Raw genomic sequence first — 55,325 nt, forward strand, 5'->3', positions numbered from 1 at the left:
TCAGCTGGATAGAGCGCTGCCCTCCGAAGGCAGAGGCCAGAGGTTCGAATCCTCTTGGGTCCGCCATTTCTAGCTAGTTGTCGACGAAGCGCACCTTGCCGATGTAGGGCAGGTTCCGATTGCGTTGCGCATAGTCAATTCCATAGCCCACGACAAATTCGTCCGGGATTTCAAAGCCGATCCAGTCTGCGCGAATGTCTGCCTCGCGGCGCGAGGGTTTGTCGAGAAGTGCGATGGTTCGGAGCTTGTGCGGCCTGCGGCTCTGGAGCAGGTGCAGGACGTGGAAAAGCGTGTGGCCGGTATCGACGATATCCTCTACCACCAGCACGTCACGCCCTTCAATATCGCCGCGTAAATCTTTGAGAATACGAACTTCTCGGCTGCTTTCCATGGCGTTTCCATAAGAGGATGTTTCGACGAAATCGACCTCCACCGGCAGATCGAGTTCGCGCACCAGATCCGCGATGAAGATGAATGAGCCTCGTAACAGCCCCACCACCACCAGTTTTTGCGTACCTGCGAATTCGGCTTCAATTTTATGGGACAACGCCTCGATTCGCGCGGCGATGCTCTTGGCCGAGATCATTTTATCTATAACATAGGCGTGCTGCGGCATGTGACCCCCTTGAACATCCCGGACCAGTCTAGGAAAAAGCGGCGCACTGTCACGCGGAAACCGGGGGGCGTATGCCAACACATTCTGAGACGCGCGTTTTACGCTACACGGCCGAGCAGATGTATGCGCTGGTGGCGGATGTGGCCAGCTACCCGCAGTTCCTGCCCTGGACGGCGGCGGCGCGTGTGCGATCCGTGCGCCCGCAACAGGATGGGTCAGAGATCATGGAAGCGGATCTTGTGATTAGTTTCAAGGTGTTCCGGGAGCGCTTTGGGAGTCGCGTGGTGCTCTGGCCGGCAATGCGGCGGATCGAGACGGAGTATCTGGAGGGGCCGTTTCACCACATGCGCTCGAACTGGGCGTTTCGCGATGTGGAGGGTGGATGCGAGGTCAGTTTTGACGTCGACTTTGCATTCAAGAACAGGTTGTTACAATCCGCAGCTGATCTATTCTTCTATGAGGCGATGAAGCGCATCGTGCGGGCCTTTGAGCAGCGGGCGCAGGAGCTTTATGGGACTGCATGAAGTGTGCTGACCAAGTTACTCATTCAAAGAGATAAAAAGAAATTCAAGCGCATGATTCCGAGCGCGCTCACGGACGGCACCACGGCCTAGTGGGCCGAATTCCACGGTTTCGGTCCGGGTCGGGTGTCCAATCTTGGCGAGACCAAAACAAACGCGACCCTCGGGTTTGTGCTCGGAGCCACCGGGGCCGGCGATGCCGGTGATCGAAACGGCAAGCTGGGCCGCACTATGCCGCAATGCGCCGTCAGCCATCTCCTTTGCCACCTGTTCGGAAACCGCCCCGTAGGTCGCGAGGGTCAACTCCGACACGCCCAACATCTCGATTTTTGCTATATTTGAATAGGTTACAAAGCCACGCTCAACCACGGCGGAAGAGCCGGGGATGTCAGTCAAGGCCGCAGCGACCATGCCGCCCGTGCAGCTTTCGGCGGTGGTGATCATAATGCCCTTTGCCTGTGCAAGAGCAAGAATTTCCTTGGTAATCATAGCCCTAGAACCCCGTGATAGAGGCCGGCAGCCAAAAGGACACAAAGCGCGGCGGCAAAGCCAGCGACGATATCATCCAGCATGACGCCCAAGGCGTCGTTGCGGCGGTCGGCCCAACCGATGGGGCCGAGCTTGGTGATGTCGAAGAAGCGGAAGGCGGCGAAGGAAAAAACAAAGCCAGGCCAAAGATTTAGGAGGTCCGCCCCGGCATGGGAGGCCCCGATCGAGACTGGCAGGAAGGCAAGCCATTGGCCGGCCACCTCGTCAATCACGATCTCGGACGGATCATGATTATCCTTTCCCTTTGTTTCCAGATGGGTAGCCCACCATCCTAATGTAAAGGAGAGCAGGATCCCCGCGAAGAGAAGTGCCGGACCGCCCGCAAGATGTAGCGCCCAGGCCACCGGCAGGGCCGCGAGCGATCCCCATGTGCCGGGGGCCGGGCGAAGACGGCCGACATAGAAAAATGTGCAAATTAAATAGGTTAGGCGCATGGTTTCACCAAGGTGACAACCGCTTGCGCGGCGATGCCTTCCTCTCGTCCGGTGAAGCCGAGGCGTTCTGACGTTGTGGCCTTTACTGAAATGCGGTCAGGAGCAACGCCTGTGATCTCGGAGAGGGCGGCCTGCATGGCGGGGGCGTGGGGCGTAATCTTGGGACGCTCACAGACAAGAGTGACGTCTATGTTATTGATCTTGAAGCCAAGTTCATCCGCCAATCCCACCGCGTGGCGCAAGAAGATGTGGCTTTTGGCGCCTTTCCACTGGGGGTCACTGGGGGGGAAGTGGCGACCGATGTCACCCTGTGCCAATCCCCCATATATAGCGTCTGCTAGGGCGTGAAGCCCGACATCTGCGTCGGAATGGCCTTGCAACCCGCGATCATGGGGGACGGCGACACCGCAGAGCATACAGTGGTCACCGGGGCCGAAGCGGTGTACATCGTAACCTGAGCCGACACGTATATCCATTTGATTTCCAAGTATTTTCTCTGCACGTTTAAAGTCGTGCGGGTGGGTGATCTTGAGGTTGTCTTCGTCGCCATCGAGGATTGTCACGTCAATCCCGGCGGCGCGGGCGACGGCGACATCGTCGGCTGCGTCGCCCTTACGTGCGCGGTGCGCGGAAAGGATTATCGCAAAATCAAAGGCTTGTGGGGTCTGAGCACGGTATAGCCCGGTACGATCACGGGTGCCGGTCACACGCCCCTCGGCGCCGGTCCAGAGTGCATCGGTCACGGGGAGAGCCGGGGCCAGCGCGGGCAAACCGGTGCTGCGGATTTTGTAAGTTATGTAAGCTATATAAGGTGATTTTGTACAACATCTTGCCACGTCATGGATGAGCACGTGGTCGGGCGGATCGCTTGCCAAGGCTTCGAGGCCGTTTCGGACCGACTCGGCGCGTGTGGCACCGCCCGTCGTGACCAGAATCCGAGGGTCTGGGGCAAGACGGTCGAGGTCGTCGGGATGTAGCACGACGAGGATCCTGTCGATCCCTTCAGCACCCAGAAAGGCGTCGAGCGTCCAGTCGATGACACGGCGGCCCAAAAGGGGCTGCCATTGCTTGGGGCAGTCCCCGCCTGCGCGGGTGCCCCGGCCTGCGGCGACGATGAGGGCGGCGGTTGTCATGGCTCTTGATTAGGACGGGTTTTATCCGAGCGCAATGGCTGAGCATCTGCCTAATAAATGGGCATGTCGGCCGCTAGCGACTGTTAATTGGGCCTGTGATCATTGTTTGATGCGGGGTTCACGGGTAGAACCGGCGATATGCACAAGGATTAGGCAGGGATATGCTCAGGATCGCGAACAAGGCTTTGGCGACACCGGTCCTCTTGGCGCCGATGGCGGGAATCACCGACCTGCCGTTTCGCAACGTCGTGGCGGGATTTGGCGCGGGGCTCGTGGTAAGCGAGATGGTTGCAAGCCAGGAAATGGTTCAGGCCAAGCCCTCGGCGCGCGGCAAGGCGGAATTGGGTCTTGGGGCGGAGAATACGGCCGTTCAACTGGCGGGCTGCGATGCGCAGTGGATGGCAGAGGCGGCGCGGGTGGTGGCCAGCCAGGGCGCACGGATCATCGATATCAACATGGGCTGCCCGGCCAAGAAGGTGGTGAGTGCCAGTGGGGCCGGGGCGTCTGGCTCGGCGTTGATGCGCGATCCGGATCATGCGTTGCGGTTGATCGAGGCGGTGGTGGGCGCGGTCGATGTACCGGTCACACTGAAGATGCGCTTGGGTTGGGATCACGACTGTTTGAACGCGGCGGATCTGGCGCGGCGGGCAGAGGGCGTGGGCGTGGCGATGGTCACGGTGCATGGGCGCACGCGCTGCCAATTTTACAAAGGGTCGGCGGATTGGGCGGCGATTTCGGAGATAGTGGCGGCTGTCCATGTTCCGGTCATTGCCAACGGCGATATTACAGACGTTGGCACGGCGCGCCGGGCGGCGGCGCTGTCCGGCGCGTCAGGTGTGATGATTGGTCGGGGCGCACGTGGGCGGCCTTGGGTTCTGGCAGAGGTCGCGGCGGCGATGGGGCAGGGCACAGCCCCTGTGGTGCCGCAGGGGGCGGCCTTGGCCGATCTGGTGGCCGGGCATTACGAGGCGATGCTGAGCTTTTATGGCCGGGATCTGGGGCTGCGCGTCGCGCGCAAGCATCTGGGGTGGTACATGGATGCCGCGGGCACGGGCGAGAGCCTGCGGCGTGCGGTGCTGACAGCTAGCGCACCAGCGGCGGTGCTGGAGCGTTTGCCCGATGCAATGGCCGGGGGCGTGCAGATTGCGCGGGCCGCCGCATGAGCACGGAGGATGCGATCTGGACCTCCTTGCCGGTGCCCGCGATCCTGCTTGATCCGCAAGACCGGATCGCGGGGATCAATCCGGCGGCGGAAGGGTTCATGATGTCGTCGTCGCGGGCGCTGATGGGACAGCCGGTCTGGGACAAGCTGGCGGTCAACGCGCCGCTGGAAGAGGCGTTCGAGCGGGCGCGGGCCAATGACGCGCCGCTCTTTGTCAACGATGTGGATGTGGGCACGGGCGAGCGCGCGCCGATGCAGTGCAATTTGCAGGTGGCACCTCTGACGGGCCGTCCGGGGCATATGATCATGCTGATCAGCCCGCGCGAATTGGCCGGGCGCATGGTGCAGAACAGCAATGTGAAATCGGCAGCGAAATCAGCGATCGGCATGGCGGAAATGCTGGCGCATGAGATCAAGAACCCGCTTGCGGGTATCACAGGCGCGGCGCAGCTCTTGTCGATGACGCTGGGGCCAGAGGATCTGGAACTGACGGATTTGATCGTGAGCGAAAGCCGCCGGATCGTGAGCCTGTTGGAGCGGGTCGAGCAATTCGGCAATATCAGCGCGCCCGATATGCGCCCGGTGAATGTGCATGACGTGCTGGACCGCGCGCGGCGGTCGGCCATGCTGGGCTTTGCCGCGCATATGGCGCTGGTCGAGGATTACGATCCGTCGCTGCCGCTGGCACTTGGCGATAGTGACCAATTGCTGCAGGTGGTGTTGAACCTCTTGAAAAACGCCTCCGAGGCGGCGCGGGGGAAGCCCGGCACGATCCGCTTGCACACGTATTATGAGCAGTCGCTCAGGGTGCGGCGCGGTGAGGGGCAGGGCAAGGCGCTGCCTTTGCAGATTGAAATCATCGACGATGGTCCCGGACTGCCGCCCGAGATTGCCGATCAGGTGTTCGATCCCTTTGTTTCGGGGCGCGAGAATGGAACGGGGTTGGGCTTGGCCTTGGCGGCCAAGATCATTTCGGACCATGACGGCTGGATTTCGGTCAATTCCGTGCCGGGGCGCACGGTGTTTCGGATTTCGTTGCAACGGGCAGCGGACGCAACCAAGGAGGCTTGAGGATGGATGGCACGGTACTGGTCGCCGATGACGACCGCACGATCCGCACGGTTCTGACGCAGGCGTTGACACGGGCGGGGTGCCGGGTGCATGCCACCTCGAGCCTGACCACGCTGATGCGGTGGGTGGGCGAGGGCAAGGGCGATGTGGTCATCTCGGATGTGATGATGCCCGATGGCAACGGCCTAGAAATGCTGCCCAAGATAGCGCAGGACCGGCCCGGTTTGCCGGTGATCGTGATTTCGGCGCAGAATACGATCATGACGGCAATCAAGGCGGCGGAGGCGGAGGCCTATGATTACCTGCCCAAGCCCTTTGACCTGCCGGACCTGATGAAGCGCACGGCGCGGGCGCTCGAGAGCCGGGCACGGCGGCCCATTCGTGAGGTCGAGGTGGAGCGGCCCGAGGAATTGCCGCTGATCGGGCGCACGGCGGCGATGCAGGCGCTTTACCGGGTGGTGGCGCGGATCATGAACACCGACCTGCCGGTGATGATCTGTGGCGAGTCGGGCACGGGCAAGTCTCTGATTGCCAAGGCGATCCATGACTTCTCGGACCGGCGCACGCTGCCGTTTGTCACGGTGACGCCAGGGGACTTGCGCGAGTTGGACGGGCCGTCGCGGATCATGGCGCGGGTCAAGGGCGGCACGATTGTTCTGGATGAGGTGACGGATCTGCCGCTTGAGGCGCAGGGCCGGGTGGTGCGGATGATGGATGCGCCGGGCGATCATGTGCCACGGTTCATGGCGACAAGTCGGGTGCCGCCGGGGCAGGCTCTGGAAGAGGGCACGTTGCGCGAGGATCTCTATTACCGGCTGAGCGGGGCGGTGATCGACGTGCCGAGCCTGCGCGCGCGGGTTGAGGATATTCCGCTCTTGGCCGAGCATTTTCTGGGGCGCGACGAGCGGGATGGACAACCGGCGCGGCATCTGTCGGAGCAGGCGGCGGAGTTGATGCGCGCCTATAGCTGGCCGGGCAATGTGCGGCAGTTGGAGAATGCGGTGCGACGAATCGGACTGACCGCGATGGCCGAGGAAATCAGCCGCACCGAGGTAGAGGCGGTGCTGGGCAATCAGCCGCGTGCCGAGCCGGTGATGCGCGAAGGGCGGGGCGAGAGCCTGACCGCGTCGGTTGCGGGGCATTTGCGGCGATATTTCGATCTGCATGGCGATGCCTTGCCGCCACCGGGGCTGTATACGCGCGTTTTGCGTGAAATCGAGTTGCCTTTGATTGAGATTGCGTTGGACGCCACGGCCGGCAATCAGGCGAAATGTGCCGATCTTTTGGGGATCAATCGCAATACGTTGCGCAAGAAGATCACCGATCTGGATATTAACGTGACACGCCGCCGCAAGTTGATGTAAAACTGCAACAGGACTGTTGCCAAACGGGGGCGCTTGCCCTCGGACGGTCCACATGTTGCGGGGAAGCAGGTGCAGCCCCACGAGGGAATGGGGGGTGTGCGTGGCAACGCAGACACGCGGGTTCAGAGGCAGGCGGTTGTCGTGGGAGGGTGTAAGCCGCCTGCGCCGGTTGCAGCGTCTCCAGAATGGGGCGACGCTTGGCCTTGTGCTGTTGGGGCCGGTGCTCGCCTTGGCGACCTATCTGATGATGGGGCCGCTCGATCAGGGGGCCACGTCGAACGGGCTGCGGCTGGTTCTGCTGTTTGATATGATTTACGTGCTGATGGTGGCCGGGCTGGTCATGCAGCGCGTGGCGCGGATGGTGGCAGCGCGGCGCTCGCGCTCGGCGGGGTCGCGGCTTCACCTGCGGTTGACGGGGGTTTTTGCGCTGATGGCGCTGTTGCCCACGATCACGGTGGCGGTGTTTGCGACATTATCGGTGAACATGGGCCTAGAGGCGTGGTTTTCCGAGCGTGTGGGCCGGGTGGTGGACAGTTCCGTTGCGGCGGCGCAGGCCTATGAAGAGGAACATCGCCGCGATCTGGAGACCGATATTCGCGTGCTGGCGCGGGTGATCAATGCCACCAAACGGGCCGCCGTGTTCATGACCGATGGCGATATTCGCCAAGTCCTGTCCTCGGGGCAGCGCGAGATTCAACGCGGGCTGCGCGAGGCGTTCGTGATTGATGGCACAGGCGAAATCCGGGCGCGCGGCGAGCGATCGTATCTCTTTGATTACGAGCGACCGACGGCTGCGCAGATTGCCCAAGCCCAGGCCGAGGGTGTGGTGGTGATCCGCGATTGGGAGAATAACGAGTTTCGTGCGTTGATGCCGCTTGAGGCGTTGCCGGACCGCTTGCTCTATGTCAGCCGGACGGTGGATGGGGCAATCCTGAACCTGCTCGACGAGACCAAGGAAACCGCCAATTTCTACAAGCAGCGCGAGAGCGAGCGGGGGCGGGTTCTGTTTGAATTCGGGCTGCTCTATCTCGGGTTTGCGGTGATCCTGATCCTGGCCGCGATCTGGCTGGGCATGTGGTTTGCCGAGCGGTTGTCGCAGCCCGTCGGGCGGCTGACCTCTGCGGCGCAGCGCGTGGGCGAGGGGGATCTGGATACGCAGGTGCGCGAGGAGGAGGGCGACGACGAGATTGCGCAGCTCAGCACCTATTTCAACCAGATGACGCGGCAATTGAAGGGCCAGCGCGAGGCGCTCTTGACCAACACGCAGCAGATCGAGCGGCGGCGACGGTTGTTTGATTCCGTGCTTGGGTCTGTGTCATCGGGCGTGGTGGGGTTGGATGCGGAGGGGCGCGTGACCTTTGTCAATCGCGCCGCCGAACGGTTGCTGGATTGGTCGGAGGACCAGCAATCGCTGGCGCTGAAGGCGGTGGTGCCGGAATTTGGCGCGCTCTTTGATCGGCTGCGCACGGTGCCGGGCGGCTTTGTACAGGAAGAAATCAAGGTGATGCGCGGTGCGCGGCAGGAGAATCTGTTGGTGCGCATGTCGACCCGGATCAGCGAGGCGGGCACGCGCGAGGGTTATGTGGTGGCCTTTGACGACGTGACCGACCTTGTATCGGCGCAGCGCATGGCCGCCTGGGGCGATGTGGCGCGGCGGATCGCGCATGAGATCAAGAACCCGCTCACGCCCATTCAATTGAGCGCCGAGCGGATCAAACGCAAGTTCGCCAAGCAATTGCCGCCAGATGAGGCGCAGAGTCTGGAGCAGTTGACCGATGTGGTGGTGCGCCAGACCAATGATTTGCGACGGATTGTTGATGAGTTTTCCAAGTTCGCGCGGATGCCCGAACCGGTGACGCAGCAAGAGAGCCTTAGTCAGGTGTTGCGCGAGGTCGTGCTATTGCAAGAGACCGGGCAGCCGGGGGTTGTGTTCGACCTGCGGTTGGATACGGCGCCGCTTAGGGCAGATATTGACGCGGCGATGATCGGGCAGGCGTTGACAAACTTGGTTAAGAACGCCGGAGAAGCGATTGAAACACTTCAGGAAAAGGGCGCGCCCGAGGGGCACCGCCCGATGATCCGCATCGAGAGCGCGATTGAGGGCGACCGCGCCGTGATCCGCATTTCCGACAACGGGATCGGGTTGCCGCAAGACCGGGCGCGGCTCTTTGAGCCTTATGTGACGACGCGCGACAAGGGCACGGGGCTTGGCCTGCCCATTGTGAAGAAGATCATCGAAGAGCATGGCGGGACGCTGGTGCTCGAGGATGCGGAACCGTTCGAGGCGGGGGCACATGCCGGGGCGATGGCCGTGGTCAGCCTGCCGCTGCTGGTGCAAGATACTGTAGAGGCCGAGCTGGCCGGTTGAGGGACCGATGAGTGATATTCTGATTGTAGATGACGAGCGCGATATTCGGGAGCTGATCTCGGATATTCTGGAGGATGAGGGCTATAGCACGCGACGGGCGGGCAATTCCGACGAGGCGATGGCAGCGATTGCCGCGGAACAGCCCAGCCTCTTGATCCTCGATATCTGGCTCAAGGACAGCCATATGGACGGGATCGACATCCTCAAGACCGTCAAACGAGAATATCCCGACGTGCCAGTGGTGATCATTTCGGGCCATGGCAATATCGAGATTGCCGTCGCGGCGATCAAGCAGGGGGCCTATGACTTTATCGAAAAGCCGTTCAACATTGATCAATTGATGGTGGTGATCCGGCGCGGCATGGAAACCAGCCGCTTGCGGCGGGAAAACCAAGTTCTGAAGCGGCGGGAAACCGCGCCGTCGGAGATGCTGGGTGAGGCATCCGCATTTCGCGCGCTGATGGGGCAATTGGACAAGGTCACGAAATCGAATGGCCGGGTAATGCTGTCCGGTCCGGCGGGATCAGGCAAGGAATTGGCGGCGCGCTATATCCACGCCAATTCTGCGCGCGCCTCGGCGCCGTTTGTGACGGTGGGCTGTGCCTCGATTGCGCCGGAGCGGATGGAGGAAGTGCTCTTTGGCCGCGAATCCGAAGAGAGCGGCGTGGTGCCCGGCCTCTTGGAAGAGGCCAATGGCGGGGTGATCTATTTCGACGAGGTCGCCGATATGCCGATGGGCACGCAATCGAAGATCCTGCGCGTGCTGGTGGATCAGACATTCCTGCGGGTGGGCGGCAGCACCAAGATTCAGGTGGATCTGCGGGTTATTTCCTCGACCAGCCGCGATCTGGAGGCGGAGATTGCCGCCGAGCGGTTCCGGCGGGAGTTGTTTCACCGGCTTAACGTGGTGCCGATTGCGGTGCCCAGTCTGGAAGAGCGGCGCGAGGATATTCCGGCATTGGCCGAGCATTTCATCGCCATGTTCCATCGCACGCAGGGGCTTGCGCTGCGGTCCTTGAGCGAGGAGGCGGCGGCGCTCTTGCAGACGATGCGCTGGCCGGGGAATGTGCGGCAGTTGCGCAATATGATCGAGCGGGTGTTGATCCTGGGTGAGGGACAGGGCCCGATTGCCGCCCGCGAATTGCCGAGCGAGAGCAGCGGGCCGGTCGATGAGGGGCGCGTTGTGCTGTCGGGGGCGATTGCCACGATGCCGCTGCGCGAGGCGCGTGAAGCGTTCGAGCGCGAGTATCTGCTGACCCAGATTAACCGCTTTGGTGGCAATATCAGCCGCACGGCGGAATTCGTCGGGATGGAGCGCAGCGCCCTGCATCGCAAGCTGAAATCGCTGGGGATCGTGACCGGCGCCAAGGGAACCGGGCGTGGCGACGAGGACGAAGACGCGCAAGCGTTTGGATAAAACGTTCCGCAGCTTCCGCATTTGACGGAAAAATGTTCAGATTCCGAGCCTGTCACGGTATGTTGGTTGGGGCGCGCGCGTCTGCTTGGGCGATGCTTCTTATTCGCTCAAGAGAATGTGATTGGCGGTCAGGCGACTTGTTGTTCTTCTGGTCGCGACCTAGGTTCCGCGTCAGGAAAACAAGGGGATACCACGATGTTTGACAGGATCAGAAAACTGGGTCTGGCCGCGGCGCTGATTGTATCGCCGGTGGCTGTGATGGCACAACTGGGGCCGCTCACCGACCCTGAGGGTGTGGCACAGGCGCAAGCCACGCAAGAGGCGATCGTTCTGGATATTCGCACCGGGGCCGCCTATGAGACCGGGCATATTCCGGGTTCGATTCCGGCCCCCTATGGGCTGTTCCGGGGACCCGCGGATAATCCGGGGCAGGTTGTGCCCGAGGACAAGATGACCGAGGTCCTGCGCGGTCTTGGCGTCACGGCGGGGCGTCCCATCGTGGTCGTGCATCAGGGCAGCGACCAGACCGATTTTGGGGCGGCGGCGCGGGTCTACTGGACGCTGAAATCCAGCGGCTTGACCGATCTTGCGATTCTCAACGGCGGCATGAACGCTTGGGAAAAGGCAGGCAAGCCGGTGGCCAAGGGTGCGGCAGAGGCCATCACCCCGAGCGACATCACGGTCAGCTATGATCCGACATGGACGGCCACGCGCGAGGACGTGAAAGCGATCATCGACGGCAAGGACAGCGCCGAGTTGATCGACGCGCGCCCCGAATCGTTCTGGAAGGGTGAGACCAAACATGCCGCAGCGGCACAGCCCGGCACCCTGCCGCAGTCGCGGTATTTCACCCATGACCGCTGGTTCGGGCAGGATGAGCCGACGCTGATCAAGCCGGACCTGATCCGCGAATTGGCGGCTAAGAACGGGTTTGAGGCGGGTGACCGGCTGGTGTCGTTCTGCAACACCGGGCATTGGGCCGCGACCAACTGGTTCGCGCTGAGCGAGGTTGCGGGCATCGAAGGGGTGCGGATGTATCCCGAATCTATGGTCGGCTGGTCGAATGCGGGCTATGACATGGCCAATGTGCCGGGTCTGTTCCAGAACCTGCTGAACAAGATCACCGGCAAATACTAAGCCGAACAGGAGCCCCCGTGTGAGCCAAGCCGCCTCTGCCGCGATCCCGTCCTCACCCGGCGCTGCGTCGCGCCTTATGGCCTTGGTCGCAGTGGCGGCGGTGGTGCTGGCGGTGGCCCTGTTCGCGGGGCCCCGCTATGGGCTGTTGTTGTTGATCGGGCTTGGCTTTGGGCTGACGCTGGAGGGGTTTCGCTTTGGCTTTACCGGGCCATGGCGACGGATGATCCTTGAGCGGGATGCCTCGGGGTTGCTGGCGCAGTTGATTTGCATCGCGATTGTCGCCAGCGTGGCCTTTCCGCTCTTGGCGACGAATGGGGCCGAGTTGAAGGGCGCGCACGCCCCGATTGGCGTGGCGATGATCGGTGGCGCGTTCGTGTTTGGTGCGGCGATGCAGATCGTTCTGGGCTGTGGGTCGGGCACGCTGGTGAATGCCGGAAGCGGCAATGCGATCGGCGCGGTGGCGCTGCCGTTCTTTGCCATCGGCAGCTTTGCCGGGGCCTATCACCTGACATGGTGGACCAATCTGGGCAGCCTGCCGGTCATGGTGTTGTCGGGCGGGCAGGGGTTGGCGATCACGCTGGTCGGGTTGGCGGCGGTTGCCGGTCTGGCCCTGGTGCTGGGCAAGCGCGGCTCTCACCGGCTGCCTGCGCGCTATTGGGGGGCTATTCTGGCGCTTGCGGGCTTGGCCATCCTGCATCTGATCGTGGCTGGCCAGCCGTGGGGCGTGGTTTACGGCCTGGGCCTCTGGGTGGCGAAGGTAGTGGTGGCCGTGGGGGGCGATCTGTCCGGATCGGCGTTCTGGTCAGCGCCAGGCAATCAGGCGCAAGTGGGGGCCAGTGTCTTGACGGATGTGACCTCGCTTACCGATTTCGGTTTGATCGGGGGCGCGGCGCTTATGGCGTGGTGGCGGGCGGGTCTGGCCTCGCCCATTGGAATATTGCCCGCGCGGGCGTGGGTTGCAGTGATCATCGCGGGGCTTGTGCTGGGCTATAGTTCGCGGCTTGCGTTTGGCTGCAACATCGGCGCGTTTTTCAGCGGGATCGGCACCGGGTCGGCGCATGGCTGGGTGTGGTTCATTGCGGCCTTTGCCGGATCATGGGTGGGCGTGCGGCTGCGGCCCTGGCTGGGCCTGGAGGCGCGCAAATGATCCGGGCGCATGTGACGGTTGCGATGCTTGCGCTGTTGGTCGGGTTTATCGCGTTTGACGCGATCACGGCGGACCCGCTCAACCCCTATACCGCGCCACCGATGCTGGCGCTTGGCTCTGGCTTGGCGGCAACGGGGGCGCATTGCGCTGCCCCGCCGCCGAAATAAACCCTTAGAACGTCAGCCCCCGAGGAAGCGCATCGGATCGACGCTGTCGAAGCCGTCGCGCACCTCGAAATGCAGGGCGGGTGTGCCGGTGCGTCGAATTTCAGCGAGCTTTTGGCCGCGTGTGACGCTGTCGCCTTTCTTGACGGTCAGCCCCTCGACATTGGAATAGACGGTCAGGAGCGAGCCTGCGTGTTTCACCACGATGATCGGGATACCGTTGGTATCCTCAGTGATGGCAGCAACGGTGCCCGCGTCGGCGGCGACGACCGGCGCGCCGGGGGTGGCGGAGATGTCGATGCCGTCATTGCGGCCCTTGGCATATTCGCGGATGATGTCGCCCTTGACCGGGAAGGACATGCGCGCGGCGCTGGCCTTGGTTTCGGTCTTGCCGAGATCGGGGGCTGCGATTTTCTCGACCGGCGCGGCCTTGGGCGTGGTTTTCTCATCCGGCAGCGGCTTGGAGGCGCTTGGCGGGGTGGGTGTGGGCGTGCCGGCCCCCGGCGGGGTGACGGCGGCCACTTCGGTTTCGTCGAAGGGGGCGGTTTTCTCGCCCGGAAGGGCCACGGGAATCAGCAGGAATTGCCCCTCGCGTACCGAGAAATCGGGGCCAAGCCCGTTCCAGTCGGCAAGGCTGCGGATCGAGACATTGTAGAGCCGGGCGATGGAAAAGGCGGTCTCGCCACGCTCGACCTTGTGGCGGACGGGTTCGACACCCACCTGCGCCGGGGCTGTGGCGGTGCCGGGCGTTGCGGGGGGCAGGGCCGTTGTCGTGACCGTTTGGGAATCGGCGCGGCGGATCGCGCCATCGGCAAGGCTGCCGATGTCCACGTCGGAGGGGGATTGGATCGGGCCGCCCAAGGGTTCGGCGACGCGACCGGGCAGGGCGAGGATCTCACCCTTGCGCAGGGGATCGCCGGTCTGCACGCCGTTGTAGCGGGCCAGTTCGCCGGGGTCGGCCCCGATGCGGCGGGCCAGACTGCCGACGGTATCGCCGCGTTCGGCCACGGCGACCTGATAGCCGGGATAGGAGATGATGCCGCGGGCATCGGGCTGTGGGCGCGGGGCGGTGGCGTTGCGGGCCGCCTCGGCGGTGCTGGGTGCGTTGCCGAAGGCGCCGCGCATGTCGAGATCGAGGGGTTGATCACAGGCCGCCAGAGCGAAGGCCATGGTTGCCAGCAACGGTGCGGAGCGGGGGAGTTTACGCATCTCGATCATCCTCTTGAGTGGTCCCTTGTTGGCCGGGACCTTGGTTTGCACATGCCCTGCTTATACAGGGCCTAGCCGTCGCGCCCAAGCCCTTCGACCAGCGGGACAAAGCGCACAGGGCGTAATTCGTCATATTCAAAACCGTTTTCGTGCCGGGTGACGCGGATCAGCCGTTGCACGGCATCGGACTGACCCACGGGCACGACCATGATACCCCCGATCTTGAGTTGGGCCAATAGGGGGCCGGGCGGGTCTTCGGCGGCGGCGGTGACGATGATGCGGTCAAACGGCGCCTGATCGGGCAAGCCAAAGCTGCCATCGGCGGTGAGCGCCGTGATATTGGTCAGATCGAGGGCGCGAAAGATCTCCGACGCCTCTTGCACCAGACGGCGGTGGCGGTCGACGGTGTAGACGCGGCGGGCCAACTGGCTGAGGATTGCGGCCTGATAGCCCGAGCCGGTGCCGACCTCGAGCACCTTGTCGCGGTTCGTGACCTTGAGCGCCTGTGTCATCAGGCCAACGACCGAGGGCTGGCTGATGGTCTGGCCGCAGGCAATCGGCAGCGGCATGTCCTCATAGGCGCGTTCCGCGAAATAGCCCCGAATGAATGGGCCCCGGTCGATCTGCTCCATCGCGGTGAGAACCCGCGCATCGGTCACGCCCTTGGAGCGCAGGGCAAAGAGAAACTGCATCTTGCGTTCGGCGCTGCTGTGATCCTCGTCCTCGGTCATTCGATCGCCTTGAGCGCCTCCAGCGCGTCATGGGCGGTGAGATCCGCGCGCATGGGGGTGACGGAGATGTAGCCCTGAAGGTTCACATCGGCATCCGAGCCGGGGCTGGTCGGTTCGTGTTGCGGTGCGCCCGTGACCCAGAGAAAGCGCCGCCCCGAGGGGGCGACATGCGGCTGGACGCCAAAGCCCATGTCGCGGCGAAAGCCCTGACGCGCGGCGCGGATGCCCTTGACCTCGGCCGCAGGCACGGGCGGAAAGTTGATATTATAGAAGATGCCGTAATCGTCGCGGGTCCAGACGCCCTTGTCGAGCAGGCGGCGCAGGGTGGGCAGGCCGTGAACGCGCGCGGCCTCGAAGGTGTCGTCGAGATCGCGATTGGCGGGGCCGTAATACTGGCTGAGGGCCACGGCGGGCACGCCCTGGAGCGCGGCCTCCATCGCGGCGCCCACGGTGCCGGAGTAGACTGCGTTCTCGGCGGCGTTGTTGCCGCGATTGACGCCCGAAAGCACGAGGTCGGGTGCTGCGTCCTTCATCACGTCATGCAGGCCCGCAAGGACGCAATCGGCGGGGCTGCCCTCGGCGGCATAGCGGCGCTCGGCCATTTTCGAGATCATCATCGGGCGGGTGTAGGAGATGCAATGCCCGACGCCGGATTGTTCAAAGGCGGGGGCCACTGTCCATACCTCGCCCTCCGGACCGGCGAGCGCAGTGGCGATTTCCTCGAGAACGGCCAGACCGGGGGCGTTGATGCCGTCGTCATTGGTGATCAGAATACGCATGGCCTGCCCTTTTTTCTTGTGTGGTCTCTGTCTAGCGGGCACCGGGGCGGGCGGCAAGCTTGGGAGGGGGCCTCAGGTCAATTCCGCCATCAGGCGCGCGGCCTCATCGTGGGGATGGGCAAGGGCATCGCGGTCCTCGCCGGGGTGAAAGCGGGCGCGGGTGGCGGTGGCCATGGGGTTGGGTGTCAGGATATGCACGCGCGGTCCGGTTCTAACCGTTTCGACCTGCCAGGAGCGCGCGAGGGCGATTTGCGCGGCCTTGGTGGCGCCGTAAGCGCCAAAGAATTTCTCGCCCGCATGGGTATCGTCAAAGAAGACGGCCCGACCCTCGGTGCCCAGAAGCGGGGTGAGGAAGGGAATGAGGATGCCGGTGGCGGTGACGTTGCAGGCGACCGATTTGGTCCAGTCGCCTTCGGACAGATGCGCGGCGGGCGTCAGGGGGGCAGCATGGACCGCCGCATGAACCCAGGTGGCAATCGCGCCCCAGCGGTCATGGATCGAGCGGCACAGTTGCGCCATCGCCCCGGTATTGGTGATGTCCATCGGGGCCAGCGTCGCCTGACCGCCTGCGGCCTGAATGCGGTCGTCGAGTTCTTCGAGCGCGCCGGTGGTGCGGGCGACGGCGACGACATGGTGGGTTTTGGCCAAGGCCTCGGCCATGGCTGCGCCCAGACCGCGCGATGCGCCGGTCACAAGGGCAGTCGGGAGGGGTGTGTTGCTGTCCATACAAGGGAAATCCCACCAGTTGCGGGGCAATTCAAGGGCAATCGCTTGACTTTCTCGCACATGCAGCGAAAAAGTCGGAAGAGAGACATAACAGAGGGGCGTGAACGATGCGCAATACAGTTTTGACCAAGGCCGTTAACGGCCACGATACACTGCTCCGCCAAGCGGGGCTGGTTCTGGGTGGTTCTTTCCTGATTGCGGTCGCCGCACAGGTGAGCGTGCCGTTCTACCCGGTGCCGCTGACGCTTCAGACATTGGCGATCCTGATGGTCGGTCTGACCTTTGGGTCGCGTTTGGGCGCGCTCACGCTGCTGGCCTATCTGGCCGAGGGCGCGATGGGGCTACCGGTATTTGCGGGTGGCTTGAACGGTGTGGCGCTGATGGGGCCGACCGCCGGGTTCCTCTTTGGCTTTGTCGCCATGGCCTATCTGGCGGGCCTCGCGGTCGAGCGCGGGTTGGCGCGGGGCGCCGTGTCCACCGCACTTTGCGGCATGGGGATTTCGGCGCTGCTTTACCTGCCGGGTCTGGCATGGCCTGCGGCCATGTTGGGCAAGAGCGCCGATGCGCTCTGGTCCGGTTGGATGGCGCCGTTCCTGCTGGGTGATGTGGTCAAGGCCGTGATCGCGGCGATGATCGTGACCGGGGCCACCGCAGTGATCCGGGCGCGCAAGGGCTGACGCCATATCCGCCAGACCAGGAAAAGAGAAACGCCGCTCCTGCAAGGGGGCGGCGTTTTTCTGTGGCGGATCGGATCAGGACGCGGGCAGGCTGAGGCGTTCGCTGCGCCCCGAGCGGGCGAGGATCACGACGCCTTCGCCGATGGCCGTAACCTTGGCTGTGCCAAGGCTGGTGCCCACCTCTACGGTGTGGACGGCGTTGCCGATCCGAAGGAGTGCGCGGGCATGGGAGGGACCATGCAGGGTGCCGACAAGCGTGAGCCGGGCATCAGGCAGCGCGTCATGCTGGGTTGCGGCCTCTAACGTGGCGGCGGGGGTTTCTGTATGTTCTGTCACCTGTGCCTCTTTCGTGCAGTGCTCTGGTTTCGTGCAGTGCTCTGGCGGGCATCTAGACGGGGAAAGAGACAGGGGAAAGGGCCGTGGCGCGGGTCGGCAAGGAGTTGCCGCAATGCAGAATCGCGCGGGCAAATCTCTGCTCAGCCGCCGGGTATGGCGACTGAGCGGGGCTGTTACTCGGCGGCTTTCAGCGCGAAGCCCTGTTCGATCATGTCGGAAGGGGCCACGGGATATTCGCCCGAGAAGCAGGCATCGCAATATTGCGGGCATTTGGCATTGCGCCCGCCCGCCTCGCCCACGGCGCGGTAGAGACCGTCAAGTGATATGAACTTGAGGCTATCGACCTGCAAATGGTCGCGCATCTCATCCTCTGACATGGTCGCGGCGAGGAGTTTCTCGCGCTGCGGCGTGTCCACCCCGTAAAAGCACGGCCAAGCCGTAGGGGGCGACGCGATACGAAAATGCACCTCGGCGGCGCCGGCATCAAGGATCATCTCCTTGATCTTGCGGCTGGTGGTGCCGCGCACCACGCTGTCATCCACGAGAATGACGCGCTTGCCCTCGATCAGGGCGCGGTTGACGTTGAGCTTGAGCCGCACGCCCATGTTGCGGATCTGTTCGGTAGGCTCGATGAAGGTACGGCCCATGTATTGATTGCGGATGATCCCCATCGCGAAGGGGATACCCGATTCGTGGCTATAGCCGATGGCGGCTGGCGTGCCGCTATCGGGCACGGGGCAGACCAGATCGGCGTCGATCGGGGCCTCGCGGGCCAGTTCCACGCCGATCTGATGGCGGGTTTCATAGACCGAGCGGCCGCCGATGATCGAATCGGGGCGCGAGAAATAGACATGCTCGAAGATGCAGAAGCGCGAGGGCTGGCGGCGGAAGGGAAAATGGCTCTCGACGCCGCCACCGGCGGTGATGACGACCATTTCGCCCGGCTCGATCTCGCGCACGAGGCGCGCGCCGATGATGTCGAGCGCGCAGGTTTCAGAGCTGAGCACCCAGCCTTCACCCAATTGGCCCAAGACGAGCGGGCGCACGCCGAGGGGATCGCGCACGCCGATGAGTTTCGACCGGGTCATGGCCACGATGGAAAACGCGCCTTCGACGCGCCGCAGCGCATCCTCCATCCGTTCGGGGATGCGTTTTTGCAGCGAGCGGGCCATCAGATGAATGATACATTCGCTGTCAGAGCCGGATTGAAAGATCGAGCCGCGCTCGATCAGTTCCTTGCGCAGTGCAATGGCGTTGGTGATGTTGCCGTTATGAGCAATCGCGGCCCCGCCGATGGCGAATTCGCCAAAGAAGGGCTGCACATCGCGGATCGCGGCCCCTTTTGATCCAGCGGTGGAATAGCGCACATGGCCGATGGCCAGTGGGCCGGGCAGGGTTTCCATCAGCGACTGGCTGGTGAAATTGTCGCGCACATAGCCAAAGCGGCGCACCGAGTTGAACCCTTGCTCGGGATCATGGCTGACGATACCGCCCGCCTCTTGTCCACGGTGTTGCAGGGCGTGCAGGCCGAGGGCCACGAAATTTGCCGCGTCGGTCAGGCCGATCACGCCAAAGATTCCGCATTCCTCCTTCAGCTTGTCATCGTCGAAGGGGTGGGCGGGGGGCATCTGTTTGGGCAAAGCGGGCAGCTCCGAATCCATGGATTTCGCTTGGGCGTGTCATACGCGCTCAGGCGGCACATGTCACGAAACTATCACAGATAACGTGGCGATGCGATGGCTGGCGAGGGATCAGAAGCGCGAAAGGATGACGCCGGCACCCACCAGCAGGGCAGCCGTGAGGCGGGTCCACGACAGATCGCGCGCGGCGATGCCGAATGCACCGATGTAATCGAGCACCATGGCCCCAACCATCTGCCCCAGAATAAGCGCCGCCGTGGTGGTGAGCACGCCCAGAACTGGCACGCTCCAGAGCGAGGCCCAGACAAAGAACGCGCCCAGAAGGCCGCCAAGCAAGAGCCAGCGCGGGGCGAGGGCGGCGCGGCCAAAGGCGGCGCTGTCACCCGAGAGGGCCACCAAGAGCACCAGCGCCACGAAGCCCACGCCAAATGACACGGCGGCGGCGGTAAGGGAACTCTCGATCGTGCGCCCAAGGGCCGAGTTGAGCGGTGCCTGAATGGCCACGGCCAGCCCGGCCAAGGCCATGAATATGAGGGCGAGAACCGGGCTTTGCGGCAGCATCGGTTACTGCGGGGCCTCGCATTGGGCGATCAGCTCTTCGTATTGGCGGGTGATCCAGCCCAGCGCCTCGTCGGGGTTGCGGTCTTCGATCTTGCCGGTCAGTTGCGAGAAGACGCGCGCCGAGCGGCTGTCGTCGATGATCTGGATGGATTGCGAGGAAATGACAGTCTGATAGACGAAATAGGCGATGGCGACGAGCAGCACACCGCGCGCCACGCCAAAGACAAAGCCCAGCCCCTGGTCGAGGCCGCCCAGAACCGAGCGTTGCACCAGTGAGGAAAACAGCGGTGTGATGAGCGAAGCGATGATCAGCCCCACGGCAAAGACCACGGCGAAGGCCCCGATCATCGAAAGCTCGCAGCTATCGGCGATGAATTCGCCGACCACCGGGATTTCCTTGACCAGCGGTTCCACCTGCGGGGCGAAGATGAAGGCGAGGACGCCGGCCACGACCCAGCCCGCGATGGCGAGGGATTCGCGCACGAAGCCGCGCGAATAGGCCAGAAGCGCCGAGAGCACGATGAAGAGCGCCACGACGCCGTCGATGATGGTGAAACCTTCCATATGCCTCTTCCTGTCCCGATAGGCGCCTAACCTGCGCCGAAAATGTCACCCACGAAAGTGGTCAAATCCCCCATATGGGTGAGTTTGAGACCACTGTCCCCCGTCGTCTTGCTGCCGGACGGGGTGATCGCGGCTGTGAAACCAAGTTTTTGCGCCTCTTTCAACCTGTTTTCGGTCTGACCCACCGGACGCAAAGCGCCAGAGAGGCTAATTTCCCCGAAAACCACGGTTTCGGCGGGCAGGGCTGTATCCTCGCGCGCGCTGAGCAGGGCGGCGGCGACGGCCAAATCGGCAGCGGGTTCGCTGATCTTGAGGCCGCCCGCGACGTTGAGATAGACATCGAGCCCGGCAAAGGGGATGCCGCAACGCGCCTCGAGCACGGCGAGAATCATCGCGAGCCGCGCCCCGTCCCAGCCGACCACCGCTCGGCGGGGCTGGGCATGGGGCGTGGGGGCGACGAGCGCCTGCATCTCGACCAGCAGGGGGCGCGTGCCCTCGATCCCCGAGAACACGACCGAGCCGGGGGTGGGTGCGCCGCGGCCAGAGAGAAAGAGGGCAGAAGGGTTCGCCACCTCGGCCAGACCCGCGCCTGTCATCTCGAACACACCAATCTCGTCCGCCGGGCCAAAGCGGTTCTTGACCGAGCGCAGGATGCGGAATTGATGCCCACGCTCGCCCTCGAAATAAAGCACGCAATCCACCATATGTTCGACCACGCGGGGGCCAGCAATCTGTCCGTCCTTGGTGACATGGCCGACAAGGATCACGGAGGTGCCGAAGCGTTTGGCAAAGCTGGTCAGCTCATGGGCGGCGGCGCGGACCTGGCTGACGCTGCCGGGGGCGGCCTCGACCGTGTCGGACCAGACGGTCTGGATCGAGTCGATGATCACGAGGTCGGGCTTTTCGGATTCCATCGTGGTCAGGATGTCACGCAGCGATGTGGCGGCGGCGAGTTTTACCGGCGCCTCGCCGAGACCCAAGCGCTGTGCGCGCATGCGGACCTGTGCGCTGGCCTCTTCGCCGGAGATGTAGAAGGTCTTGAGGCCGGCACCCGCAAAGCGCGCGGCGGCCTGCAACAGGAGCGTGGATTTGCCGATACCGGGATCACCGCCTACCAGAATGGCGCTGGAAGGCACGAGACCACCGCCCAGAACGCGGTCTAATTCACCGATGCCGGAGAGCGTGCGCGGCGGCGGGGCCTCTTCGGTCGAGAGGTCCGTGAGAGTGAGGGGGGTGCCGCGTTTGCCGCCCAGGGTCTTGCCCTTGGGGCCGGTCGAGAGCGGGGCCTCTTCGACAATGCTGTTCCATTCGCCGCAGGCGTCGCAACGGCCCGACCAGCGGTTGTGAACCGCGCCGCAGGCCGTGCAGGTGAAGGTGCCGGGTTTTGCCATATGCGCCTGATGCCCCAAGCTGCGGGCGCGGTCAAATGCGAAACCTCTCAGGCGGTTATTCCGCCGCCTTCTGGGTGATGTCGATCACGGTGCCGTCGTGGCGCAGGATGTCTTCCAGACCCAGTTCCGGCAGCACCTCTCGCAGTTCGTCATGCAGGCGTTGCAACTGGCTGGCGGCAACGCTTTCCTCGAGTTCGACCTCGTGGGACCAGTGTTTGAGTTCGCGGGTGATCTGCTTGGCCTGATCCAATCGGGCGTTGAAGGCCTCGACCTCTTGCTGGCGCTGCGTGAGAAAGTTGCGCGCGCGGGCGATGCGGTCGTCGGAATAGACCTGCGCCAATTCGCGGCTGATATGGGACATTTGCGCCGCAACCTCCAGGAGGTCCGGCTCCAGCGTGCCGAGGTCGGGATGGTCGCGCAGATAGGCAAGCCGTTCGCGCACCGCGTCAAACTCCGACGACAGGCGGAATAGACCAGCGCGGTCTGCCGCATGGGCCGCGTGATAGGCGCGGGCCACGTCCTGCATCCCGATGTTGAAGCGCCGGTGCGAGGTTTCGAGCGCCATGATGCGGGCATTGACCGGCAGGTAGAAACACAGAAGCACTGCCAGAACGGTCAGGCCGATCTGGGCGATCTGGCCTGCGTTTTGATAGGTTTCGCCCCCGAAGCCCGCGCTGAATTCGATCCAAGGTAGCGCGCCAAGGCTGGCGGCGAGGGTGGCGGCGGTGAGGCCGAGCGCCGAGAGCAGAAAGACGATAAAGGCCGCACGTTGCAAAATGGATTGTGTCAGCAGTGCCGCAGATTTCAAAGTGCTGGTCATGACTTCCCCCCGAAAGATCATCTTAAATATCGGCAAGTTTACGCCGATTGCGGGAAACACAAAGGCTTAATTCAATCATTTGAGAGTCAAGATTGCGGGGGTGTGGCGTGAGTGCCGCGCGATTGTTGCGAAAAATCAGACAGTGTCGGGGGTGTTTGGCGGATTGTGGCGGTGCCAGAGGCTGATCGCGAGCGAGGCAAGGATGCAGGCGGTAAAGAGGTAGAGACCCCAGGCCACCTCGACCCGCGCGAGGCCGACGCCTTTGACCACGATGATGTAGAGCGCGATAAGAAAAATATCGGCCATGGCGAGTTTGCCCAAATGGTGCAGCGCGGGCAGGGCGCGGGGGGAGAGAAGACCGAAATCGAGAAGGGCCAAGCCGATGGTCTTGAGATAGGGGGCGAAGAGGGCAAAGACCGTGACCAGAAGGGCCAGATAGACATCGCTCTGCCAGAGCGATTGCAGGCCCGAGATGACGGAGATTTCCGAGAGGCCGAAGAGTGGCAGGTCAATGCCTGCGCGCAAGAGGGGGGCGAACCACGCGAGGGGGAAGAGGAGAAGGAGCGAGAGGTTGGTGATTTTGAGCATTATTGCAAAACCAACTTTACTCTGATGTTCATGCCGCGCGAAACCATACGCGAACCTATTTCCCGCCCGCGCAGTCTATCTGACTAAGAAGAAACTCCAAGCCGACGGCGATGATCATATGATAGTAGACTCTAAAGAAGTCATTTCTTGGCGGATAACGAGAAGAATACACGTCGCCGTTTGTCGGTTCCTTGTTATATGAGGCGCTCAGCGTAAGAAGATGAAGCCTAAATGAATACCAATCCTCTAATCGCTTGCCCTGATTTATTAGATGCTTTGCGTGCCTCTCGGGAACTGAAACACTAGTAACGCTTTTGTGTGTCGAAACGTGCTGCTCTACGCGGTCTAGAATGTCCGATTTTGTGGACAACTCCTGCGCAAGTTTCGGGATCTCGTGCCCATAGTAGCGTTTAAAATCGGCCTCTGAGTATTCGTGCAAAAGCAAATGTGCTTTTAGAGTCAGCTCAGCGGCGTGTCCAAGTAATTGTGTGATAGGTCCGGGAAAGATTAGAGAATGTTTATTTACTTGGTCATTGGACCAAATGGCCTCGGCTGCAAGCAAATAGGTTTTCGCGTAGTTTGCGTACCAATGAGGTCTATCATTTAACTTCACTGTTTCACCGCACCGCCTCGATCGGTCCTTCGGCGCGGCCGTGGATGAACTGGTCAAGGTAGGGATCGCCAGAATGGTCCATCTCGGAGACGGGGCCGGTCCATTTGATCACCCCGTCATGCAGCATGGCGACATTGTCGGCGATGGCGCGCACGGAGGTCATATCGTGGGTGATGGTCATGGCGGTGGCACCCATTTCGGTGACGATTTCGCGGATCAGGTCGTTGATCACGCCCGCCATGATGGGATCGAGGCCGGTGGTGGGTTCGTCAAAGAAGATGATCTCGGGTTCTGCGGCGATGGCGCGGGCGAGGCCCACGCGCTTTTGCATGCCGCCCGAAAGCTCGGCGGGGAATTTATCGGCCACATCGGGTTTGAGGCCGACGCGGCGCAGTTTCTCGATGGCGATTTCGCGGGCCTCGGACAGGGGTCGTTTGAGCGAGCCGCGCAAGAGGCGGAAGGCGACGTTTTGCCAGACGGGCAGCGAGTCAAAGAGCGCGCCGCCCTGAAAGAGCATGCCGAAGCGGGCGAGAAAGGCGTCGCGGTCGCCGCGTGTTACGTCTTGGCCGTCCAGCGTGATTGTGCCGCTGTCGGGGCGGATGAGGCCGAGGATACATTTCAGCGCCACGGATTTGCCGGTGCCTGAGCCGCCGATGATGACCAGCGAGGTGGCCGAGGGAATGGTCAGGCTCACACCGCGCAGGACGTGGTTGGAACCGAAGGCCTTGTGGACGTTGTGAAGCTCTATCATGACGCGAAGAACAGTTCTGTCAGGAGGTAGTTGGAGGCGAGGATCAGCACGCTCGCTGCCACAACCGCGGATTTGGTGGCGCGGCCCACGCCCTGCGCGCCGCGGCCCGAGTTCATGCCATAGTAGCAGCCCATCAGCGCCACGATAAAGCCGAAGGCCGCGCCCTTGATGAGGCCCGACACGACATCCCAGGTTTCCAGAAAATCAATCGTGTTGTGCAGATAGGTGGCGGCGGAAAAATCGAGCCGACCCACGCCCACCAGAAATCCGCCCATGATGCCCAGTACGTCGCCCATGCCCACGAGGACCGGAACGGCAAGGGTCGCCGCCAGCACGCGGGGGAGGGTGAGGTATTTCATGGGGTTGGTCGAGAGGGTGGTGAGCGCGTCGATCTGCTCTGTTACCTTCATCGTGCCGATCTCGGCGGCGATGGAGGAGGCCACGCGCGCGGCGACCATGAGGCCGCCAAGAACGGGGCCAAGTTCACGGGTAAGGCCGATGGCGACGATCGAGGGCACCACGGTTTCGGCATTGAAGCGCGCGCCGCCGGCGTAGATCTGAAGCGCCAGCGCGCCGCCTGTAAAGAGCGCCGTCATGCCGACGACGGGGAGCGAGAGCCAGCCGATCTGCATCAGCGCATGCAGGAACTCGCGGACATAGAAGGGGGGCCGCGCCAGATGGCTGAGCGTGTCGCTGGCGAAGAGCGTGATGCGCCCCATGGACGCGAGACCGGCCAGCACGGTGCGGCCGATCGAGGCCAGAAAACCAAGGATAAAATTCATCCGCCGATATAGCGCCGCGTATAGCGCGCCCCCATTGAGGTCAGGATTTCATAGCCGATGGTGCCTGCGTTATCTGCCAGCGTGTCGATGGTCTGATGCGGCCCCAAGAGTTGCAGGTTGGCGGGATCGAGGCCGAGGTCGGTGATGTCGACGCAGATCAGGTCCATCGAGATGCGGCCCGCGATGGGGCAGGGGGTGTCCTCCGCCCAAAGGCTGGTCTTTGGCCCCATGGCGCGCAGGATGCCATCGGCATAGCCCGCCGCAACGGTGGCGATGCGGGTGTCACGCGCGGCGGTGAAGCTGTTGGCATAGCCCACGGTTTCACCGGGCACGAGATCGCGGCACTGGATCACGGGAATATCGAGGGTGACGACGGGCTGTGCCCCGTCAAAGGGGCGTCCGCCATAAACGCCGATGCCGGGGCGGGCGAGGTCGAAGTGATAGGCCGGATCAAGCAGGATGCCGCCCGTATTGGCAAAGCTGCGCGGCACGTCGAGCCCGTCTGTCATCTCGCGGAATGTGGCGAGCTGCTGGGGGTTCATGGCGTGATCGGGTTCATCGGCACAGGCGAGATGCGACATGATCAGCGCCGGATTTTGGGCCAGCGCGATCTGGCGCAGGGCGGCCCATTCGGCGGGTTCCATCCCAAGACGGTTCATGCCGCTGTCAAGTTGGATGCCAAAGGGATGGCCCGGCAGCGCCTCGGCGTGGCGGATCATCTGTTCCAGCGAATTGATCATCGGAATGAGCGCGTGATCGCGGAGCATGTCGGCATCCCCCGGCATATGGCCGGAAAACACATAGATCGCCGGGGCCGTGCCCAGCGTTTCACGGAGTGCCACGCCCTCTTCGGCGACGGCGACGAAGAAATGGCGTGCGCCGGCGCGGGCGAGGACCGGGGCCACGCGGGCAGCCCCGAGGCCGTAGGCATCGGCCTTGACCACGGCGGCGGTTTCGCCGCTGCATAGCCGATCCAGCGCGCGCCAGTTGGCCACGATGGCGTCAAGGTCGATGGTGAGGGTTGCGGTGCTCATGAGGCGGGTTTTGACAGGATGGGCGGGGGCGTCAAGGGGAAAGGCATCCGCGTTGGCAGATCAAGCCCGTCTTGTCCCGCGTCCCGTTGGGCGCAGGGGAACATGCCTCGAATGGGGGCGCTGCGGATCAGAACCAGCTCTGAACGCCGCGTGCTGCCCCGGAGATGTCACGACCGATCCCGTCCACCGTGGCGCATCCCGCCAAGAGGGTGATCAGGCCAAGCGCAATCAGTTTTCGCATGGGTTTGCCTGTCATTTGCCTATGTCTGCTGCGATTTTTATTATTATTCTTGGAACCACCATACCTCGGGGAGAAAGCCAATGCCATCCCCATAGATCGGCAGCCTGTCCGCAGGGTATTTCAACTGCGACTTATGCGCAATACGACCCACGCTATATTGATGGATCGGGATCACGTAGCGCCCGGCGGTCAGCACCCGGTCGAGCGCGCGGGTGGCAGCGACGAACGCGTCGCGGTCACGGGCGGTCAGCATGGCGCGGATCATCGCCTCGGCGGCGGGGGATTTCATGCCCATGAGATTGCGGCTGCCGGGTTGGTCGGCATACTCCGCGCCCCAATAGAACATCTGTTCATTGCCGGGGCTGAGCGAGAGCGAGCGGCGCATCATGGTGAGGTCGAAATCGAAATTCGCCTCGCGTTCGGCATATTGCGCCTTGTCGGTCATCTCGATCTTGAGCGTGATGCCGAGGCGTTCGAGCGCGCGGGCGTAGATATCCATCATGGCGCTGGCCTGTGCCATGAGACCGTCCTGTTGCAGGAGCACTGTAAGGGTAAGCGGTTGGCCCGATGCGTTCACGAGTTGGCCGTCCGTCACCTTCCAGCCCGCCTCTTGCAGGAGGGCGGCGGCGCGGCGCAGGTTGGTGCGGTTGCGCGCGGTGCCGTCACCCACCGGCAGGCTGTAGCCGTCAAGCGTGCCGGGCAGGAGGGTGTCGGCGTAAGGGTCCAGCAGGGCGCGCACGCGGCCCGTGGCGGGGCCGTGATCCATCCCCAGCTCCGAGCCAGAGAAGTAAGAGGTGATGCGCGGTTGGCGCCCGCCTGTAAGGGTGTCGTTGATATATTCGAAATTGAAGGCGGTGATCAGGGCCTCGCGCACGCGCCAATCATCCAAGGGGGCGCGGCGGGTGTTCATCACAAAGCCGGTCATGCCCGAGGGTTTGCCATGGGGGATCTCGCTCAGGGTAATTTCGCCGCGCTGCACAGCGGGGAAATCATACTGGCTGGCCCAGGCCTCGGCGTTGAATTCGCGCACATAGCTGACCAGCCCTGCCTTGAACGCCTCTTTCAGCACGGTGTCATCGCCGTAGAATTCGATGCGGATCTCGTCGAAATTGTTGGTCCCGCGCCGCAGGGGCAGGTCGCGGCCCCAATAGTCTGGGTTGCGTTTCAGGGTGACGTGGCGATTGACCTCGTAATCGCTGACCACATAGGGGCCGGTGCCGAGGGGGATGTCGTCTATTGCCGCCTCTGTGATGTCGCGCCCCTCCCATTGCGATTTTTGCAGGATCGGGCGCAGGCCCGCGAGCAGGGCCAATTCCCGGTCCTCTTCATTGAAAGTCAGGCGCAGCGAGCGCGGGCCGGTCTGGGCGATGCTGGCGACCTTGGTCCAGAAGCCGCGATAGCGGGGGTGGCCCGCGGTGCCCAGGGTCTCGTAGGACCAGATCACATCCTCGACGGTGACGGGGCTGCCGTCCGAGAATCGGGCCTCGGGGCGCAAGGTGAATTCGACCCAGCGGCGGTCCTCGTCCGTCTCGACCGATTCGGCCAAAAGACCGTAAAGCGAGAAGGGTTCATCCCAGGATCTGCCCATCAGCGTCTCATGGGTGAGGTCGGCCAATTGCCATGGCGGGGTGCCGCGCAGAATGAAGGGGTTGAGCGAATCGAAACCGCCCACGTTGCCCGTCACCACCCGCCCGCCCTTGGGGGCGTCGGGGTTGGCATAGGGTAGGGACACAAAATCAGGTGGCAGCGCCGGGGCCCCATACATAGCTATGCCATGCTGAGGCTGGGCCAACCCCGGAGAGGCCAAACCCGCAAGGACAATCGCGGTCAGTCCGGCCCGAAGGCGGCGGAACAAATCTGATCTCATTTCAGCGACAATCCCTTGATGGCCTTGTTTCCTTGGGCCGGACCCTAAAGAGGGATTCAAGGCTTTTCAAACTTTTAGCTTGGACTGCGGCGCAGGATTGCTTATAAAGGGGGCACTGCTCGATAGGTTTCTTGCCTGTATGAAACCTGCCTCAATAACTTAACGCCCGCCTCGTGCGGGCGTTTTTTTCTGCCCATCGCGCAGGCGTGATGGCTATTCCCCGTGCAATTCGCAGATGCAGCACATATGCTGCAGGCGCAATGTTTATTGGGAGAAATCACATGAGCGTCAAAGGCAAGACCGCCGTCATCACCGGCTCGAACTCGGGCATCGGGCTTGGCATCGCCGAAGAACTGGCGCGGGCCGGGGTCAATGTGGTGCTCAATTCCTTTACCGATTCGGAGGAGGATCACGCGCTGGCCGAGAGAATCGCGCAAGAGACCGGTGTCGAGGTGCGCTATATTCAGGCCGATATGTCGAAGGGCGATCAATGCCGGGCCCTGATCGAGAAAGCGGGGCGCTGTGACATCCTCGTGAATAATGCGGGCATTCAGCATGTGGCACCGATCGACGAGTTTCCGACCGAGAAGTGGGATGCCATCATCGCGATCAATCTCGCCTCCGCGTTTCACACCACCGCCGCAGCCCTGCCGATGATGCGCAAGGCGGGCTGGGGCCGGGTGATCAATATCGCAAGCGCCCATGGTCTGACGGCAAGCCCCTATAAATCTGCCTATGTGGCGGCCAAGCATGGCATTGTCGGGCTGACCAAGGTCACGGCGCTGGAGACCGCGAAAGAGCCAATCACCGCCAATGCGATCTGTCCGGGCTATGTGCTGACCCCGCTGGTGGAGGCGCAGATCCCCGACACGATGAAGAAATACGACATGGGGCGGGAAGAGGTGATTGAAAAGGTCATGCTGGAGCGGCAACCATCCAAGGAATTCGCCACGACCGAGCAATTGGGTGGAACGGCCTTGTTTCTGTGTTCGGACGCGGCGGCGCAGATCACCGGCACCACGATCAGCGTTGACGGAGGCTGGACGGCGCTCTGAGGGGGGGGATACGCCGGGGGCGCTGCCCCCGGACCCCCGAGGTATTTGGGCCAGATGAAGCGGGGTCAGGCGCGCTCTTTGGTTATGCGCTCGGGATCGGTGCGCTCGGCGGGATAGACCAGACCGGCGGAAATAACCAGCTTGGCGGCATCTTCAATGGTCATGTCCAGTTCGATCACATCCTCGCGCGGGAAGTAGAGCAGAAATCCCGAGGTGGGGTTGGGGGTGGTCGGCACGAAAACGCTCAGCATCTCACCTTGGGCGCGGGCCTTGTCGTTGATTTCGCCGCGCGCCTCGGTCGAGATGAAGCCGATAGCCCAAATCCCCTTGCGCGGATATTCCACGAGGCAGGCCTTTTCGAAGCTGCGTTCGGATTGGGCAAAGACGGTTTCGGCGATCTGTTTGACGCCGGAATAGATCGAGCGCACCACCGGCATGCGGTTCACAAGAGATTCCGCAAAAAGGATCAGCGAACGCCCGATCAACCCCTTGGCGACCCAGCCCACCAGAACCGTGAAGATCAGAAAGATGATGGCACCCACGCCGCGCAGGTTGATCCCGATGTATTGCTCAGGCTGATACTGAGCGGGGATGAGCGGCAGCACGAAACCATCGACCCAGCCGATCAAGGTCCACATCAGCCAGATGGTCAGGCCGACCGGTGCAATGACCACAAGCCCGGTCAGGAAAGACGCGCGCAGGCTGCCAAAGCGTCTTGGTTTGCGCGGCGGGGGGGGCAGATCGTCAAAGGGGGTGTTCATACCGGTTCCATCCTGCGGATCACGCGGATATCTAGGCATAATGGGGCGTTCTCACAATGGGGCATCTGGGCCAAGGGAACGCGGCGTTCAAAATACCTGAGCGGGGCTTGTATAGTGGGCAGAGGGCAGGTATACGCGCGCCACTGTAACCCGCAGGCATGGGCGGGCTGTTGGGGGAGACATCCCCAACCGTCCACCGGTTGAAGCATCCGCTTCTCTTCCCGTGTCGAGGCGAAAACCGGAAAAGGAACTTTGTAATGGCTCTTCCCGAGTTCACGATGCGTCAGCTGTTGGAAGCTGGCGTTCACTTTGGCCACCAGACGCAGCGCTGGAATCCCCGCATGGGCGAATTCATTTATGGCGCGCGCAATGGCATTCATATCATGGACCTCACGCAGACCGTGCCGCTGCTCGATGCCGCGCTGAACGCGATCCGTGAGACCGTGGCCAAGAATGGCCGCATCCTCTTTGTTGGGACAAAGCGTCAGGCGGCACAGCCGATCGCCGAGGCCGCCGAGAAATGCGCACAATATTACATGAATCACCGCTGGTTGGGTGGCACTCTGACCAACTGGCAGACCGTGTCGAAGTCGATCCAGCGTCTCAAGCAGATCGACGAGATGATGGAGCAAGGTGCCGAGGGTCTGACCAAGAAAGAGCGTCTTGGCATCGAGCGCGACCAGATCAAGCTTCAGGCCAGCCTTGGCGGGATCCGCGAAATGGGCGGCGTGCCGGACATGCTGTTTGTGATCGACGTGAAGAAAGAAGCGCTGGCTGTGGCCGAAGCCAACAAGCTGGGTATCCCGGTTGTGGGTATTGTCGACACCAACTGCTCGCCCGCGGGCATTGACTATATCATCCCCGGCAACGATGACGCCGCACGCGCGATTGCGCTCTATTGCGATCTGGTCAGCCGCGCCGCTCTGGATGGCATGTCGGCGCAATTGGGTGCCGCAGGTGTCGACATGGGCGCGTTGGAAAACCTGCCGGTCGAAGAAGCGCTGGCCGAAGCCGAGAGCTGAAGCACCGTCATAAAACTGACATGGGGGCAGGGGTATCCCGCCCCCAATTCCGAGACCGAATTTGAGGAGATCCCAAATGGCGATCACTGCTGCAATGGTAAAAGAACTGCGCGAGACCACAGGCGCAGGCATGATGGATGCAAAGAAAGCCCTGACCGAGACCAATGGCGACATGGAAGCCGCGGTTGACTGGCTGCGCACCAAGGGTCTGGCCAAGGCCGCCAAGAAATCCGGGCGCACCGCCGCCGAGGGTCTGGTTGCGGTCAAGGTTGCGGGCGGCGTGGGTGTCGCGGTCGAGATCAACTCCGAGACCGACTTCGTGGCCAAGAATGCCGATTTTCAGGCTATGGTCGCCTCGATCGCGGATGCGGCCGTTGGCGTGGCTGACGTCGACGCGCTGAAGGCCGCCACCGTGAATGGTAAGGCTGTTGCCGATCTCGTGACCGACAAGATCGCTACCATTGGTGAAAACATGGCGCTGCGTCGCATGGCCCGCGTTGAGGGTGATGGCGTGGTGGCCTATGTCCACAATGCCGCGACCGAGGGCATGGGCAAGATCGGCGTTCTCGTGGCCTTCAAGGGCGATGAGGGTTTTGCCCGTCAGGTGGCGATGCATGTGGCCGCGACCAATCCGGCCGCGCTGAACGAGGCGGTTCTGGACCCGGCCATCGTCGAGAAGGAGCGTCAGGTTCAGATCGACATCGCGCGCGAATCCGGCAAGCCGGATGCCGTGATCGAAAAGATGATCGTGGGCCGCATGGCCAAGTTCATGGCCGAGGTGACGCTGATGGGTCAGGCCTTTGTGATGAACCCCGATCTGACGGTCGAGGCCGCTGCCAAGGAAGCCGGGACCGAAATCACCGCATTCGTGCGGTTGGAAGTCGGTGAAGGCATCGAGAAGAAAGAAGAGGACTTTGCCGCCGAGGTGGCCAAGGTCGCTCAGGGCTGATCGGCTCTGCAGATCAACCAGAAGAGGCGTCCCAGTGGGGCGCCTTTTTTATTGCCTCTCGATGTGGCGACAGATTTGCCGGACAAAAAAACGGTGCCTTCCTCATTGGAAGGCACCGTTTCTTGACCGGGACGTCTATTGGGGATGAAACGCCGATCAGGTAGCGCCGACCGTCAGTCCCGATCAATAAGGACCAACGGCCGACATCCGGATTAGCCGGAGTGCGTGACACCGTATGTCAATGGATCCAAACGTCGCCACCCACGTGTTCCCAGGCAAAATAGCCACCACTCACGGAACAATCCCATTGTGCTACGTTACGTCAACTTGGGAAAGTAAGGAAATCCATACCATTCTGTAGGTGGTTGTTTTTTATCACTTAATTTTCAAGAAAGAAGATCTGGTTCTGGAATGCTGCCTTGAGCACCGCCTGTGCTGTGGTTTCGACGGACAGCGCCTGACGCGCGAGGCGCAGATGCTTTTCCACGGTCGCTGGGGTCAGGCCCATGATGGTGGCGATGTCCTGAATCGTTTTGCCGTCGCCCACCCAGCCCAGGACCTCGCGTTGGCGTGGGGTCAGGGCGCGGCCAGGTGCAGTATAGGGCAGGGAGAGAATCCGCAGATGGGCCACGTTGTTGAGGGCAAGGATCTGTTCACCGCAACGGGACCAGAGGGCATCTACCTCTGATTGTGTGACACCTTTTTGCGCGGTGAGGGCAATTGCCCCCTTGGTGCGGGGGCTGAGCGATTTGAAGCTGATGGAATAGCCCGCCGTCACACCATGGACTTGGTTGAAGTCGATCACCCGGCGCTCTTCTGGGGTGAGCGTGCCGCTGTCGGTCATGTGGCGCAGCACCGACCACGAGCAAGCCCCGTCATTCTCGAGCGCCCAACGCACCATGGGCGCATTGAAATAGAGACCCTCGCCGACAAAGACATTCGTGTAACAAGGATCATGATTCGTCAGCAACAGGAAATCGTCTGGATTGCCGAGCGACGTGGCGGTGCGATAGCGGGTGTAGCCATAGATCAGCCGGTCAAATCCATACTCTGCCATGAACTGGGTATGATGATCCCAGAGTTCCTCGATCGTGGCGGCATTGAGCAGGGTGTTGACCCTTGCGGCTTCGATCATCCGGCACGCTCCAGATGGCCGAGCATTGCGTCAAGCGCCAGAACGTAGCCCTGCGCCCCAAAGCCGCAGATCACGCCAAGTGCCACACGTGCAATATAGGACTGGTGGCGAAACGCCTCGCGGGCATGAACATTCGACAGATGCAGTTCGATGGTCGGGATGGCGACCGAGCTGATGGCGTCCATCAGCGCCACGGAGGTATGGGTATAGGCACCCGCGTTAAGGATGATCCCATCATATGTGCCGCGCGCCGCATGGATCGCATCGAGCAGCGCGCCTTCATGGTTGCTCTGGTAAAATGCGACGGTCACGCCGCGCTGACGGGCGGCATCCTGACAGGTTGTTTCTATATCAGCGAGGGTTGTACGCCCATACACTTCGGGCTGGCGCGTGCCGAGAAGATTGAGGTTTGGTCCGTTCAGAAAGAGAACTGCGGTCATGGTAAAACTCCTGCATGTCACTCTTAAACCGTGGGCCTAGCCTGAGTCGAGAGCTGCGTGGTCTAAGGGCGCGCATCCGCCGGGGCACGGGCCTCGGGATTACGGCTCTGGCGCAACAAACCGCATGAGGATGAAACTGTAAGGTATTGTTTGAAGGTCTTTTACAGAGGTTAGCATGAGATAGTATTCACGTTTTTGTGATCTCAATATATTACATAATACTGATTATGCGAAAATTTGATACTGCGATCAGGACCGGCTGCACCGGTTTATCACAACCTGCATACGCTGGTCGGGGCATGAGAAATGCCCCGACAATGGATCCTTGCATGGGGCCTCGATCACGCGCAGGCTGAGCCAGGTGGCGACGGCCGCAAAGACCACCCCGCCAAGAGCCTGCCCCAAGAGAACCCCCGGCGCGCCCCAGACCATTCCGAACGCCACCGCAAAGGGCCAGATGCCCAGCGTGTTGCGGGCCCAGTTGACCCATGTCGAATAGCCCGGATGCCCAAGATTGTTGAACGAGGCATTGGCGATGAATATCGCACCGTTGAAGAAGGACGCGAGCGCCAGAGGCCCGAGATAGAGGTACAGCAGGCTGCGCATCTGTCCGGTGGCGTCAAACAGATCGGCAATCGGCGCGCGTAGCGCAAAAAGCAGCGCCGACATGGTGAGGACATAGAGCGCCAGAAACTTGAGCCCGTCAAAGAAGGTCTCTTGCACCCGGTCCAGCCGCCCTGCCCCGAAATTCTGACCAAAGATCGGACCGATTGCACCCGAGAGCGCCAGGACCACCGAAAAGACCACCGGCACCAGCCGGTTGATCACCGCCATGCCCGCCACGGCATCGGCCCCGTATTTGGCCATTTCGCGCGTCACGATCGCGGTGCCCACGGGCGTAGCGACAGTGGCCAGCATGGCCGGGGCCGCGATGCCGATGGCGCCGCCACAATCGCGCACCACGCAAGCGAAGTGCGGCTTGGCGAAGGCCCGGTAGCGAAGAATGGCAATGCCAAGGGCCAAGCCCATGGTCGCCACACGGGCAAAGACGGTCGCCACGGCCGCCCCTTCGAGGCCCATGTTGAGGCTGAAGATCAGGATCGGATCGAGCACGAGGTTGACGCCCGCCCCCAAGAGCGCCGGATACATGGCGCCGCGGGCATCGCCATAGGCGCGCAGTACCGCAACTGCGACCATCGAGAGACCCGAGACAAAGGTCGTGGGCAGGATGATCCACAGATAGCTGGCCGCCATGTCGCGCATCGCCCCCTCTGCGCCGACCAGACCGAGAATGTCGTTGATGAAGGGCAAGGCCAGAAGTGGCACGAGAAGGCCTACGGCGACCGAGATCACAGCCGTGGCACTGGCCGCCTCGCGGGCAGCTTTGCTGTCCTTGCGCCCTTCGGCCTGGGCCACGAGCGCGCCTGCGGCGATGGAGAGGCCGATGTTGATGGCGCTGGCAAAGAACATGATCGTGCTGGCATAGCCCGCAGCGGCCGCCAGCTCCTCGCGCCCCAGCATGGAAATGAAAAGGATATCAATAAGATCGACGGCGAAAATGGCCATGAGGCCAATGCTCGAAGTAAAGGACATCACCGAGATGTGCCTGAAAAGGTTGCCTTGGGTAAAGCTGCCGCCGGTGTCGGTGAGGGCCATGTCATGCTCCTGTTACATCACGGCTGCTGACATATACTCAAAGCGCGCCTGCGCAATTGGCATGCGTTCAACAGTTAGTGTGCAAATCTGCTTAGCGGCGGGCCGATACGGCATGCACCAGGCGCGCGCCGGTTTCGTAATAGAGCGATTTCAGTGCGACGAACTGTTCGGAATGGCGATCCACCACCGGCACAGGCAGGCCGGTTTCGTCACCTGACAGCAAGGCTTGGGCGACCGCCCGGCCAAAGACGGTGCCGGGGCCGATGCCACGCCCGGAATAACCGAAAATGGCCAGAGCCCCCGGCCCCATGCGTTGAATCCGGGGCAAATGGTCATGGGTCATGGCGATTCGCCCGGCCCAGGCGTGTTCGATCTCTGCCCCGGCGAGTCTCGGGAAAAGCTGTGCCAGTTTGCGCCGGGCCCAATTCTCGTGGAGCGTGGCATCTCCGCCCATGCCGCCCAGAATCACCCGCCCTGCCCGGTCGCGGCGCAGCGAGGTCATCACAAGGCCGGTATCCCAGCATCCCTCGCCCCCGGCCAGAATATCGCCCGCCAGATTGTCACCAAGGGGCGCGGTCGCCAGTTGAAAATACTGCACAATCGGCACGTCGGGACGGGTCATATGCGTGACGGGGCGGTGATAGGCATTGGTGGCAATGAGCAGATGCCGCGCCCGCAGTTTGCCGCCGGGCGTGGTGACGATCCACTGGCCGCTGCGGTGTTCGGCGGCGGCGACAGGGGTCTGCTCGCAGATCAAGGCACCGGCGTCCTGCGCGGCGCGGGCCAGTCCGCGCGCATAGGCGAGCGGCTGAATCGTGCCCGCGCGTGCATCATGGAGCGCGCCGTAAAACCTATCTGTTCCCGTGCGTTGTGCGGTAGAGCTCATGTCAATCAGGCGCACCGGCGCGCCACGTGCGGCAAGTTGCGCGTGACGTGACTTCAGATCCGCCATGGCCTTGGGCGCGTGGGCAAGATGCAGGGTGCCGTTGCGGGTGGCCTCGCAAGCGATGTCGTGCTGTGCGATGAGGTCGAACACGAGCGAAGGGGCCTCTGCCAGCACGGCGTTGAGATGTTCACCGGCCTCTGGCCCCAGAATCTTGCATACGTCATCGGGCGGCAGCCAGAGCCCGGCGTTGACAAGGCCCACGTTGCGGCCAGAGCCGCCCTCACCCACGGTTTCGGCCTCGAGCACCGCAACGTCGGCCCCCTGCCCTGCGGCATGGAGCGCCGCCGACAGGCCCGTGAACCCCGCGCCGATGATTGCCAGATCAACCATACGTTCACCGCGCAGAGGCGATGCTGCGAAGGATTCAACGGCACTCTCGCGCCAGAGGTTGCCAAGGCCCGGCATGGATCAGAAGAACGCCTGAAGCCCGGTTTGCGCCCGGCCAAGGATGAGCGCATGCACATCATGCGTGCCCTCATAGGTATTGACCGTTTCGAGGTTGACCATGTGGCGAATGACCTGAAACTCTTCTGAAATGCCGTTGCCGCCGTGCATGTCGCGGGCGTGGCGGGCAATGTCGAGCGCCTTGCCGCAGTTGTTGCGTTTGATCATCGAGATCATTTCCGGGGCGGCGTTGGCCTCGTCCATCAGGCGGCCGACGCGCAGCGCCGCTTGCAGCCCGAGGGTGATCTCGGTTTGCATATTGGCCAGTTTCAACTGAAAAAGCTGGGTTTGCGCCAAGGGGCGGTTGAATTGCTTGCGATCGAGCCCGTATTGCCGGGACGCGTGCCAGCAGAATTCGGCGGCCCCCATGACGCCCCATGCAATGCCGTAGCGGGCGCGGTTCAAACATCCAAAAGGCCCTTTAAGCCCTTGAACATTGGGCAGAAGTGCGGATTCGGACACCTCGACATTGTCCATCACGATCTCGCCGGTGACGGAGGCGCGCAAGCTGAGTTTGCCGCCCACCTTGGGGGCGCTCAGACCCTTCATGCCCTTTTCGAGGATGAAGCCACGGATCTTGCCGTCATGCGCCTCGGATTTGGCCCAGACCACGAAAACATCCGCGATGGGGCTGTTGGAAATCCACATCTTGGAGCCGGTCAAGCGATAGCCGCTGTTGGTGCGAACGGCCCGGGTTTTCATGCCAGCGGGGTCACTGCCGGCGTCCGGTTCGGTCAGGCCAAAGCAACCGATGAGATCACCGCTGGCCAGACCGGGCAGGTATTTGCGGCGCTGCTCTTCGCTGCCATAGGCATAGATCGGATACATCACGAGCGAGGATTGCACGCTCATCATCGACCGATAGCCCGAATCGACGCGCTCGATTTCGCGGGCGACGAGGCCGTAAGAAACATAGTTGGACCCCAGCCCGCCGTATTCCTCGGGGATGGTGGTGCCCAACAGGCCCATCTGGCCCATTTCCTTGAAGATGCCGGGATCCACACGCTCTTCACGGTAAGCGGCGATGACGCGCGGTTGCAGCATGTCTTGGGCAAAGGTGCGCGCGCTGTCGGTGATCATGCGCTCTTCTTCGGAGAGTTGATCGTTGAGGCGGAAGGGATCGGCCCAGTCGAAGGCGTTGAGATCCGGGGCATCCTTGGCGCGCAGCGTCGGGGTATTGGCGTTCATGGCGGGCTCCTGTGGCGTATTCTCTGAGTTGGGGACAGGTTACACTGGCAAAACGCCGATGAATAACGATAAATTCACATGAACCTATGAGTAAACCGCAAGAATGACCCTACCCCGCCGCTTTCTTCCATCCATATCTTCTTTGCGCGCACTGGAGGCGCTGGACCGTCTGGGCAGTGCCACGGCGGCGGCCGCAGAGCTGTCGCAAACGCAAAGTGCGGTCAGCAGGCAATTGAAAACATTAGAAGATCAGCTTGGCGTGGCGTTGATCGTGCGGCAAGGACGTAGCATTCACCTGAGCCCGGAGGCGGCGGACTATGCGGATAAAATCCGAGGCGCGCTGCAACAGATTGCGCAAGCATCGCTTACGCTTACGGCGAATCCGGCCGGGGGCAGTCTGAGCCTTGCGATTCTACCGACATTCGGGATGCGATGGCTGGTGCCGCGACTGGCCGAGTTTGCGCGGCTCTATCCGGAGGTGACAATCAACCTGTCAACGCGGCTGAAACCGTTCAACTTTGTTACGGAACCATTTGATGCAGCTATACATTTTGGAGAACCAAACTGGCTTGGAACCGAGGCGCTGAAGCTGCGGACCGAGCGGGTCGTGGCGGTGGCAACGCCAGAATTTCTGGCAGATCATGCGCCGATTACGGCGGCGGGCGATCTCTTGCGTCTGCCGCTTTTGCAGATCGAAACGCGGCCCGGTGCCTGGCCTGCATGGTTCGAGGCGCAGGGCGTGATCGGCGCCAAGGTGAGCGGCACGATCTATGATCAATTTTCAACTATCACGCAGGCGGCGTTGCATGGGTTGGGCGTGGCGCTCTTGCCGGATTACCTGGCGGAACAAGATCTGGCGACGGGGCGGCTTAGGTCAGCCTGGGGCGACAAGACGCTGATTTCAGGAGCGTATTACCTTGTTTGGCCAGTTCAGAACGGGCGCGATCCGGCGCTCTGCAAGTTTCGCGATTGGCTGGCGGGACAGGCAGAGGACGAAGACCTGCTGCCGCGCTGAGGCCGTTCAGCCCAAGGCATAGCCCGCGCCGCGCACGGTGCGCAGCGGATCATCGCCCCCATGCTGGCAGAGCGCCTTGCGCAGTCGCCCGATATGCACATCCACGGTGCGGGTGTCGACATAGATGTCACGCCCCCAGACGCGATCAAGGAGCTGCTCGCGGGACCAGACGCGGCCCGGCTTTTCCATAAAGGTCGAGAGGAGACGGAATTCGGTGGGGCCGAGTTTCAGCGGCTTTTCGCTGCGGGTGACGCGATGGGTTTCGGCATCAAGCACGATGTCGAGATATTCCAGTCGCTCGCCCACGGTCGCCGGACGGGTGCGGCGCAGTTGCGCACGCACACGCGCCATCAATTCGACCAGTGAATAGGGCTTGATCACATAGTCATCGGCGCCGGTTTCCAGCCCGCGCACGCGGTCCACCTCTTCGGAGCGAGCCGAGAGCATGATGATCGGAATCCCGCGCGTTTCAGAGCGGGTCTTGAGCTGACGACAGACCTCGATGCCGGATACATTAGGCATCATCCAATCCAGAACGATGATGTCAGGCGGCATTTCCGATACCATCAAGAGCGCCTCTTCGCCATTGCTGGCGGTGAGCACGTGAAACCCGTCGGCCTGAAGATTATAGCCCAACACTTCGCGCTGTGCCGGTTCGTCCTCGACCAAGAGGACGGTGGGTTGATCTGCGGACATCGACGGCTCCTGTGCTTAGTGGCTGCCCTTGGGCGCAAGGCTGGGATCAACCGAGGTTGTATCGCTCTTGGGGCGCGGATCATCGGGGAAAGAGCCAGAGACAAGGTAGATCACCTGTTCGGCGATGGAGGTCACGAGATCGCCCATGCGTTCGGTGTTCTTGGCAATGAAGTGCAGATGCATGCAGGGCGTGATGTTGCGCGGGTCTTCCATCATGAAAGTCAGGAATTCGCGGAAGATCGCGTTATACATCTGATCGACATCCAGGTCGCGGCGGATCACCTCATGGGCAAGGTCCATGTCGCGCTGGATATAGGCATCGAGCACATCCTTGAGCATTTCCTCGACCTCGCGGGCCATACGACGCAGCGCCGAGGGCGAGCCGTTGACCGCCGCCATCTGGCTGAGAACCGAGGTGCGCTTGGCCATGTTCTTGGCATAGTCGCCGATGCGCTCGAGGCTGGCGGAAATCTTGATCACGGTCAGCACAACCCGCAGGTCGCGCGCGGCGGGCGACCGCAGGGCCAGAACACGGGCGGCCTCTTCGTTGATCTGCTCCTCGAGCGCATCAATCGCCTTGTCACGGCCGCGCACCTCTTCGGCCAGCTCGTCGTCGCGGGTTTCGAGCGAGCGGGCGGCGTCGGAGATTGCGCGCTCGACCATGCCGCCCATCTTCATGATATGGGCCTGAATGGTTTCGAGGTCGTGGTCGAAGGATGAAACGATGTGCTGATGGTCGGACATGGAAGGTTCCTTAGCCAATGCGCCCGGTGATGTAGCTTTCGGTGCGCTCATCCTTGGGGTTGGTGAAAATCTGGCCGGTATCGCCGAATTCGACGAGATGACCGAGGTGGAAGAACGCTGTTTTCTGGCTGACACGGGCGGCCTGCTGCATCGAGTGCGTGACGATCACCACGGAAAACTCTTGACGCAATTCGTCGATCAATTCCTCGACCTGCGCGGTTGCGATGGGGTCGAGCGCCGAGCAGGGTTCGTCCATCAACAGAACCTCGGGCGAGGTGGCGACGGCACGGGCGATGCAGAGTCGCTGTTGCTGACCACCGGAGAGACCGGTGCCGGGCTGGTCAAGACGGTCCTTGGCCTCGTTCCAGAGGGCGGCGCGGCGCAGGGATTTTTCGACGATCTCGTCGAGATCGGCCTTGGTGCGGGCAAGCCCGTGGATGCGCGGGCCATAGGCCACATTGTCGTAGATCGACTTGGGGAACGGGTTGGGTTTCTGGAACACCATCCCCACTTTGGCACGCAGTTGCACCGGATCGACCTTTTTGTCGTAGATATCTTCGCCGTCGATCAGGATGTCGCCCATCACGCGGCAGATGTCGATCGTATCGTTCATCCGGTTGATGCAGCGCAGGAACGTGGATTTGCCACAACCCGACGGGCCGATAAAGGCGGTCACGGTCTTGTCGAGGATGTCGACATCCACGTCCTTGATGGCATGGGTGTCACCATAGTAAACCTGCACCTTGCGCGCGGCGATCTTGATGTCGTTGTTGGTCACTTTCGTCTCCGCGAATTTTGGGGCGTCATACATGGGTCTATACCTTTGTTTACCAGCGGCGTTCAAACCGTCTGCGCAGCAGGATGGCGGCGATGTTCATGATCACGAGGAAGACGAGCAGCACGATGATGGCCCCAGACGCGCGTTCCACGAACGCCGGATCGCCCCGCTGGGTCCAGTTATAGACCTGCACCGGCAGGGCAGCGGCGGGGTCAAAGAAGCCCTCGGGCGGGCCTGCGGGATATTCGCGCACAAAGGCCACCATGCCGATCAGGAGCAGCGGGGCGGTTTCGCCAAGCGCCTGTGCCAGACCGATAATGGCCCCCGTCAGGATGCCCGGCATGGCGAGCGGCAGGACATGGTGAAAGATCGCCTGCATCTTGGAGGCACCCACGCCGAGTGCTGCATCGCGGATCGAGGGCGGCACGGATTTGAGCGCCGCGCGCGTGGCGATGATGATGGTCGGCAGGGTCATCAGCGTGAGCACGAGACCGCCCACGACCGGGGCCGATTGCGGCAGGCCCACCATGTTGATGAAAATCGCAAGGCCGAGGATACCGAACACGATGGACGGCACCGCCGCGAGGTTGGAGATGTTGACCTCGATCAGGTCGGTCCAGCGGTTCTTGGGGGCGAATTCCTCGAGATAGATCGAGGCCGCCACGCCCAGGGGCAACGAGAGAACCAGCACGATCAGCATCATATAGGCCGAGCCGATGATCGCCACGCCCAGACCGGCCGCCTCTGGGCGGGTATCAGAGGCGTCGGGCGCGGTGAAGAAGGCCCAGTTGAACTTGGTCGTGAGGATGCCCGCCTCTTTGAGTTGCTGGGCCAGTTGCAGTTGCTCGGGTGAGACATTGCGGTCCAGCTCCGCGCTTGCCATCGTCACGCGGCCTTTGAAAAAGCCGTCGATACGGCCAGCCGCCAAGAGATCGAAAGACACGGTTTCCCCGATCCTATCGGGATTGGCTAGCACATAGTCACGCAGCGATGCGGGCGCCTCTTTCGAGATCAACTCGCCGGCGGCTTTGGCGTTCAGGTCAGAGGACACGCCTGCCCGCTCCATCGCGGCGGTCATGGCGGCGTCGATCAGCGGCGCATAGCCAAAGGTCGTGACCTTGGCGATGTCATCGAGGTTGCGTTCGCCCTTCTTGTCGAGTTTGGCGGGGTCGAGATAGACCTCCAGTTCGACATAGGTCTGTTGAAAGGACGACAGGCCACTGGCAAGGATCGAGGTCAGCAGGCCCACGAGGGAAAGCACGCCGATCGTGACGGCGATGAGCCCCATCATGCGAAAGCGGGCTTCCTTGGCGTTGCGCTGTTTGGTGCGCGCGTCCTGTGTAAGCAAGGACCCTTTGCGCGGGGCCGGGACTGCGCCGGAGGAGGTGAGATCGGTCATTCGTACTGCTCCCGGTATTTGCGCACGATCACAAGGGCGATGACATTCAGCCCCAGCGTGAAGACAAAAAGCGTGAGGCCGAGGGCGAAGGCAACCAGCGTTTCAGGGCTGGCGAATTCGGTGTCGCCGGTGAGCTGGCTCACGATCTTGACGGTGATGGTGGTCATCGCCTCGAACGGGTTGAGGCCAAGTTTGGCGGCGGCCCCTGCCCCCATGACCACGATCATGGTCTCGCCGATGGCGCGGGAGGCCGCCAGAAGGATGGCCCCGACCACACCCGGCAGGGCGGCAGGCAGGATCACCTGCTTGATAGTTTCGGATTTGGTGGCCCCGAGACCGTAAGAGCCATCGCGCATGGATTGCGGCACGGCGTTGATGATGTCATCCGAGAGCGAGGACACGAACGGGATGAGCATGATGCCCATGACCAGCCCGGCGGTCAGCACCGACGAGGACGAGGTGCCAAGACCCAGCGGCGAGGCGATATAGTCGCGCAGGAACGGCCCCACGGTGATCAGGGCAAAGAGACCGTAAACGATGGTGGGGATACCGGCCAGCACCTCGATTGCCGGCTTGGCAATGGCGCGCAGCGGTTTGCTGGCATATTCCGCGAGATAGATCGCGATCATCAGCCCCAGCGGCACCGCCACCAGCAGCGCCAGAAAGCTGACATAGAGCGTGCCCCAGAGAAGCGGCAGGATGCCCAGATCAGAGCCGCCGCGAAACTGCGGGTTCCAGACCGTCGAGAAGAAGAAGTCGGCGGCGGGATACATCTTGAAGAAATTGATGGTCTCGAACAGCAGCGAGGCGACGATGCCGAAGGTGGTCAGGATCGCCACCAGCGAGGCCCCGATCAGGAGAGACATCACAAAGGTCTCGGAGGCGTTGCGCGCGCGTTGATCCGGATGCACCCGCACCCACGACCAGACCAGCAGCGCGCCCGCCAACCCCAGAACCGCGATCGTCATCAGGAAGCGGCCCGAGTTCTGCGACGTGCGCAGTTCCTTGGCGGCCTCGAACACCGGCACCGGCACATCCGAGCCAAGCGCCACGCCGACATTGCCCAGCCGGTTGCGCACATCGGTGAAATCCGCGCGCATGGCATCGAGATCGGATTCGGACATATGTCCGGCCACCATCAGGGCATCCAGCCCATCGGCGATCCGGCGCACATCGGCCATGACGAGGCTCTTGGCGCCGCCCTCGGGGATCACGCTATCGGGGATCATGCCGCCGATGCGGCCCTCGATCATCAAAGGTTGCAGGAAGAGCCAGGCGAGCATCAGCAGAAGAGCCGGCACCGCCGTGAACAGTGCCACCGCCTGACCATAGTAATTCGGCAAGGAGTGCAATTTCTTGCCTGTGGTCTTGGAGGTTGCCAAGGCGCGCGCACGCCCCAAGAAAAAGCCCAGCCCACACAGGCCGAGCACGATCAGGGTGATATAGCCGGTACTCATCTGCTCTCCGCCAAAAAGGGAGGGATGGCGCGGATGCGCCACCCCTCGGAGGTCTTGGTCTTAGTTCAGCACGCCCATGGGAACGCGGTTGGCAACCATTTCCTGAGTCTTGGCAAGCTCGGGATCGGACACGAGGCCATAGGCCGCGAGCGGGCCATCGGGGCCAGCGATCTCATCGGACACGAAGAACTCGATATATTCCTGCATGCCGGGGATCACATCGAGATGCGCGTTCTTGACGTAGAAGAACAGCGGACGCGACACTGGGTATTCCCCCGAGGCGATCGATTCGACCGACGGCTCGACGCCGCCCATGGTGGCAACCTGAAGCTTGTCGGTGTTGTTCTGGTAGAAGGACAGACCGAACACGCCGATGCCGTTCTTGTTGGCATCCACGCGGGCCAGCGTTTCGGTGTAGTCGCCGTCGATGTCGATCGACACGCCATCGGTGCGCAGCGCCATGCAGGCCTTTTCAGCGGCTTTCTTGTCGCCGCCGTTGGCTGCCATGTGCAGCTCGAACGTGCCGTTCTCTTCACAACCGGCGATGATCACCTTTTCGTCGAACACTTCGCGGGTGCCGTGCTTGGTGCCCGGCACGAAGGCCAGGATTTCGTCGCCGGGCAGGTCAGCGCGCACGTCGGACCACACTTTGTTGGTGTTGTCGGCCAGCGCGCCATCCTTGGCAACCTGAGCAGCCAGAGCCGCGTGCCAGTCAGCCGGGCTAAAGGCATAGGCAGGACCGTTGATGTCGGAGGCAAAGACGATGCCGTCATAGCCGATGCGGACTTCCATGATCTCGGTCACGCCGTTCGACGCGCAGAGGTCGATGTCGGACTGCTTGATGCGCGAGGAAGAGTTGGCGATGTCGATGGTGTTTTCGCCGACGCCTTCGCAGAGTTTCTTGCGGCCAGCACCCGACCCGCCGGATTCCACGACCGGGGTGGGGAAATCGAAGTTTTCGCCAAAGGCTTCGGCGACGATGGCGGCATAGGGCAGCACGGTCGAGGAGCCAGCAATCTGGATGTTGTCACGGGCCGCGGCGGTGCCGGCGGCGAGGGCCGTCAGGGCCAGGGCGGAAACGGTGGATTTGAACAGCATGAGTTGCTCCTGAGTTCGGTTTCACGGGACGCCCAGGCAGGGGCGACCTCGGGGCCAGCACTAGGCGAGAACCACAACGCTTTTGTTACACTTATGTAACGACTTTATGACAGTGCGATAAGTTTGGCGGTTCAGCCAGTTTTTTCGCGGCAACGGCAGCGTTTTCAGGCCTCTTGGCGGTCCCATTGCGGCAGAATCACCGAGAATTCGCTGCCCTCTCCGGGCGCGGAAGAGATTCGCAGCCGTCCCCTGTGACGATTGACGATATGTTTGACAATGGCGAGGCCAAGGCCCGTGCCCCCCATCTCGCGCGAGCGGTGGGTATCGACGCGGTAGAACCGCTCTGTCAGCCGGGGTATATGCAGCGGGTCAATTCCGGGGCCCTGATCGCGGACACGCGCCACAATGGCAGGCGCGCGCAGGGTGGCGTCGCGGGGGGTGCGTTCCAGCGTGATCGTGATCCTGTTGCCCTTGCCGCCATATTTGATCGCGTTTTCAACGAGGTTGGTAAAGACCTGCTGCAACTGATCATCATTGCCGCGCACCACCATGCCTTCGGGTGCCTCAAAGCTGATGTCGCAGGCGCGGTCCCGCGCCAAAGGGCGCAGCGCATGCAGAACCGATCCGATGACCTGACTCAGGTTGACCTCATCGCGTGGACGCACGCGCTCTTCGCTCTCGACCCGGCTGAGCGACAGCAGATCGCGCACGAGGCGCTCCATCCGCGCGGCTTCGGATTGCATGATCCCCAGAAAGCGGTCGATGGCGGCCTGATCGTGGCGCGCGGGCCCTTGTAGCGTTTCGATGAAACCCATGAGTGCCGTGAGCGGCGTGCGCAATTCGTGGCTGACATTGGCCACGAAATCGCGGCGCATCTGGGCGGCATGTTCGCGCTCGGTCAGGTCCTCGAAACACACGAGCGTGCCGCGCGCGTCGGTGGTTTCCACATAGCCCACATGCACCTGAAAGCTGCTGTCGCGCCCTGCGTCAGAGGTCTGATAGGTGATCTTGCGCGGCAGACGGTCGCGCAGGGTGGCCTCGATCGCCTCAAGCACATCGGGCTGGCGCAGCGCGGTCAAGAGGTGCCGCCCCTCAAGCCCCTGCCCCAAATGATCGCGCGCGCCCTGATTGGCAGCGATGATGCGATCATCCGGGCCGACCAGAATGGCGGCCATCGGAATTCCGGCAAGAACCGTGGCCAGACCCTGCATCGCCGGTCAGAGCGCCAGAAGCCCGGAGCGATACCGGCGCATGTTCTGTTGGTAATGCAGCGCTGTGGCGCGCAGCGTGGCAATCGCCGCCTCATCGAGGTTGCGCACCACCCGGCCCGGCGCGCCCATCACGAGGCTGCCTTCGGGGATTTCCTTGCCCTCGGTGATCAGCGCGCCCGCGCCAATCAGGCTGTTGCGCCCGATGCGCGCGCCGTTGAGCACCGTGGCCCCCATGCCGATCAGAACATTCTCTTCGAGGATGCAGCCATGCAGCATCGCCTTGTGACCGATGGTGCAGCCCGGACCGATGACGAGCGGATAGCCCATGTCGGTGTGCATGACGCAATTCTCCTGCACATTGCTGCCCGCGCCCACGCGGATTTCCTCGTTATCGCCGCGCAGGGTGCAGCCAAACCAGACCGAGGCCAGATCCTCGATCACCACCTTGCCGATCAGATTGGCATCGGGCGCAATCCAGGTGTTATCGGCAATCTGGGGCGCGTGGCCGTCAAGGCTGTAGAATGTCATTGCATCTCCTCGAATTCGGTTTGCAGCGCGCGCACATGCGCGGTCAGGCCCGGTTGCTGGCTGCGGCGCAGGCGCGTGGCCTCGATAATGGTCTTGAGCCGCGCTTCGGTGGCGTCCAGATCCTCGTTGATCAGCACGAAATCATACCCATCCCAATGGCTGATCTCGTCCCAGCTTTTCTCCATCCGCTTGGCGATGACCTCGGGCGTGTCCTGCCCGCGTGTTTCCAGCCTGCGGTGCAGTTCGCGGATCGAGGGCGGAAGAAGAAAGATCGAGAGCGTGTGCGCGCCAAGGGCCGAGTTGCGAATTTGCTGTGCGCCTTGCCAGTCGATGTCAAAGAGCACGTCGCGACCGGCGTCGATGGCCGCCTGAACGGGGCCGCGCGGGCTGCCGTAGAAATTGCCGAACACATGCGCATGCTCCAGCATCTCGCCCGCTGCCACATCCTGTTTGAACTGCGCCTGGGTCATGAAGTGATAATCCTGCCCGTCCACTTCACCGGGTCGCGGCGCGCGGGTCGTGGCCGAGACGGAAAAGGCAATGGTTTCGTCCCAGTCGCGCAGGCGCCTGGACAGGGTGGATTTGCCAGCGCCCGAAGGTGAGGAGAGAATGATGAGGAGGCCTCTTCGGTTGCTCATGCCGTTCCCTGCCCTTCTTCTTGGTGAAAATACTCAAATTCCGGTCGTGCGGCCTGTGCCTCATTCGACATTTTGCACCTGTTCGCGCATCTGGTCGATCACGGTCTTGAGGCTGAGTCCGATTTCGGTCAGGCCCGCATGTTGTGCCTTGGAGCAAAGCGTATTGGCCTCGCGGTTGAATTCCTGGCTCAGAAAGTCGATCTTGCGCCCCAGCGGCGCGCCGCCTTCGAGCAGCGCGCGCGTCGCCGCCACATGGGCGCGTAGGCGGTCCAGTTCTTCGGTGACGTCAAGTTTGACCGCCAGTAGCGCCAGTTCCTGAGCCAGACGCGCGGGATCGAGATCGGTGGCCGTATCGCGCAGGCGCGCAAGCGCCGTCTGGTGGGTGCGGGCAATGTCGGCGCTGCGCTGCACGAGCAGGTCCTGGGCGGCTTGGGTCAGGCGGGAGATTTCGTCCAATTGGGCGTGCAACACCTTGGCCAGCGCCGCGCCTTCGGTGGCGCGCATGGCCAGGAAATCCTGCAGGACCGGTTCGAAATCCGCGAGCAGCGCCGCGCAGAGCGCGCTGGTGTCGCTGTCGCCAGTGCCTGCCTCCAATACGCCGCGCAGCGACAGGATGTCGGCGGCGGTGGCGGGAGCTAGCGAGAGGCCACAGGCCATGGCACGATCCTCGATCAGCGCCATGGCGCGCAGCACATCGTCGAGCCGGTCGGGGTTGACCGCCAATTGGCCACTGGCATCGTCGCTGGTCAGGCGCAGGGTGAGCGAGACATTGCCGCGTGTGATCCCCTGCCCCAGCCGCGCGCGCAAGGCCGGTTCCAGCCCTTCGATCCAGTCGGGCACGCGCAGGCGCAGGTCGAGCCCCTTGCCATTCACACCGCGCAACTCCCAGGTCCAGGAATGGCCCGGAATGGCCCCTTTGGCGGTGGCGAAAGCGGTCATCGACTGGATCATCGGTGGGCGTCCTTGGGTCTTACGGTGTTGCCCCGTCCTAGTGCGTGACCCAGCGGCTGGCAAGTCCCGGTGGCGCGACATGTCTGTGCCGGTGGTTAACCAATCGCCGCGATTTTTAGATAAATTCCCAAAAACTTGTGGCAGTCTTGGCCCAACGTGCGGTGCTGCAGGGGTGGCGCAAGGGCCATCAGGCAGGCTGACACCGCGAAGTCTGAGGTGCAGGGGCAAAGGAGTGTGTCATGCAGGATGACAAAACAGTTCTACATACGTCGGGCAGAGTGGACGCATGTAACGGGCAACAGGCCGCCGATCTGCACGCGCTTCACAGCTATTGGGCTGGCCTTTGCGAGGGGGCCGAGGTGCCGCGCCGCTCTGACATCGACCCGCGCCGGATTGGCGGGCTTTTGTCCAATGCGTTTATCGCCGAGCGGATCGCGCCGGGGGTGACGCGGCTGCGGGTGGCGGGGCTGCATCTCAATGTGCTGATGGGGATGGAGGTGCGCGGCATGCCGCTGTCGAGTTTCATTGCCCCGGCGGCGCGAGAGGCGTTTGCTCTGGCGCTGGCCGACCTCTTCGAACGGCCTGCGCGGCTGGAAATTGATCTCTATGCCAAGGCGGGGTTGGGGCGGCCTGAAATGACCGGGCGTCTCATGCTCTGGCCCCTGCGCAGCGATCTGGGCGATGTTTCGCGAGCGCTGGGATGTTTGGTGACGCAAGGCGAGATCGGGCGCGCCTCGCGGCGGTTCGAGATGCGAGCGGTTCGGGTATTGCCGTTGGATGCAGAGACCAAAGGCCGACGCAGCCTTGACCTGTTGCCCGGCGGGCTGCGCAATGAATGGCGCGGGCGTGATGCGCCGCGCGGGCGCGCCTATCTGCGCGTGGTGAAGTAAGGCGAGGCGCTGGCTTGGCGTTCCATCGGAGAACCAAAACGCCATAGGCCCTCCCCGCGCGGAACAAGGCGCGGAGCGCCGCCGCACGATTGCTGGGCCGTCCCGCGGCCTAGCGATTATGAGAGGGTGCGCCAGGCTATAAGGCTAGACGGATTTGGATGGCATAAAGTGGCAACCACGGCCGTTGTTTCGCTAGTCCCCGGCCCAGCAACCGCGCGGCTCATTGCTTGCAACATCGGCGACGAACAGACAAAACCGCAATAGGCGCTTTACCTGTTGCGGTCAAGAGGTGGTTAGCCTGCTTCTGCCTGAAGGCGGTCATGGCGCAAGGATTTCAGCTCTTCGGCCACGAGGAAGGCCAGTTCGAGCGACTGGCTGGCATTGAGGCGCGGATCGCAGGCGGTGTGATAACGCGCCGAGAGGTTTTCCTCGGAGAGCGCGCGCATACCACCGGTGCATTCGGTCACATCCTGCCCGGTCATCTCGAAATGCACGCCGCCGGGGATGGTGCCTTCGGCCTTGTGGATGCCAAAAAAGTCCTGCACTTCGCGCAGCACCAATTCGAAAGGTCGCGTCTTGTAGCCGGTCGCAGATTTGATTGTGTTGCCATGCATCGGGTCGCAAACCCAGAGCACCGATGCCCCCTCTTCCTTTACCGTGCGGATGAGGCGCGGCAGGTTGTCCGCCACCTTGCCCGCGCCAAAGCGCGCGATGAGCGTAAGACGCCCCGCCTCGTTGGTGGGGTTCAGCGTGGCCAAGAGCCGCTTGAGATCGTCCGACGTCATGGAGGGACCGCATTTCAGACCAATGGGGTTCTGCACGCCACGAAGGAATTCGACATGTGCGCCATCAGGCTGGCGGGTGCGGTCGCCGATCCAGAGCATATGGCCTGAGCCCGCCAGCCATTTGCCGGAGGTGGAATCGAGCCGACACAGCGCCTCTTCGTACTCCAGCAAGAGGCTCTCGTGCGAGGTGTAGAAATCCACGGTCTTGAGCGTATGGGCATTGTCGCTGTCCACACCTGCCGCCTTCATGAAGTCGAGCGCATCAGAGATGTGATTGGCCATTTCGCGATAGCGCGCGGCCTTCTCGCTTTCGGTAAAGCCGAGGGTCCAGGCATGAACCTGATGCACATCCGCATAGCCGCCCGTCGAAAAGGCGCGCAAGAGGTTGAGGGTTGCGGCGGCCTGCGTATAGGCCTGCAACATCTTGTCCGGGTTCGGAATGCGCGCCTCGGGGGTGAAGGCCAGTTCGTTGATGATGTCGCCACGGTAGCTGGGCAGTTCCACGCCATCAATCACCTCTGTCGGGGCTGAGCGCGGCTTGGCGAATTGCCCGGCCATGCGGCCCACCTTGACCACCGGCACCTTGGCCCCATAGGTCAGCACCATCGCCATTTGCAGCATCACCTTGAAGGTGTCGCGGATCGCATCAGCAGAGAATTGATCGAAGGCCTCGGCGCAATCGCCGCCCTGAAGCAGAAATGCCTCGCCGCGTGCGGCGGCGCCAAGCGCGCGCTTGAGGCGGCGCGCCTCACCGGCAAAAACCAGCGGCGGATACTGCCTCAGACGGGCCTCGACATTGGCCAGAGCGGCGGCGTCGATATAATCGGGCATCTGCACCCGCGGTTTCGCGCGCCAGCCCGTTTTCTGCCATTCCGTCATCGTCCTTACTCCGCATTGAACGTAATCTGAGACCCGTGCTTAGCAAAGCAGCGGGCAAGAGGCCATATGAAACGCACAAGAATGGGTCGCAAATCGACCACGCCTCTCTTGTCAATCGCGACAGATTCGTGACAGACCGCTAAAGAGGCCGTTGCGCCGGGGAATCGGGTGATGATGACGTCAGAGGCCACAAAAATCGCGGTAAAAGCCCCCAAAGAGCCCAAACGCTTTGTGTTTGTGCTCTTGGACAAGTTCACCCTGCTCAGCTTTGCGTCGGCCATCGAATGTCTGCGCATCGCCAACCGCATGGCCGAGGAGGAACTGTACACCTGGGTTCTGACCGGCGATTCCGATGATGTCATCACCTGCTCTGCCGGGGTGCGATTCAATCTCGACTTTCCGCTCTCGGAGCTGAACCGCGAAGATGTGGTGCTCGTTTGTGGTGGCATGGATGTGCAGAAGGCCGCGACCAAGCGCATGTTGAACTGGCTGCGCCGCGAGGCGCGCAAGGGGCTGCGCATGGGGGGGCTGTGCACCGCGTCCTATGTGCTGGCACGTGCGGGCTTGCTCGACGGCAAGCGCGCGACGATCCATTGGGAGAATCACGACAGCTTTCTCGAAGAATTCGAGGATGTGACGCTGACGAAATCGGTATTCGTGATTGATGGCAACCGGATGAGCACGGCGGGGGGCACGTCGTCGATTGATCTCATGCTCAATATCATCGCCGATGATCATGGTGAAAAGCTGGCCAATGCGGTGGCGGATCAGCAGATCTATAGCTCGATCCGCACCGATCAGGACACGCAACGCCTGAGCGTGCCCACACGCATCGGCGTGCGACATCCCAAGCTGAGCCAGGTCATCCAGATGATGGAGACCAATATCGAAGAACCCATCAGCCCGGCGACACTGGCCCGCGACGTGGGCATGTCGACCCGGCAGCTCGAGAGGTTGTTCCGCCGCTATCTAAGCCGCAGCCCCAAACGGTATTACATGGAACTGCGCCTGCAAAAGGCGCGCAACCTGTTGATGCAGACCGACATGACCGTGATCAACGTGGCGCTGGCCTGTGGTTTTGCCTCGCCGTCGCATTTCTCGAAATGCTACCGGGCGCATTACAACACGACGCCATACCGCGAGCGCGGCGCGCATAGTTCCCGTTTGTCGGTATGACGCTTTCTTGAAAAGAAAGCGGTCCGAAATCTTTTGAAGATTTCGGATCACCGCGAGAGGCGATAGGCCGCACCCTGCCCGACGCTGAGAAACCAGATTGACCCGTCGGGGGCCTCGCGGATGTCGCGCACACGCTGGGTTTCGCGGGATTTCAGACGCTCGACCTCGCGCAGCGGCGCACCATCCAGCTTCGAAATCATGTCGAACTTGAGCGATCCGACAAGGATGTCGCCGCGCCACTCCGGGAACATCTCGCCTTGATAGATCATCATGCCTGAGGGCGCGATGGAGGGGTCCCAGTAATGGGCCGGTTGCTCCATGCCGGGCTTTTGCGTGCCCTCGCCGATCTTGAGCCCCGAGTAGTGGCGGCCATAAGAGATCACCGGCCAGCCGAAATTCGCCCCCTTTGCGACGCGGTTCACCTCGTCGCCGCCGCGCGCGCCATGTTCGACTACCCAGAGGTTGCCTTGGGCATCGAGCGCCGCCCCTTGCGGGTTGCGGTGGCCATAGGACCAGATCTGGGGCTGCGCGCCTGCGGTCTGAGCGAAGGGGTTATCGGCAGGGATGGACCCGTCGCGGGCGATACGGATGACAGAGCCGTTCTGGCGCGAGAGGTCTTGGGCAGAGTCGTCATCACCCCGGTCGCCAATGGTGGCATAGAGCATCCCGTCGCGCCCTTCGACCAGACGCGCGCCGAAATGCCGGCCGCCCGACGAGCCGGGTTCGAGTTCGAAGATCACCGTCCAATCGGCCAGACGGTCCGCGCCGGGGGCAAGTCGGGCATGGGCGATGGCGGTGCCTGCCCCGCCCTGTTGCGGTTTGGAATAGGTGAAGTAAAGCTGACGGCTCTGCGCGAAATCGCGGGGGATGAGAACATCGAGCAAGCCGCCCTGCCCGCGCGTGGCGACATCCGGCAGGCCGCCCAGTTCCCGCCGCTGGTCGTTTTCGACATGGAGAACGCGCCCGGCCTTTTCGGTGATGAGCAGGCCGCCATCGGGCAAAAAACCCAATGCCCAGGGATCGTTTAGCCGGTCAACCATTTTCGTGACCGTCAGTTTGCCCGCGCTGCTGTCAAGCGCATAGGCCGGGGTCATGGCAAGGCAAGCGGCGAAGATGAACGGGAAAAGGCGCATGGCTGTCTCCTTTTCCCATCCAAATAGGGATGTCAGGCGCGTTTTCCAGCCAGTTGGGCGATTCCCAGCACGTCGAGCACGCGCGCCTCGATGTCGGCGGCGTTGAGGCGCGCCACAGCATACATATCCTCGGCGCTGGCCTGATCTATGAACGTATCCGGCAGGACCATGGAGCGGAACTTGAAGCCGCGATCAAACACTTGAGCTTCAGCCAAGAAGTGACTGACATGGCTTGCAAATCCGCCAATCGCTCCTTCCTCGATGGTGATCATCGCCTCGTGGTTATGGACGAGGTCGAGGATCAGCTTTTCATCCAAGGGTTTGGCAAAGCGGGCATCGGCAATGGTCGGCGTGATCCCGCGCGCGCGCAGGGATTCGCTGGCCTTGAGCACCTCGGACAGGCGGCTGCCAAAGGACAGGATCACGACGCGCGCGCCCTCCTGGATGATGCGGCCTTTGCCGATCTCAAGCGGTTCGCCGCGTTCGGGCATGGTGACGCCCATCCCCTCGCCGCGCGGATAGCGAAAGGCAATCGGCCCCTCGTCATGGGCGGCGGCGGTGGCGACCATATGGACAAGCTCTGCCTCATCGGCGGCGGCCATGACCACGAAACCGGGCAGATTGGCGAGAAAGGCAGTATCAAAAGCCCCGGCATGGGTGGCCCCGTCTGCGCCCACCAGCCCCGCGCGGTCGATGGCAAAGCGCACCGGCAGGCGTTGGATCGCCACGTCATGCACGACCTGATCGTAGCCGCGTTGCAGGAAGGTGGAATAGAGCGCGCAAAACGGCTTGAGCCCCCCCGCCGCCAGCCCAGCGGAAAAGGTCACGGCATGCTGTTCCGCAATGCCCACATCAAAGAGCCGCGAGGGATAGCGTTCGGCAAAGAGGTTAAGGCCGGTGCCATCGGGCATGGCGGCGGTTACGGCGCAAATCTTGTCATCCTGTGCCGCGTGGGTCAGCAGCGCCTTGGCAAACACGCTCGTATAGCTGGGTGCGTTCGAGGGCGACTTGCGCTGTTCGCCGGTCAGCACGTCGAATTTGGCGGTGGCGTGGCCGCCATCGCGGGCGCGCTCGGCGGGGCCATAGCCCTTGCCCTTCTTGGTCAGGACATGGATCAGGATCGGGCCGGTGGCGCGCGCCTTGACGGTGCGCAGCACCGGCAAAAGCTGTTGCAGGTCGTGGCCGTCAATGGGGCCGACATAGCTGAAGCCCAGTTCCTCGAAAAGCGTGCCGCCGACGGCCAGCCCCTTGAGCATGTCCTTGGCGCGGCGCGCGCCCTCTTGAAAGGGGGGCGGCAGGAGGGAAATCGCCCCCTTGGCGGCGGCCTTGAAATCCTGAAACGGGGCCTCGGCATAAAGCCGCGAGAGATAGGACGAGAGCGCGCCCACCGGCGGGGCAATCGACATTTCGTTGTCGTTGAGGATGACGATCAGGCGCTTCTTAAGGTGGCCTGCGTTGTTCATCGCCTCAAAGGCCATGCCTGCCGACATGGCCCCGTCGCCAATCACCGCGATGGCATCGCCAAGGCCCGAGGGGCAGTTGCCGCCAAGATCACGCGCCACGGCAAAGCCCAAGGCCGCGCTGATCGAGGTCGAGCTATGGGCCGCGCCAAAGGGGTCGTAGGGGGATTCCGAGCGTTTGGTGAACCCCGACAGCCCATCCTTTTGCCGCAGGGTGCGAATACGGTCGCGGCGGCCCGTCAGAATCTTGTGCGGGTAGCACTGGTGCGACACATCCCAGATGATCTTGTCTCTTGGCGCATCGAACACGTGATGCAGCGCGACGGTCAGTTCCACGACGCCAAGCCCGGCCCCCAGATGCCCGCCGGTTTCGGACACGGCGGAAATGGTCTCGGAGCGCAGTTCATGCGCCAGTTGCGCCAACTGCGCGTCGGAAAACCGTTTGAGATCGGCGGGGCTTGCGACCTGATCGAGCAGCGGTGTTTTCGGGCGGTCGGA

55 protein-coding genes (1 of these 55 running past the window's edge) are annotated in these 55,325 nt (G+C 62.5%); 16 read left to right on the plus strand and 39 right to left on the minus strand.

Features of this window, described 5'->3' with window-relative positions; translation table 11 throughout:
- Positions 1-73: 73 nt before the first annotated feature.
- On the minus strand, positions 74-616 hold the full coding sequence (hpt, locus tag AACZ65_RS15960) for a hypoxanthine phosphoribosyltransferase (protein ID WP_037271698.1): 543 nt from the start codon (positions 614-616) through the stop codon (positions 74-76).
- 71 nt (positions 617-687) lie between these two features.
- Between hpt and AACZ65_RS15965 the strand changes: the two genes are divergently transcribed.
- Positions 688-1,140, plus strand: a complete 453-nt coding sequence (locus AACZ65_RS15965; RefSeq protein ID WP_339672496.1) for a type II toxin-antitoxin system RatA family toxin — start codon at positions 688-690, stop codon at positions 1,138-1,140.
- Between the two features lie 15 nt (positions 1,141-1,155).
- Here the strand turns inward: AACZ65_RS15965 and AACZ65_RS15970 are convergent, their stop codons facing one another.
- From AACZ65_RS15970 to AACZ65_RS15980, 3 genes are read right to left on the minus strand one after another with little or no spacing between them, the layout of a single operon-like run.
- On the minus strand, positions 1,156-1,626 hold the full coding sequence (locus AACZ65_RS15970) for a CinA family protein (protein WP_339672498.1): 471 nt from the start codon (positions 1,624-1,626) through the stop codon (positions 1,156-1,158).
- On the minus strand, positions 1,623-2,120 hold the full coding sequence (locus tag AACZ65_RS15975; protein WP_339672500.1) for a phosphatidylglycerophosphatase A: 498 nt from the start codon (positions 2,118-2,120) through the stop codon (positions 1,623-1,625). Before AACZ65_RS15975 ends, AACZ65_RS15970 begins: the two co-directional genes overlap by 4 nt.
- Positions 2,111-3,253: a bifunctional 2-C-methyl-D-erythritol 4-phosphate cytidylyltransferase/2-C-methyl-D-erythritol 2,4-cyclodiphosphate synthase gene (locus AACZ65_RS15980; protein ID WP_339672502.1), complete on the minus strand. Its 1,143-nt coding sequence runs from the start codon at positions 3,251-3,253 to the stop codon at positions 2,111-2,113. Before AACZ65_RS15980 ends, AACZ65_RS15975 begins: the two co-directional genes overlap by 10 nt.
- Before the next feature lie 161 nt (positions 3,254-3,414).
- Between AACZ65_RS15980 and dusB the strand changes: the two genes are divergently transcribed.
- The 8 genes from dusB (at position 3,415) to AACZ65_RS16020 (ending at position 13,086) form a co-directional block, all read left to right on the plus strand.
- Complete coding sequence (gene dusB, locus AACZ65_RS15985; RefSeq protein WP_339672504.1) at positions 3,415-4,416, plus strand: tRNA dihydrouridine synthase DusB; 1,002 nt, start codon at positions 3,415-3,417, stop codon at positions 4,414-4,416.
- Positions 4,413-5,486 (plus strand): ATP-binding protein, encoded by a 1,074-nt coding sequence (locus AACZ65_RS15990; protein ID WP_339672506.1) that lies wholly within the window; start codon positions 4,413-4,415, stop codon positions 5,484-5,486. The genes dusB and AACZ65_RS15990 overlap by 4 nt, the downstream gene beginning before the upstream one ends.
- Before the next feature lie 2 nt (positions 5,487-5,488).
- A complete protein-coding gene (locus AACZ65_RS15995; RefSeq protein ID WP_339672508.1) occupies positions 5,489-6,850 on the plus strand; it encodes a response regulator in 1,362 nt (453 codons plus the stop codon).
- 100 nt (positions 6,851-6,950) lie between these two features.
- The gene (locus AACZ65_RS16000) at positions 6,951-9,218 is read left to right on the plus strand and encodes a PAS domain-containing sensor histidine kinase (protein WP_339672510.1); all 2,268 of its coding nucleotides are present in this window, start codon (positions 6,951-6,953) and stop codon (positions 9,216-9,218) included.
- A 7-nt stretch (positions 9,219-9,225) separates the two neighbouring features.
- Positions 9,226-10,635 carry a sigma-54 dependent transcriptional regulator gene (locus AACZ65_RS16005; RefSeq protein ID WP_339672512.1) on the plus strand — a complete coding sequence of 470 codons (1,410 nt, stop codon included), beginning with the start codon at positions 9,226-9,228 and terminating at the stop codon, positions 10,633-10,635.
- A gap of 195 nt (positions 10,636-10,830) precedes the next feature.
- On the plus strand, positions 10,831-11,772 hold the full coding sequence (locus tag AACZ65_RS16010) for a rhodanese-like domain-containing protein (protein ID WP_339672514.1): 942 nt from the start codon (positions 10,831-10,833) through the stop codon (positions 11,770-11,772).
- 76 nt (positions 11,773-11,848) lie between these two features.
- Complete coding sequence (locus tag AACZ65_RS16015; protein WP_339672594.1) at positions 11,849-12,919, plus strand: YeeE/YedE family protein; 1,071 nt, start codon at positions 11,849-11,851, stop codon at positions 12,917-12,919.
- Positions 12,916-13,086: a hypothetical protein gene (locus AACZ65_RS16020; protein WP_339672516.1), complete on the plus strand. Its 171-nt coding sequence runs from the start codon at positions 12,916-12,918 to the stop codon at positions 13,084-13,086. Before AACZ65_RS16015 ends, AACZ65_RS16020 begins: the two co-directional genes overlap by 4 nt.
- 12 nt (positions 13,087-13,098) lie before the next feature.
- Here AACZ65_RS16020 and AACZ65_RS16025 read toward each other — a convergent pair whose 3' ends face one another.
- The 4 genes from AACZ65_RS16025 to AACZ65_RS16040 form a co-directional block, all read right to left on the minus strand.
- Entirely contained in the window at positions 13,099-14,301 is a 1,203-nt protein-coding gene (locus AACZ65_RS16025; RefSeq protein WP_037272011.1) for a peptidoglycan DD-metalloendopeptidase family protein, read from the minus strand.
- A gap of 62 nt (positions 14,302-14,363) precedes the next feature.
- Positions 14,364-15,023 carry a protein-L-isoaspartate(D-aspartate) O-methyltransferase gene (locus AACZ65_RS16030; RefSeq protein ID WP_339672518.1) on the minus strand — a complete coding sequence of 220 codons (660 nt, stop codon included), beginning with the start codon at positions 15,021-15,023 and terminating at the stop codon, positions 14,364-14,366.
- Positions 15,020-15,802, minus strand: coding sequence for a 5'/3'-nucleotidase SurE (gene surE, locus AACZ65_RS16035; RefSeq protein WP_339672520.1), 783 nt, complete (start codon positions 15,800-15,802; stop codon positions 15,020-15,022). Before surE ends, AACZ65_RS16030 begins: the two co-directional genes overlap by 4 nt.
- Before the next feature lie 72 nt (positions 15,803-15,874).
- Positions 15,875-16,528: an SDR family NAD(P)-dependent oxidoreductase gene (locus AACZ65_RS16040; protein ID WP_339672522.1), complete on the minus strand. Its 654-nt coding sequence runs from the start codon at positions 16,526-16,528 to the stop codon at positions 15,875-15,877.
- A gap of 107 nt (positions 16,529-16,635) precedes the next feature.
- Between AACZ65_RS16040 and AACZ65_RS16045 the strand changes: the two genes are divergently transcribed.
- Positions 16,636-17,205 carry a biotin transporter BioY gene (locus tag AACZ65_RS16045; protein ID WP_339672524.1) on the plus strand — a complete coding sequence of 190 codons (570 nt, stop codon included), beginning with the start codon at positions 16,636-16,638 and terminating at the stop codon, positions 17,203-17,205.
- Positions 17,206-17,280: 75 nt separating this feature from the next.
- On the opposite strand, the gene AACZ65_RS16050 is transcribed toward AACZ65_RS16045, so the two are convergent.
- From AACZ65_RS16050 to AACZ65_RS16105, 12 genes are all read right to left on the minus strand, one after another.
- Entirely contained in the window at positions 17,281-17,541 is a 261-nt protein-coding gene (locus AACZ65_RS16050) for a hypothetical protein (RefSeq protein WP_339672526.1), read from the minus strand.
- A gap of 173 nt (positions 17,542-17,714) precedes the next feature.
- Positions 17,715-19,169, minus strand: a complete 1,455-nt coding sequence (gene purF / locus AACZ65_RS16055; protein WP_339672528.1) for an amidophosphoribosyltransferase — start codon at positions 19,167-19,169, stop codon at positions 17,715-17,717.
- Between the two features lie 123 nt (positions 19,170-19,292).
- Positions 19,293-19,742, minus strand: a complete 450-nt coding sequence (locus tag AACZ65_RS16060) for a DMT family transporter (protein WP_339672530.1) — start codon at positions 19,740-19,742, stop codon at positions 19,293-19,295.
- 3 nt (positions 19,743-19,745) lie between these two features.
- A complete protein-coding gene (locus AACZ65_RS16065) occupies positions 19,746-20,306 on the minus strand; it encodes a CvpA family protein (RefSeq protein WP_339672532.1) in 561 nt (186 codons plus the stop codon).
- A gap of 26 nt (positions 20,307-20,332) precedes the next feature.
- The gene (gene radA, locus AACZ65_RS16070; protein ID WP_037271745.1) at positions 20,333-21,697 is read right to left on the minus strand and encodes a DNA repair protein RadA; all 1,365 of its coding nucleotides are present in this window, start codon (positions 21,695-21,697) and stop codon (positions 20,333-20,335) included.
- A 55-nt stretch (positions 21,698-21,752) separates the two neighbouring features.
- Positions 21,753-22,517: a DNA repair protein gene (locus AACZ65_RS16075; RefSeq protein ID WP_339672534.1), complete on the minus strand. Its 765-nt coding sequence runs from the start codon at positions 22,515-22,517 to the stop codon at positions 21,753-21,755.
- 135 nt (positions 22,518-22,652) lie between these two features.
- Complete coding sequence (locus AACZ65_RS16080) at positions 22,653-23,105, minus strand: paraquat-inducible protein A (RefSeq protein ID WP_339672536.1); 453 nt, start codon at positions 23,103-23,105, stop codon at positions 22,653-22,655.
- 617 nt (positions 23,106-23,722) lie between these two features.
- On the minus strand, positions 23,723-24,469 hold the full coding sequence (locus AACZ65_RS16085) for an ATP-binding cassette domain-containing protein (protein WP_339672537.1): 747 nt from the start codon (positions 24,467-24,469) through the stop codon (positions 23,723-23,725).
- Positions 24,466-25,251, minus strand: a complete 786-nt coding sequence (locus AACZ65_RS16090; protein WP_339672539.1) for an ABC transporter permease — start codon at positions 25,249-25,251, stop codon at positions 24,466-24,468. Before AACZ65_RS16090 ends, AACZ65_RS16085 begins: the two co-directional genes overlap by 4 nt.
- Complete coding sequence (alr, locus tag AACZ65_RS16095) at positions 25,248-26,285, minus strand: alanine racemase (RefSeq protein WP_339672540.1); 1,038 nt, start codon at positions 26,283-26,285, stop codon at positions 25,248-25,250. Before alr ends, AACZ65_RS16090 begins: the two co-directional genes overlap by 4 nt.
- Positions 26,286-26,412: 127 nt before the next feature.
- Complete coding sequence (locus AACZ65_RS16100) at positions 26,413-26,526, minus strand: entericidin EcnA/B family protein (protein WP_102105903.1); 114 nt, start codon at positions 26,524-26,526, stop codon at positions 26,413-26,415.
- 43 nt (positions 26,527-26,569) lie between these two features.
- Entirely contained in the window at positions 26,570-28,393 is a 1,824-nt protein-coding gene (locus tag AACZ65_RS16105) for an extracellular solute-binding protein (protein ID WP_339672543.1), read from the minus strand.
- 281 nt (positions 28,394-28,674) lie between these two features.
- Here AACZ65_RS16105 and AACZ65_RS16110 point away from each other — a divergent pair, with 281 nt between their 5' ends.
- Complete coding sequence (locus AACZ65_RS16110; RefSeq protein ID WP_339672545.1) at positions 28,675-29,448, plus strand: 3-hydroxybutyrate dehydrogenase; 774 nt, start codon at positions 28,675-28,677, stop codon at positions 29,446-29,448.
- Between the two features lie 65 nt (positions 29,449-29,513).
- On the opposite strand, the gene AACZ65_RS16115 is transcribed toward AACZ65_RS16110, so the two are convergent.
- Positions 29,514-30,209, minus strand: coding sequence for a DUF502 domain-containing protein (locus AACZ65_RS16115; RefSeq protein WP_339672547.1), 696 nt, complete (start codon positions 30,207-30,209; stop codon positions 29,514-29,516).
- Positions 30,210-30,466: 257 nt separating this feature from the next.
- On the opposite strand from AACZ65_RS16115, the gene rpsB reads away from it, so the two are divergent.
- Together rpsB and tsf are read left to right on the plus strand one after the other, a co-directional pair.
- Positions 30,467-31,231: a 30S ribosomal protein S2 gene (rpsB, locus tag AACZ65_RS16120; protein WP_037271769.1), complete on the plus strand. Its 765-nt coding sequence runs from the start codon at positions 30,467-30,469 to the stop codon at positions 31,229-31,231.
- Positions 31,232-31,307: 76 nt separating this feature from the next.
- Positions 31,308-32,180 carry a translation elongation factor Ts gene (tsf, locus tag AACZ65_RS16125; protein ID WP_339672549.1) on the plus strand — a complete coding sequence of 291 codons (873 nt, stop codon included), beginning with the start codon at positions 31,308-31,310 and terminating at the stop codon, positions 32,178-32,180.
- A gap of 379 nt (positions 32,181-32,559) precedes the next feature.
- Here the strand turns inward: tsf and AACZ65_RS16130 are convergent, their stop codons facing one another.
- The 5 genes from AACZ65_RS16130 to AACZ65_RS16150 form a co-directional block, all read right to left on the minus strand.
- Positions 32,560-33,315, minus strand: a complete 756-nt coding sequence (locus AACZ65_RS16130; protein ID WP_037271776.1) for a LuxR family transcriptional regulator — start codon at positions 33,313-33,315, stop codon at positions 32,560-32,562.
- Entirely contained in the window at positions 33,312-33,755 is a 444-nt protein-coding gene (gene aroQ / locus AACZ65_RS16135) for a type II 3-dehydroquinate dehydratase (RefSeq protein ID WP_037271779.1), read from the minus strand. Before aroQ ends, AACZ65_RS16130 begins: the two co-directional genes overlap by 4 nt.
- A 249-nt stretch (positions 33,756-34,004) precedes the next feature.
- Entirely contained in the window at positions 34,005-35,411 is a 1,407-nt protein-coding gene (locus AACZ65_RS16140; protein ID WP_339672552.1) for an MATE family efflux transporter, read from the minus strand.
- Positions 35,412-35,502: 91 nt separating this feature from the next.
- A complete protein-coding gene (locus AACZ65_RS16145) occupies positions 35,503-36,762 on the minus strand; it encodes an FAD-binding oxidoreductase (RefSeq protein WP_339672554.1) in 1,260 nt (419 codons plus the stop codon).
- Between the two features lie 3 nt (positions 36,763-36,765).
- Positions 36,766-37,989, minus strand: coding sequence for an acyl-CoA dehydrogenase (locus tag AACZ65_RS16150; RefSeq protein ID WP_339672556.1), 1,224 nt, complete (start codon positions 37,987-37,989; stop codon positions 36,766-36,768).
- Between the two features lie 103 nt (positions 37,990-38,092).
- Between AACZ65_RS16150 and AACZ65_RS16155 the strand changes: the two genes are divergently transcribed.
- Positions 38,093-39,004, plus strand: coding sequence for a LysR substrate-binding domain-containing protein (locus tag AACZ65_RS16155; protein WP_339672558.1), 912 nt, complete (start codon positions 38,093-38,095; stop codon positions 39,002-39,004).
- A gap of 6 nt (positions 39,005-39,010) precedes the next feature.
- On the opposite strand, the gene phoB is transcribed toward AACZ65_RS16155, so the two are convergent.
- The 10 genes from phoB to AACZ65_RS16205 form a co-directional block, all read right to left on the minus strand.
- Positions 39,011-39,700, minus strand: a complete 690-nt coding sequence (phoB, locus tag AACZ65_RS16160; RefSeq protein WP_037271795.1) for a phosphate regulon transcriptional regulator PhoB — start codon at positions 39,698-39,700, stop codon at positions 39,011-39,013.
- A 15-nt stretch (positions 39,701-39,715) separates the two neighbouring features.
- Positions 39,716-40,444, minus strand: coding sequence for a phosphate signaling complex protein PhoU (phoU, locus tag AACZ65_RS16165; RefSeq protein ID WP_037271798.1), 729 nt, complete (start codon positions 40,442-40,444; stop codon positions 39,716-39,718).
- A gap of 10 nt (positions 40,445-40,454) precedes the next feature.
- The gene (gene pstB / locus AACZ65_RS16170) at positions 40,455-41,255 is read right to left on the minus strand and encodes a phosphate ABC transporter ATP-binding protein PstB (protein ID WP_037271801.1); all 801 of its coding nucleotides are present in this window, start codon (positions 41,253-41,255) and stop codon (positions 40,455-40,457) included.
- Between the two features lie 16 nt (positions 41,256-41,271).
- Positions 41,272-42,621 carry a phosphate ABC transporter permease PstA gene (gene pstA / locus AACZ65_RS16175; RefSeq protein WP_339672563.1) on the minus strand — a complete coding sequence of 450 codons (1,350 nt, stop codon included), beginning with the start codon at positions 42,619-42,621 and terminating at the stop codon, positions 41,272-41,274.
- Positions 42,618-44,078: a phosphate ABC transporter permease subunit PstC gene (gene pstC, locus AACZ65_RS16180; RefSeq protein ID WP_339672565.1), complete on the minus strand. Its 1,461-nt coding sequence runs from the start codon at positions 44,076-44,078 to the stop codon at positions 42,618-42,620. The genes pstA and pstC overlap by 4 nt, the downstream gene beginning before the upstream one ends.
- Positions 44,079-44,138: 60 nt before the next feature.
- Complete coding sequence (locus AACZ65_RS16185) at positions 44,139-45,176, minus strand: substrate-binding domain-containing protein (RefSeq protein ID WP_037271810.1); 1,038 nt, start codon at positions 45,174-45,176, stop codon at positions 44,139-44,141.
- 164 nt (positions 45,177-45,340) lie between these two features.
- Positions 45,341-46,387: an ATP-binding protein gene (locus AACZ65_RS16190; RefSeq protein ID WP_339672568.1), complete on the minus strand. Its 1,047-nt coding sequence runs from the start codon at positions 46,385-46,387 to the stop codon at positions 45,341-45,343.
- Between the two features lie 6 nt (positions 46,388-46,393).
- Complete coding sequence (locus tag AACZ65_RS16195; protein ID WP_339672570.1) at positions 46,394-46,915, minus strand: gamma carbonic anhydrase family protein; 522 nt, start codon at positions 46,913-46,915, stop codon at positions 46,394-46,396.
- A complete protein-coding gene (gmk, locus tag AACZ65_RS16200) occupies positions 46,912-47,553 on the minus strand; it encodes a guanylate kinase (protein ID WP_339672572.1) in 642 nt (213 codons plus the stop codon). Before gmk ends, AACZ65_RS16195 begins: the two co-directional genes overlap by 4 nt.
- 60 nt (positions 47,554-47,613) lie before the next feature.
- Complete coding sequence (locus AACZ65_RS16205) at positions 47,614-48,504, minus strand: YicC/YloC family endoribonuclease (RefSeq protein WP_339672575.1); 891 nt, start codon at positions 48,502-48,504, stop codon at positions 47,614-47,616.
- 239 nt (positions 48,505-48,743) lie between these two features.
- Here AACZ65_RS16205 and AACZ65_RS16210 point away from each other — a divergent pair, with 239 nt between their 5' ends.
- Positions 48,744-49,394 carry a PAS domain-containing protein gene (locus tag AACZ65_RS16210; protein WP_339672577.1) on the plus strand — a complete coding sequence of 217 codons (651 nt, stop codon included), beginning with the start codon at positions 48,744-48,746 and terminating at the stop codon, positions 49,392-49,394.
- Positions 49,395-49,687: 293 nt separating this feature from the next.
- Here the strand turns inward: AACZ65_RS16210 and AACZ65_RS16215 are convergent, their stop codons facing one another.
- Positions 49,688-51,058 (minus strand): 3-deoxy-7-phosphoheptulonate synthase class II, encoded by a 1,371-nt coding sequence (locus AACZ65_RS16215; protein WP_339672579.1) that lies wholly within the window; start codon positions 51,056-51,058, stop codon positions 49,688-49,690.
- 174 nt (positions 51,059-51,232) lie between these two features.
- On the opposite strand from AACZ65_RS16215, the gene AACZ65_RS16220 reads away from it, so the two are divergent.
- Complete coding sequence (locus AACZ65_RS16220) at positions 51,233-52,234, plus strand: GlxA family transcriptional regulator (protein ID WP_339672596.1); 1,002 nt, start codon at positions 51,233-51,235, stop codon at positions 52,232-52,234.
- Between the two features lie 47 nt (positions 52,235-52,281).
- Here the strand turns inward: AACZ65_RS16220 and AACZ65_RS16225 are convergent, their stop codons facing one another.
- Both AACZ65_RS16225 and dxs read right to left on the minus strand, forming a co-directional pair.
- Positions 52,282-53,367 carry a PQQ-dependent sugar dehydrogenase gene (locus AACZ65_RS16225; RefSeq protein WP_339672581.1) on the minus strand — a complete coding sequence of 362 codons (1,086 nt, stop codon included), beginning with the start codon at positions 53,365-53,367 and terminating at the stop codon, positions 52,282-52,284.
- Positions 53,368-53,399: 32 nt separating this feature from the next.
- Positions 53,400-55,325, minus strand: partial view of a 1-deoxy-D-xylulose-5-phosphate synthase gene (gene dxs / locus AACZ65_RS16230; protein ID WP_339672584.1) — the 3' portion only. Its footprint extends 3 nt past the window's final position; only the last 1,926 of its 1,929 coding nucleotides appear in the window; the start codon falls outside the window, past its right edge; the stop codon is at positions 53,400-53,402.

The sequence above is a fragment of the uncultured Roseovarius sp. genome, from assembly GCF_963972555.1.
Classification (GTDB): Bacteria; Pseudomonadota; Alphaproteobacteria; order Rhodobacterales; family Rhodobacteraceae; genus Roseovarius; species Roseovarius mucosus.

Coding starts and splice junctions, on each gene's coding strand:
- AACZ65_RS16045 (WP_339672524.1), top strand. CDS start 16,636: ATGCGCAATACAGTTTTGACCAAGGCCGTTAACGGCCACGATACACTG.
- AACZ65_RS15970 (WP_339672498.1), bottom strand. CDS start 1,626: ATGATTACCAAGGAAATTCTTGCTCTTGCACAGGCAAAGGGCATTATG.
- AACZ65_RS16010 (WP_339672514.1), top strand. CDS start 10,831: ATGTTTGACAGGATCAGAAAACTGGGTCTGGCCGCGGCGCTGATTGTA.
- surE (WP_339672520.1), bottom strand. CDS start 15,802: ATGCGTATTCTGATCACCAATGACGACGGCATCAACGCCCCCGGTCTG.
- phoB (WP_037271795.1), bottom strand. CDS start 39,700: ATGTCCGCAGATCAACCCACCGTCCTCTTGGTCGAGGACGAACCGGCA.
- pstA (WP_339672563.1), bottom strand. CDS start 42,621: ATGACCGATCTCACCTCCTCCGGCGCAGTCCCGGCCCCGCGCAAAGGG.
- AACZ65_RS16210 (WP_339672577.1), top strand. CDS start 48,744: ATGCAGGATGACAAAACAGTTCTACATACGTCGGGCAGAGTGGACGCA.
- rpsB (WP_037271769.1), top strand. CDS start 30,467: ATGGCTCTTCCCGAGTTCACGATGCGTCAGCTGTTGGAAGCTGGCGTT.
- AACZ65_RS16015 (WP_339672594.1), top strand. CDS start 11,849: ATGGCCTTGGTCGCAGTGGCGGCGGTGGTGCTGGCGGTGGCCCTGTTC.
- AACZ65_RS16075 (WP_339672534.1), bottom strand. CDS start 22,517: ATGACCAGCACTTTGAAATCTGCGGCACTGCTGACACAATCCATTTTG.
- AACZ65_RS16060 (WP_339672530.1), bottom strand. CDS start 19,742: ATGCTGCCGCAAAGCCCGGTTCTCGCCCTCATATTCATGGCCTTGGCC.
- AACZ65_RS16205 (WP_339672575.1), bottom strand. CDS start 48,504: ATGATCCAGTCGATGACCGCTTTCGCCACCGCCAAAGGGGCCATTCCG.
- AACZ65_RS16025 (WP_037272011.1), bottom strand. CDS start 14,301: ATGATCGAGATGCGTAAACTCCCCCGCTCCGCACCGTTGCTGGCAACC.
- pstB (WP_037271801.1), bottom strand. CDS start 41,255: ATGTATGACGCCCCAAAATTCGCGGAGACGAAAGTGACCAACAACGAC.
- AACZ65_RS16225 (WP_339672581.1), bottom strand. CDS start 53,367: ATGCGCCTTTTCCCGTTCATCTTCGCCGCTTGCCTTGCCATGACCCCG.
- AACZ65_RS16090 (WP_339672539.1), bottom strand. CDS start 25,251: ATGAATTTTATCCTTGGTTTTCTGGCCTCGATCGGCCGCACCGTGCTG.
- AACZ65_RS16115 (WP_339672547.1), bottom strand. CDS start 30,209: ATGAACACCCCCTTTGACGATCTGCCCCCCCCGCCGCGCAAACCAAGA.
- dusB (WP_339672504.1), top strand. CDS start 3,415: ATGCTCAGGATCGCGAACAAGGCTTTGGCGACACCGGTCCTCTTGGCG.
- AACZ65_RS15965 (WP_339672496.1), top strand. CDS start 688: ATGCCAACACATTCTGAGACGCGCGTTTTACGCTACACGGCCGAGCAG.
- AACZ65_RS16195 (WP_339672570.1), bottom strand. CDS start 46,915: ATGACATTCTACAGCCTTGACGGCCACGCGCCCCAGATTGCCGATAAC.
- AACZ65_RS16155 (WP_339672558.1), top strand. CDS start 38,093: ATGACCCTACCCCGCCGCTTTCTTCCATCCATATCTTCTTTGCGCGCA.
- AACZ65_RS16220 (WP_339672596.1), top strand. CDS start 51,233: ATGACGTCAGAGGCCACAAAAATCGCGGTAAAAGCCCCCAAAGAGCCC.
- AACZ65_RS16020 (WP_339672516.1), top strand. CDS start 12,916: ATGATCCGGGCGCATGTGACGGTTGCGATGCTTGCGCTGTTGGTCGGG.
- AACZ65_RS16030 (WP_339672518.1), bottom strand. CDS start 15,023: ATGACCGAGGACGAGGATCACAGCAGCGCCGAACGCAAGATGCAGTTT.
- pstC (WP_339672565.1), bottom strand. CDS start 44,078: ATGAGTACCGGCTATATCACCCTGATCGTGCTCGGCCTGTGTGGGCTG.
- AACZ65_RS15975 (WP_339672500.1), bottom strand. CDS start 2,120: ATGCGCCTAACCTATTTAATTTGCACATTTTTCTATGTCGGCCGTCTT.
- hpt (WP_037271698.1), bottom strand. CDS start 616: ATGCCGCAGCACGCCTATGTTATAGATAAAATGATCTCGGCCAAGAGC.
- AACZ65_RS15990 (WP_339672506.1), top strand. CDS start 4,413: ATGAGCACGGAGGATGCGATCTGGACCTCCTTGCCGGTGCCCGCGATC.
- purF (WP_339672528.1), bottom strand. CDS start 19,169: ATGCCCCCCGCCCACCCCTTCGACGATGACAAGCTGAAGGAGGAATGC.
- AACZ65_RS16100 (WP_102105903.1), bottom strand. CDS start 26,526: ATGCGAAAACTGATTGCGCTTGGCCTGATCACCCTCTTGGCGGGATGC.
- AACZ65_RS16185 (WP_037271810.1), bottom strand. CDS start 45,176: ATGCTGTTCAAATCCACCGTTTCCGCCCTGGCCCTGACGGCCCTCGCC.
- AACZ65_RS16105 (WP_339672543.1), bottom strand. CDS start 28,393: ATGAGATCAGATTTGTTCCGCCGCCTTCGGGCCGGACTGACCGCGATT.
- radA (WP_037271745.1), bottom strand. CDS start 21,697: ATGGCAAAACCCGGCACCTTCACCTGCACGGCCTGCGGCGCGGTTCAC.
- gmk (WP_339672572.1), bottom strand. CDS start 47,553: ATGAGCAACCGAAGAGGCCTCCTCATCATTCTCTCCTCACCTTCGGGC.
- alr (WP_339672540.1), bottom strand. CDS start 26,285: ATGAGCACCGCAACCCTCACCATCGACCTTGACGCCATCGTGGCCAAC.
- AACZ65_RS16130 (WP_037271776.1), bottom strand. CDS start 33,315: ATGATCGAAGCCGCAAGGGTCAACACCCTGCTCAATGCCGCCACGATC.
- AACZ65_RS15980 (WP_339672502.1), bottom strand. CDS start 3,253: ATGACAACCGCCGCCCTCATCGTCGCCGCAGGCCGGGGCACCCGCGCA.
- phoU (WP_037271798.1), bottom strand. CDS start 40,444: ATGTCCGACCATCAGCACATCGTTTCATCCTTCGACCACGACCTCGAA.
- AACZ65_RS16085 (WP_339672537.1), bottom strand. CDS start 24,469: ATGATAGAGCTTCACAACGTCCACAAGGCCTTCGGTTCCAACCACGTC.
- tsf (WP_339672549.1), top strand. CDS start 31,308: ATGGCGATCACTGCTGCAATGGTAAAAGAACTGCGCGAGACCACAGGC.
- AACZ65_RS16145 (WP_339672554.1), bottom strand. CDS start 36,762: ATGCCGGGCCTTGGCAACCTCTGGCGCGAGAGTGCCGTTGAATCCTTC.
- AACZ65_RS16150 (WP_339672556.1), bottom strand. CDS start 37,989: ATGAACGCCAATACCCCGACGCTGCGCGCCAAGGATGCCCCGGATCTC.
- AACZ65_RS16110 (WP_339672545.1), top strand. CDS start 28,675: ATGAGCGTCAAAGGCAAGACCGCCGTCATCACCGGCTCGAACTCGGGC.
- AACZ65_RS16005 (WP_339672512.1), top strand. CDS start 9,226: ATGAGTGATATTCTGATTGTAGATGACGAGCGCGATATTCGGGAGCTG.
- AACZ65_RS15995 (WP_339672508.1), top strand. CDS start 5,489: ATGGATGGCACGGTACTGGTCGCCGATGACGACCGCACGATCCGCACG.
- AACZ65_RS16065 (WP_339672532.1), bottom strand. CDS start 20,306: ATGGAAGGTTTCACCATCATCGACGGCGTCGTGGCGCTCTTCATCGTG.
- AACZ65_RS16040 (WP_339672522.1), bottom strand. CDS start 16,528: ATGGACAGCAACACACCCCTCCCGACTGCCCTTGTGACCGGCGCATCG.
- AACZ65_RS16215 (WP_339672579.1), bottom strand. CDS start 51,058: ATGACGGAATGGCAGAAAACGGGCTGGCGCGCGAAACCGCGGGTGCAG.
- aroQ (WP_037271779.1), bottom strand. CDS start 33,755: ATGACCGCAGTTCTCTTTCTGAACGGACCAAACCTCAATCTTCTCGGC.
- AACZ65_RS16140 (WP_339672552.1), bottom strand. CDS start 35,411: ATGGCCCTCACCGACACCGGCGGCAGCTTTACCCAAGGCAACCTTTTC.
- AACZ65_RS16190 (WP_339672568.1), bottom strand. CDS start 46,387: ATGCAGGGTCTGGCCACGGTTCTTGCCGGAATTCCGATGGCCGCCATT.
- AACZ65_RS16080 (WP_339672536.1), bottom strand. CDS start 23,105: ATGCTCAAAATCACCAACCTCTCGCTCCTTCTCCTCTTCCCCCTCGCG.